This is a genomic window from Pseudescherichia sp. (genome assembly GCF_031998825.1).
Taxonomy (GTDB): domain Bacteria; phylum Pseudomonadota; class Gammaproteobacteria; order Enterobacterales; family Enterobacteriaceae; genus Pseudescherichia.
Genome location: NZ_DAMACX010000022.1, coordinates 1 through 56721 on the forward strand (window position 1 = coordinate 1; position 56721 = coordinate 56721).

The 56721-nt window shown below is 56.3% G+C and carries 57 protein-coding genes; 18 read left to right on the forward strand and 39 right to left on the reverse strand.

All coding sequences use genetic code 11. The features are described from left to right. Positions 1-2367: exonuclease subunit SbcC (gene sbcC / locus RTP97_RS11715; protein ID WP_312413737.1), on the forward strand; the 2367-nt coding region annotated here is incomplete at its 5' end. A 56-nt stretch (positions 2368-2423) separates the two neighbouring features. On the opposite strand, the gene mak is transcribed toward sbcC, so the two are convergent. Beyond that, positions 2424-3335, reverse strand: coding sequence for a fructokinase (mak, locus tag RTP97_RS11720; RefSeq protein ID WP_312413739.1), 912 nt, complete (start codon positions 3333-3335; stop codon positions 2424-2426). 124 nt (positions 3336-3459) lie between these two features. Here mak and rdgC point away from each other — a divergent pair, with 124 nt between their 5' ends. Further along, the gene (gene rdgC, locus RTP97_RS11725; protein WP_312413741.1) at positions 3460-4371 is read left to right on the forward strand and encodes a recombination-associated protein RdgC; all 912 of its coding nucleotides are present in this window, start codon (positions 3460-3462) and stop codon (positions 4369-4371) included. A 58-nt stretch (positions 4372-4429) separates the two neighbouring features. On the opposite strand, the gene ppnP is transcribed toward rdgC, so the two are convergent. The 5 genes from ppnP to RTP97_RS11750 all read right to left on the reverse strand — a co-directional run bounded on the left by ppnP (position 4430) and on the right by RTP97_RS11750 (position 7040). After that, entirely contained in the window at positions 4430-4714 is a 285-nt protein-coding gene (ppnP, locus tag RTP97_RS11730) for a pyrimidine/purine nucleoside phosphorylase (protein ID WP_312413743.1), read from the reverse strand. Positions 4715-4802: 88 nt separating this feature from the next. Then, positions 4803-5480 carry an AroM family protein gene (locus RTP97_RS11735; protein ID WP_312413746.1) on the reverse strand — a complete coding sequence of 226 codons (678 nt, stop codon included), beginning with the start codon at positions 5478-5480 and terminating at the stop codon, positions 4803-4805. A gap of 135 nt (positions 5481-5615) precedes the next feature. Next, positions 5616-5807, reverse strand: coding sequence for a protein YaiA (gene yaiA, locus RTP97_RS11740; RefSeq protein WP_312211123.1), 192 nt, complete (start codon positions 5805-5807; stop codon positions 5616-5618). Between the two features lie 57 nt (positions 5808-5864). Next, positions 5865-6389, reverse strand: a complete 525-nt coding sequence (aroL, locus tag RTP97_RS11745; RefSeq protein WP_312413749.1) for a shikimate kinase AroL — start codon at positions 6387-6389, stop codon at positions 5865-5867. Positions 6390-6560: 171 nt separating this feature from the next. After that, a complete protein-coding gene (locus RTP97_RS11750) occupies positions 6561-7040 on the reverse strand; it encodes a YaiI/YqxD family protein (RefSeq protein ID WP_312413750.1) in 480 nt (159 codons plus the stop codon). Positions 7041-7116: 76 nt separating this feature from the next. On the opposite strand from RTP97_RS11750, the gene proC reads away from it, so the two are divergent. Both proC and RTP97_RS11760 read left to right on the forward strand, forming a co-directional pair. Next, positions 7117-7926 carry a pyrroline-5-carboxylate reductase gene (proC, locus tag RTP97_RS11755; protein ID WP_312413751.1) on the forward strand — a complete coding sequence of 270 codons (810 nt, stop codon included), beginning with the start codon at positions 7117-7119 and terminating at the stop codon, positions 7924-7926. A gap of 129 nt (positions 7927-8055) precedes the next feature. Next, positions 8056-8613, forward strand: coding sequence for a hypothetical protein (locus tag RTP97_RS11760; RefSeq protein ID WP_312413753.1), 558 nt, complete (start codon positions 8056-8058; stop codon positions 8611-8613). Between the two features lie 191 nt (positions 8614-8804). On the opposite strand, the gene adrA is transcribed toward RTP97_RS11760, so the two are convergent. The 4 genes from adrA to RTP97_RS11780 form a co-directional block, all read right to left on the reverse strand. Next, a complete protein-coding gene (gene adrA / locus RTP97_RS11765) occupies positions 8805-9920 on the reverse strand; it encodes a diguanylate cyclase AdrA (RefSeq protein WP_312413868.1) in 1116 nt (371 codons plus the stop codon). A gap of 96 nt (positions 9921-10016) precedes the next feature. Beyond that, positions 10017-10280, reverse strand: coding sequence for an anti-adapter protein IraP (gene iraP, locus RTP97_RS11770; protein ID WP_312413755.1), 264 nt, complete (start codon positions 10278-10280; stop codon positions 10017-10019). A gap of 84 nt (positions 10281-10364) precedes the next feature. Further along, positions 10365-11579, reverse strand: a complete 1215-nt coding sequence (locus RTP97_RS11775) for a multidrug efflux MFS transporter (RefSeq protein WP_312413757.1) — start codon at positions 11577-11579, stop codon at positions 10365-10367. 63 nt (positions 11580-11642) lie between these two features. Continuing rightward, positions 11643-12326: an extensin family protein gene (locus tag RTP97_RS11780; RefSeq protein WP_312413759.1), complete on the reverse strand. Its 684-nt coding sequence runs from the start codon at positions 12324-12326 to the stop codon at positions 11643-11645. 105 nt (positions 12327-12431) lie between these two features. On the opposite strand from RTP97_RS11780, the gene ddlA reads away from it, so the two are divergent. After that, the gene (gene ddlA, locus RTP97_RS11785) at positions 12432-13529 is read left to right on the forward strand and encodes a D-alanine--D-alanine ligase (protein ID WP_312413761.1); all 1098 of its coding nucleotides are present in this window, start codon (positions 12432-12434) and stop codon (positions 13527-13529) included. On the opposite strand, the gene RTP97_RS11790 is transcribed toward ddlA, so the two are convergent. Next, the gene (locus RTP97_RS11790; protein WP_312413764.1) at positions 13526-13747 is read right to left on the reverse strand and encodes a DUF2754 domain-containing protein; all 222 of its coding nucleotides are present in this window, start codon (positions 13745-13747) and stop codon (positions 13526-13528) included. The two genes, ddlA and RTP97_RS11790, sit on opposite strands and share 4 nt — an antisense overlap. Positions 13748-14002: 255 nt before the next feature. Here RTP97_RS11790 and RTP97_RS11795 point away from each other — a divergent pair, with 255 nt between their 5' ends. Then, complete coding sequence (locus tag RTP97_RS11795) at positions 14003-14302, forward strand: DUF2755 family protein (protein ID WP_312413767.1); 300 nt, start codon at positions 14003-14005, stop codon at positions 14300-14302. A 34-nt stretch (positions 14303-14336) separates the two neighbouring features. Here RTP97_RS11795 and RTP97_RS11800 read toward each other — a convergent pair whose 3' ends face one another. Together RTP97_RS11800 and sbmA are read right to left on the reverse strand one after the other, a co-directional pair. Further along, a complete protein-coding gene (locus RTP97_RS11800) occupies positions 14337-15425 on the reverse strand; it encodes a DUF1615 domain-containing protein (protein WP_312413770.1) in 1089 nt (362 codons plus the stop codon). 14 nt (positions 15426-15439) lie between these two features. Further along, complete coding sequence (gene sbmA, locus RTP97_RS11805) at positions 15440-16660, reverse strand: peptide antibiotic transporter SbmA (RefSeq protein ID WP_312413772.1); 1221 nt, start codon at positions 16658-16660, stop codon at positions 15440-15442. A 247-nt stretch (positions 16661-16907) separates the two neighbouring features. On the opposite strand from sbmA, the gene ampH reads away from it, so the two are divergent. Then, the gene (gene ampH / locus RTP97_RS11810) at positions 16908-18065 is read left to right on the forward strand and encodes a D-alanyl-D-alanine-carboxypeptidase/endopeptidase AmpH (protein WP_312413774.1); all 1158 of its coding nucleotides are present in this window, start codon (positions 16908-16910) and stop codon (positions 18063-18065) included. Positions 18066-18165: 100 nt separating this feature from the next. Beyond that, complete coding sequence (gene hemB / locus RTP97_RS11815) at positions 18166-19140, forward strand: porphobilinogen synthase (RefSeq protein ID WP_312413776.1); 975 nt, start codon at positions 18166-18168, stop codon at positions 19138-19140. A gap of 76 nt (positions 19141-19216) precedes the next feature. Here hemB and RTP97_RS11820 read toward each other — a convergent pair whose 3' ends face one another. The 3 genes from RTP97_RS11820 to RTP97_RS11830 are packed head-to-tail and all read right to left on the reverse strand — an operon-like array spanning position 19217 to position 20492. Then, the gene (locus RTP97_RS11820) at positions 19217-19708 is read right to left on the reverse strand and encodes a type VI secretion system tube protein TssD (protein ID WP_312413779.1); all 492 of its coding nucleotides are present in this window, start codon (positions 19706-19708) and stop codon (positions 19217-19219) included. Continuing rightward, on the reverse strand, positions 19709-19996 hold the full coding sequence (locus tag RTP97_RS11825) for a hypothetical protein (RefSeq protein ID WP_312413782.1): 288 nt from the start codon (positions 19994-19996) through the stop codon (positions 19709-19711). It abuts the gene before it with no gap. Continuing rightward, positions 19965-20492 (reverse strand): DUF2778 domain-containing protein, encoded by a 528-nt coding sequence (locus RTP97_RS11830; protein WP_312413870.1) that lies wholly within the window; start codon positions 20490-20492, stop codon positions 19965-19967. Before RTP97_RS11830 ends, RTP97_RS11825 begins: the two co-directional genes overlap by 32 nt. Before the next feature lie 195 nt (positions 20493-20687). Between RTP97_RS11830 and RTP97_RS11835 the strand changes: the two genes are divergently transcribed. The 4 genes from RTP97_RS11835 (at position 20688) to eutC (ending at position 26178) form a co-directional block, all read left to right on the forward strand. After that, on the forward strand, positions 20688-22397 hold the full coding sequence (locus RTP97_RS11835) for a GNAT family N-acyltransferase (protein WP_312413785.1): 1710 nt from the start codon (positions 20688-20690) through the stop codon (positions 22395-22397). 212 nt (positions 22398-22609) lie between these two features. Then, the gene (eat, locus tag RTP97_RS11840) at positions 22610-23989 is read left to right on the forward strand and encodes an ethanolamine permease (RefSeq protein ID WP_312413788.1); all 1380 of its coding nucleotides are present in this window, start codon (positions 22610-22612) and stop codon (positions 23987-23989) included. A 9-nt stretch (positions 23990-23998) separates the two neighbouring features. After that, positions 23999-25390, forward strand: a complete 1392-nt coding sequence (locus tag RTP97_RS11845; RefSeq protein WP_312413791.1) for an ethanolamine ammonia-lyase subunit EutB — start codon at positions 23999-24001, stop codon at positions 25388-25390. Continuing rightward, positions 25387-26178, forward strand: coding sequence for an ethanolamine ammonia-lyase subunit EutC (gene eutC / locus RTP97_RS11850; protein ID WP_312413794.1), 792 nt, complete (start codon positions 25387-25389; stop codon positions 26176-26178). The genes RTP97_RS11845 and eutC overlap by 4 nt, the downstream gene beginning before the upstream one ends. Here the strand turns inward: eutC and RTP97_RS11855 are convergent. Further along, positions 26175-27395: a diguanylate phosphodiesterase gene (locus RTP97_RS11855; protein ID WP_312413796.1), complete on the reverse strand. Its 1221-nt coding sequence runs from the start codon at positions 27393-27395 to the stop codon at positions 26175-26177. The two genes, eutC and RTP97_RS11855, sit on opposite strands and share 4 nt — an antisense overlap. A 232-nt stretch (positions 27396-27627) precedes the next feature. On the opposite strand from RTP97_RS11855, the gene RTP97_RS11860 reads away from it, so the two are divergent. Then, positions 27628-28140 carry a 2-oxo-tetronate isomerase gene (locus tag RTP97_RS11860; protein WP_312413797.1) on the forward strand — a complete coding sequence of 171 codons (513 nt, stop codon included), beginning with the start codon at positions 27628-27630 and terminating at the stop codon, positions 28138-28140. 17 nt (positions 28141-28157) lie between these two features. On the opposite strand, the gene RTP97_RS11865 is transcribed toward RTP97_RS11860, so the two are convergent. Together RTP97_RS11865 and RTP97_RS11870 are read right to left on the reverse strand one after the other, a co-directional pair. Further along, complete coding sequence (locus RTP97_RS11865; RefSeq protein ID WP_312413798.1) at positions 28158-29480, reverse strand: diguanylate cyclase; 1323 nt, start codon at positions 29478-29480, stop codon at positions 28158-28160. Between the two features lie 387 nt (positions 29481-29867). Next, positions 29868-30578 carry a phage antirepressor KilAC domain-containing protein gene (locus RTP97_RS11870; protein ID WP_312413799.1) on the reverse strand — a complete coding sequence of 237 codons (711 nt, stop codon included), beginning with the start codon at positions 30576-30578 and terminating at the stop codon, positions 29868-29870. A gap of 276 nt (positions 30579-30854) precedes the next feature. Here RTP97_RS11870 and RTP97_RS11875 point away from each other — a divergent pair, with 276 nt between their 5' ends. Then, positions 30855-31415: an Ail/Lom family outer membrane beta-barrel protein gene (locus RTP97_RS11875; protein ID WP_312211089.1), complete on the forward strand. Its 561-nt coding sequence runs from the start codon at positions 30855-30857 to the stop codon at positions 31413-31415. Between the two features lie 73 nt (positions 31416-31488). Here the strand turns inward: RTP97_RS11875 and RTP97_RS11880 are convergent, their stop codons facing one another. The 3 genes from RTP97_RS11880 to RTP97_RS11890 are packed head-to-tail and all read right to left on the reverse strand — an operon-like array spanning position 31489 to position 32996. Continuing rightward, positions 31489-31974, reverse strand: a complete 486-nt coding sequence (locus tag RTP97_RS11880) for an Hcp family type VI secretion system effector (protein WP_312413800.1) — start codon at positions 31972-31974, stop codon at positions 31489-31491. Between the two features lies 1 nt (position 31975). Beyond that, a complete protein-coding gene (locus RTP97_RS11885) occupies positions 31976-32500 on the reverse strand; it encodes a hypothetical protein (RefSeq protein ID WP_312413801.1) in 525 nt (174 codons plus the stop codon). Next, the gene (locus RTP97_RS11890; protein WP_312413873.1) at positions 32481-32996 is read right to left on the reverse strand and encodes a DUF2778 domain-containing protein; all 516 of its coding nucleotides are present in this window, start codon (positions 32994-32996) and stop codon (positions 32481-32483) included. The genes RTP97_RS11885 and RTP97_RS11890 overlap by 20 nt, the downstream gene beginning before the upstream one ends. Before the next feature lie 214 nt (positions 32997-33210). Here RTP97_RS11890 and RTP97_RS11895 point away from each other — a divergent pair, with 214 nt between their 5' ends. Then, complete coding sequence (locus tag RTP97_RS11895) at positions 33211-34821, forward strand: FAD-NAD(P)-binding protein (RefSeq protein ID WP_312413802.1); 1611 nt, start codon at positions 33211-33213, stop codon at positions 34819-34821. Positions 34822-34824: 3 nt separating this feature from the next. Here RTP97_RS11895 and RTP97_RS11900 read toward each other — a convergent pair whose 3' ends face one another. The 14 genes from RTP97_RS11900 to RTP97_RS11965 form a co-directional block, all read right to left on the reverse strand. Then, entirely contained in the window at positions 34825-36075 is a 1251-nt protein-coding gene (locus RTP97_RS11900; protein WP_312413803.1) for an MFS transporter, read from the reverse strand. Positions 36076-36090: 15 nt separating this feature from the next. Continuing rightward, a complete protein-coding gene (locus tag RTP97_RS11905; protein WP_312413804.1) occupies positions 36091-37386 on the reverse strand; it encodes an ATP-grasp domain-containing protein in 1296 nt (431 codons plus the stop codon). Positions 37387-37409: 23 nt separating this feature from the next. Beyond that, positions 37410-38036 carry a CDP-alcohol phosphatidyltransferase family protein gene (locus tag RTP97_RS11910; RefSeq protein ID WP_312413807.1) on the reverse strand — a complete coding sequence of 209 codons (627 nt, stop codon included), beginning with the start codon at positions 38034-38036 and terminating at the stop codon, positions 37410-37412. After that, the gene (locus RTP97_RS11915; RefSeq protein WP_312413810.1) at positions 38033-39262 is read right to left on the reverse strand and encodes a pyridoxal phosphate-dependent aminotransferase; all 1230 of its coding nucleotides are present in this window, start codon (positions 39260-39262) and stop codon (positions 38033-38035) included. The genes RTP97_RS11910 and RTP97_RS11915 overlap by 4 nt, the downstream gene beginning before the upstream one ends. Further along, positions 39259-39999: a sugar phosphate nucleotidyltransferase gene (locus RTP97_RS11920; protein WP_312413812.1), complete on the reverse strand. Its 741-nt coding sequence runs from the start codon at positions 39997-39999 to the stop codon at positions 39259-39261. The genes RTP97_RS11915 and RTP97_RS11920 overlap by 4 nt, the downstream gene beginning before the upstream one ends. A 31-nt stretch (positions 40000-40030) precedes the next feature. Beyond that, positions 40031-41371 carry a hypothetical protein gene (locus RTP97_RS11925; protein ID WP_312413814.1) on the reverse strand — a complete coding sequence of 447 codons (1341 nt, stop codon included), beginning with the start codon at positions 41369-41371 and terminating at the stop codon, positions 40031-40033. Further along, positions 41372-42592, reverse strand: coding sequence for a pyridoxal phosphate-dependent aminotransferase (locus tag RTP97_RS11930; RefSeq protein ID WP_312413815.1), 1221 nt, complete (start codon positions 42590-42592; stop codon positions 41372-41374). 5 nt (positions 42593-42597) lie between these two features. Then, complete coding sequence (locus tag RTP97_RS11935; RefSeq protein WP_312413817.1) at positions 42598-43512, reverse strand: hypothetical protein; 915 nt, start codon at positions 43510-43512, stop codon at positions 42598-42600. Then, on the reverse strand, positions 43509-44531 hold the full coding sequence (locus tag RTP97_RS11940; protein WP_312413820.1) for a GNAT family N-acetyltransferase: 1023 nt from the start codon (positions 44529-44531) through the stop codon (positions 43509-43511). Before RTP97_RS11940 ends, RTP97_RS11935 begins: the two co-directional genes overlap by 4 nt. Beyond that, the gene (locus RTP97_RS11945) at positions 44528-45613 is read right to left on the reverse strand and encodes a 2-aminoethylphosphonate--pyruvate transaminase (protein WP_312413823.1); all 1086 of its coding nucleotides are present in this window, start codon (positions 45611-45613) and stop codon (positions 44528-44530) included. The genes RTP97_RS11940 and RTP97_RS11945 overlap by 4 nt, the downstream gene beginning before the upstream one ends. A gap of 17 nt (positions 45614-45630) precedes the next feature. Then, positions 45631-46449, reverse strand: a complete 819-nt coding sequence (locus RTP97_RS11950; protein ID WP_312413826.1) for a phytanoyl-CoA dioxygenase family protein — start codon at positions 46447-46449, stop codon at positions 45631-45633. A gap of 55 nt (positions 46450-46504) precedes the next feature. After that, the gene (gene aepY, locus RTP97_RS11955) at positions 46505-48847 is read right to left on the reverse strand and encodes a phosphonopyruvate decarboxylase (protein WP_312413828.1); all 2343 of its coding nucleotides are present in this window, start codon (positions 48845-48847) and stop codon (positions 46505-46507) included. Between the two features lie 30 nt (positions 48848-48877). Then, positions 48878-49747, reverse strand: coding sequence for a phosphoenolpyruvate mutase (gene aepX / locus RTP97_RS11960; RefSeq protein WP_312413831.1), 870 nt, complete (start codon positions 49745-49747; stop codon positions 48878-48880). Between the two features lie 256 nt (positions 49748-50003). Further along, positions 50004-50579 carry a TetR/AcrR family transcriptional regulator gene (locus RTP97_RS11965; protein WP_312413832.1) on the reverse strand — a complete coding sequence of 192 codons (576 nt, stop codon included), beginning with the start codon at positions 50577-50579 and terminating at the stop codon, positions 50004-50006. Between the two features lie 181 nt (positions 50580-50760). On the opposite strand from RTP97_RS11965, the gene RTP97_RS11970 reads away from it, so the two are divergent. Together RTP97_RS11970 and RTP97_RS11975 are read left to right on the forward strand one after the other, a co-directional pair. Continuing rightward, positions 50761-51561: a capsular polysaccharide synthesis protein gene (locus RTP97_RS11970; protein WP_409455940.1), complete on the forward strand. Its 801-nt coding sequence runs from the start codon at positions 50761-50763 to the stop codon at positions 51559-51561. Positions 51562-51750: 189 nt separating this feature from the next. Continuing rightward, positions 51751-53133: a hypothetical protein gene (locus tag RTP97_RS11975; protein WP_312413836.1), complete on the forward strand. Its 1383-nt coding sequence runs from the start codon at positions 51751-51753 to the stop codon at positions 53131-53133. A 108-nt stretch (positions 53134-53241) separates the two neighbouring features. On the opposite strand, the gene RTP97_RS11980 is transcribed toward RTP97_RS11975, so the two are convergent. Genes RTP97_RS11980 through RTP97_RS11990 form a run of 3 tightly spaced genes read right to left on the reverse strand, consistent with a single transcriptional unit; the run spans position 53242 to position 55427 of the window. Then, positions 53242-54618 carry a PTS ascorbate transporter subunit IIC gene (locus RTP97_RS11980; RefSeq protein ID WP_312413839.1) on the reverse strand — a complete coding sequence of 459 codons (1377 nt, stop codon included), beginning with the start codon at positions 54616-54618 and terminating at the stop codon, positions 53242-53244. Between the two features lie 32 nt (positions 54619-54650). Further along, on the reverse strand, positions 54651-54929 hold the full coding sequence (locus tag RTP97_RS11985; protein WP_312413841.1) for a PTS sugar transporter subunit IIB: 279 nt from the start codon (positions 54927-54929) through the stop codon (positions 54651-54653). Positions 54930-54962: 33 nt separating this feature from the next. Then, positions 54963-55427, reverse strand: coding sequence for a PTS sugar transporter subunit IIA (locus RTP97_RS11990; protein ID WP_312413843.1), 465 nt, complete (start codon positions 55425-55427; stop codon positions 54963-54965). A 281-nt stretch (positions 55428-55708) separates the two neighbouring features. Here RTP97_RS11990 and RTP97_RS11995 point away from each other — a divergent pair, with 281 nt between their 5' ends. After that, positions 55709-56443, forward strand: a complete 735-nt coding sequence (locus RTP97_RS11995) for a GntR family transcriptional regulator (protein ID WP_312413844.1) — start codon at positions 55709-55711, stop codon at positions 56441-56443. The last annotated feature ends 278 nt before the right edge of the window (positions 56444-56721 follow it).

Sequence of the window (56721 nt, forward strand, 5' to 3'; positions counted from 1 at the left end):
GACGCTGGCCGGGCACAGACCGCGCAGAATACCGCCCAGCAGGCGCTGGCGAACGCCCGCCCGCAGCTTGCCGCGCTGGAGCAGGCCCGACCCGCTCTGCTGCTGCGGCCGATATGGCAGAGTTTGCAGGAGCAGATCCGCACCCACGGCCAGACCCAGCGTCAGGCAGAAGAAGTGAATACTCGCTTACAGCAGCTGCTGAGCAAGCGCAGCCGCATCCGCACCGCCGCCGACGCGCAGATGCGTACGCTCCAGCAGGAGCAGAAAACGCTGGCCGACTGGCTAACCGCTCACGATCGCTGGCGGCTGTGGCAGAGCGAGCTGACCGGCTGGCGGGCCAACTTTGCTCAGCAGGCTGAGGAGAGAAAGCACGCCATAACGCTCAGCGCACGCCGGGAAAAGCTTCAGCAGCAGCTGACGGCGTTGAACGCGCCTGCGCTGGACCTGAGCGCCGAAGCGTTGCAGCAGGCGATAGCCGATCTGGCCCAACAGCGCCCGCTGCGCCAGCGCCTGCACGTGCTGCATGCCAGCTTTGCTCCTCTCCAGCAGCGTATTAAACAGCTGCAAAAGACGCTGGCCGAGAGCGAGGCTGAGCAGACGCATCTCAATCAGGCCCTGACCCAGCGCCGTCAGGCGTATAAAGAGAAGAATGCGCTCCTGGCCGAGGTAAAGACGATTTGCGCGCTGGAAGAGCGGATCAAAGGCCTGGAGGCCGAGCGCGAGCGCCTGCGGGCCGGTGAGCCCTGCCCGCTGTGCGGATCGACAGCCCACCCGGCGGTCGCGGAGTATCAGGCAATGACCGTGGATGCCAACCAGGCCCGGCGCGATGCCCTTGAGCGTGAGGTCAAACAGCTGGCGGAGAGCGGCGCAGCCCTGCGCGGCCAGCTTGATGCGCTGGTGAAGCAGAGCGAGAGGGATCGCCTTGCTGCCGAGGCCGAAGCGCAAAACGATCTGAACCTGCGTCAGCAGTGGCGCGAGCTGTGCGCCGCGCTCGCTATGACGCTCTCCCCTGAGGATGACGTCAGCGGTTGGTTGCAGGCTGAGGAGGCCCGCGAGCACCAGCTCTACCGGTTCAGCCAGCGGTTGGCGCTGGAGGAGCAGCTTAACGAGCTACAGCAGCAGGCGGTACACGCCCAGCAGGCCATTGATACCCGCCGCCAGACGCTGGCGGCGAGTCTGGCCCAGCTCGGACTGACCCTGCCCGCAGGCGAGGAAGAGTCTGCCTGGTTTGCCGCCCGCGAGGAGGAGTCCCGTCAATGGCAGCAGAACCAGGTCCATGCCACGACGTTACAGGAGCGCATAGCCCAGCTCCAGCCCCTGCTGGAGACGCTTCCTGTCGACGGCGCGGCCGAAGGAGACCTCGTCAGCCTTGAGGGCTGGCAGCAGGTGCACCACGACTGCGTCTCTCTCCACGGCCAGGTGCAAACCCTACAGCAACAGCTGGCGCTGGAGGCCGGGCGCGTGGCGCAGCAGCAGGCGCAGTTTGACGCCGAGCTGGCGCAGAGTCCCTTTGCCGATCGGCAGGCGTTTCTGGCCGCGCTGCTTGACGAGGGTGAACGTCAGCGTCTTGAGCAGCTTCAGCAGTCGCTGGAGAGCAGGCTACAGCAGAGCCAGGCCCTGCTGACTCAGGCCCAAGCCGCGTTGGCTACGCACCAGAGCCAGCCACCTGCCGGACTGAGCGAGGAGGCGAATATTGAAGGGACGCGGGCGGCGCTAAACGCTCTGGCGCAGCAGCTGCGCGAGAACACCACCCGTCAGGGTGAGATCCGCCAGCAGCTTAAACAGGACGCCGAAAGCCGCCAGCGCCAGCAGGTGCTTTTGCAGGAGATTGAGGAGGCCACCCGCCAGTTGGCGGACTGGGGCTACCTGAACGGGCTGATTGGCTCCAAAGAGGGGGATAAGTTCCGTAAGTTCGCTCAGGGACTGACGCTGGATAACCTGGTCTGGCTGGCAAACAATCAGCTCACTCGCCTGCACGGTCGCTATCTGCTGAAGCGGAAAGCGAGCGAGGCGCTGGAGCTGGAGGTGGTGGATACCTGGCAGGCGGACGCGGTACGCGATACGCGCACCCTCTCCGGTGGGGAGAGCTTCCTCGTTAGCCTTGCGCTGGCGCTGGCGCTCTCGGATCTGGTGAGCCACAAAACCCGTATCGACTCGCTGTTCCTTGACGAAGGGTTCGGCACGCTGGACAGCGAAACGCTGGATACCGCCCTCGATGCTCTCGACGCGCTCAACGCCAGCGGCAAGACCATCGGCGTGATCAGCCACGTCGAGGCGATGAAGGAGCGGATCCCGGTGCAGATCAAGGTCAGGAAGATCAACGGTCTGGGCTACAGCAAGCTCGACGGCAAATTTGCTGTGTCGTGAATATGCCGGGTGGCGCTACGCTTACCCGGCCTACGAAACATGCCCTCGTCTGGGAGCTACTTCTCCAGCGGCCAGAGCCACGCCGCACCGCGGACGCCGCTGGAGTCGCCGTGTACCGCCCTGCGGATCGGCGTTTCGCACTCGCCGCCAAACACCCAGTTTTTGATCAGCTGCGGCACGGTTTTATAGAGCCGGTCGACGTTACTCATGCCTCCGCCGAGGACAATCACGTCCGGATCGAGAATATTCACCACGTGCGCCAGCGACTTCGCCAGCCGCAGCTCGTAGCGACTCAGCGCCAGCTCGGCCACGGCATCCTGCTCGCCCACCAGACGAATAATCTCGTTACCCTTCAGCGGCTGGCCGCTCAGGCGATGAAAATCACGGGCAAAACCGGTCCCGGAGATAAAGGTCTCAATGCACCCCTGCTTGCCGCAGTAGCACGGCACCTCCTCCCGGTAGCGCAGCTCGTCCTCGTCCATCCACGGCAGCGGATTATGTCCCCACTCCCCCGCCGTGCCGTTGCCACCTGAATGGGCATGACCGTTAAACGCGATGCCCGCGCCGCAGCCGGTGCCGATAATCACTGCGAAAACGGTCTGCGCCCCGGCCGCGGCGCCGTCGATAGCCTCTGAGACCGCCAGGCAGTTAGCATCGTTCGCCAGACGCACTTCCCGGCCCAGGCGTTTGCTCAGATCTTTATCAAACGGCTGGCCGTTCAGCCAGGTGGAGTTGGCGTTTTTGACCACCCCGGTATAGGGCGAGATCGAGCCAGGAATACCCATCCCCACCGTGCCCTGCTGGCCGGTCTCTTTCTCTGCCATGTCGACCAGCGTGGCGATGGTTTCAATGGTCTGCTGATAGTCGTCACGCGGCGTGGGCAGGCGGTGACGGAACAGCTGTTCCCCGCTGTCGCCGAGCGCAATCACCTCTGTTTTGGTACCGCCCAAATCAATACCTATACGCACAGCGATCTCCTTATTTTTAGCAATATCAAGAGAGTAGAACCCCACCGGGGGATTAGCAATGCAAGCGGCAAGACAATTCGCTATCATGCCCGCTGCATTTAACGACAAGGCTGTGGAAAATATCATGCTGTGGTTCAAAAATTTAATGGTTTACCGTCTCAGCCGCGATATTGCGCTGCGTGCAGAGGAGATGGAAAAACAGTTATCCGCGCTCTCATTTACCCCTTGTGGTAGCCAGGATATGGCAAAAACCGGTTGGGTTCCGCCGATGGGTTCACATAGTGATGCGTTGACCCACACCAACAATGGCCAAATCATCATCTGCGCCCGCAAAGAAGAGAAAATCCTGCCGTCGACGGTAGTGAAGCAGGCGCTGGAATCAAAGATTGCCAAGCTGGAGGCCGATCAGGGCCGCAAGCTGAAGAAGACCGAAAAAGACTCGCTGAAGGATGAGGTGCTCCACTCTCTGCTGCCGCGCGCCTTTAGCCGCTTCAGCCAGACCATGATGTGGATCGATACCGTTAACGGCCTGATTATGGTCGACTGCGCCAGCGCCAAGAAAGCGGAAGATACGCTGGCCCTGCTGCGTAAAAGCCTCGGTTCGCTGCCGGTGGTACCACTGACCCTTGAGAACCCTATCGAACTGACCCTGACCGAGTGGGTCCGCAGCGGCAGCGCGGCGCAGGGCTTCCAGATCCAGGACGAGGCCGAGCTGAAGGCGATCCTCGAAGATGGCGGCGTGATCCGCTGTAAAAAGCAGGATCTGGTGAGCGATGAGATCGCGGTGCACATTGAAGCGGGCAAGCTGGTGACTAAACTGGCCCTCGACTGGCAGCAGCGTATCCAGTTTGTGATGTGCGATGACGGCTCAATCAAGCGGCTGAAGTTTGCTGATGAACTGCGCGATCAGAATGAGGATATTGACCGGGATGATTTTGCCCAGCGTTTTGACGCGGACTTTATCCTGATGACCGGCGAGCTGGCAGCGCTGGTGCAGAATCTGGTGGAAGGCCTCGGCGGCGAAGCGCAGCGCTAAGGCAGCAGGCACTGTCCCCTCAATATAGGGGACAGATGCAGGGGACAGGCAGAATGCGTTACAGGTAGCGGCAGAGGTAGGCGCTATCTTCAGCTACCTGCAGATGAAATTCGCTGTGGCCCGGCACGTTGAACACCTCACCAGCAGAGTAGCTTTTCCATTCGGTCTCGCCGGGCAGCAGTACGTTCAGCGCACCGCTCACCACGGTCATCTCTTCCGGCTGGGCCGTACCAAACGTGTACTCACCCTCGGCCATCACGCCTACGCTGGCGCGGCCGGTGCTGCTGCTGGTAAAACCAATGGATTTCACTTTACCGGAAAAGTATTCGTTACTCTGAAGCATGGGTGGCCCTTATAAATAAGTGTATGGAAAATCACTATAGGGGCCAGCCTTCGTCTCTGTCACGCAAAATTTCTTTCACGAAAAATGGCTATAGCAGCAGCTCTGATGCCAGACGGGCGACCAGCACGTTAGAGAGCAGTACCGGTACATCCAGCGCTTTTTGTAGCAGGTCACGGTGTTTTTGATGATAGCCGAGGCAATCCAGGATCAATACGTCAGCGCCTTTGGCCACCAAAGCTTGTCCGGCGGCAATCAGGTCGGTATCGCTGCCGTGCAGAGAACTGGCGACTTCATAATAGGGCGCGTTCTCTAACAGCTGCCACTTATCCATCTGGCCCGGGATCAGCCCAGCGAGAGGAACAATGACGCCAACCTGATGGCCATCAACAATTGAAGAGACCAGCGGCGGGATGATCCTTTCAGGCTCCAGTAAAATAGCGTGATGGGCCGTAAGCCCGCTAAAGCGCTCGGTGCTCATCAGTAAAATGACGTCGTAGTTCTGCTTGTCGATAACGCCGATAACGGCCTGCAAATCGCGCTCTATTTTCTTGCGTGAAACCTGGGCTACTTCACCGTTATTAAGCAGTGCATGAACTGGTAACTCCCCCGGCTCGATGGCGTAATCCTCATAGACATCCTGAGGATCCATCTTCCCCAGCAAACTAATTTGGGTAATCTGCTGGGCATCGATGTGCTCGGTCAGGAGCGGCATCACAGCATCGACAGGCACCACACCTACGGTGAGGATAGCCAGGGTTGCACTCATTTTGTTTCCGCCTTTCTTAACGTCAGTCGCCTGTTCTTATCATTATGCTACGGACCTATGCTCTCATAACAATTCTGTAACCTTCAACCTCCCGCTTCCTAAAGGCTGTCTGATTTTATGAAGCGGGAGAGTAAATTACGTTTTATCAGGATCCTCATAGCGCCGTTTAGCATCCAGCGCTTCCTGCTCGGTCTGGTGCTCGCTAATCAGCGAGTCGGGTTCAGGATGGTCTGCACGCAGCTGATACCAGGTCACAGTCTCCTGCTGGCCTCCCTTCTCGACGGTAACAATGCGGGCTTCACGCGGGTAAGGCGGTCTTGTAGGCATAGCGCTTCCTTTTTTATTGGTAGAGCTATGAGTATAGTCAAAGGTCACGATCTGCGATCAGCTCGCCCGGGCGAGCAGCAGCGCCGCCTGAATATCGGCAACGACCTTCTCAGGTGCCTGCGCTGCATCGACTATGTGGTGCGCCGTCTCGCGGTAGAGCGTATCGCGCTGGGCCAGCACCTCGCTCACCTCTTCGCTTATCGGCCTGCCAGTGAGGGTCGGACGCTGCGCCTCTTCAGGAAACGCCGCCAGCCGCTCGGCCAGCACCGCAACGGGGGCGCAAAGATAGATGACGACGCCCGTCTCACGCATAAAGCGGCGGTTAACCTCGCTGAGAATAATCCCGCCGCCGGTGGCAATGACCGTCGAGGGCGCGGAGACGGCCTGCAGCGTCGCCGTTTCACGGGCGCGAAAACCGGGCCAGCCCTCTTTTTCAACGATCGCCGCAATGGTCATCTGCGCCTGCTCCTGCAGCGCATGGTCGGTATCAATAAACCGGCAGTCTCGCACCTGAGCCAGCTCAACACCGATGGTGGATTTTCCACAACCGCGAGCGCCAATTAAAAAGATGGGTAACGTCATGACCTGGTGTTCTCCCTTGTACCGCGATCTGCGGAACACGAATAGTTGAAGCGCCAATACTATTACACTAGTACGAAAAAGTCGTAAATAAAACGTTACGAATTTATAATGACACTGCGATGAATGGCCTGTTTCAGCGTGTAAAGATAAAATGGCATCTGTCGCGCCACCTTACTTTAAAGGGCGTCCCGTTGACAAGTCCTGCCGCGATCGCGCCAGCAGCCATTTGTCCAGCTCGGCGGCAAAGAGCTGACGATCGCGTTGGGAGAGGCTATCCGGCCCGCCGGTTTGCACCCCGCTGGCGCGCAGGGTATCCATGAAATCGCGCATCGTCAGTTTTTCGCGGATGGTGGCCTCGCTATAGCGCTCTCCCCGTGGGTTAAGCGCCGCCGCGCCCTTCTCTAACACCTCTGCCGCCAGCGGAATATCGGCGGTGATCACCAGATCGCCCGGTTCGCACAGGCGCACAATTTCGTTATCGGCCACGTCAAAACCCGCCGGCACCCGCAGGGAGCGGATGAACTTTGAAGGCGGTACGCGCAGGGTCTGGTTCGCCACCAGCGTTAGCGGCGTCTGCGTCCGTTCGGCTGCGCGAAACAGGATCTCTTTAATTACATTCGGACACGCATCCGCATCCACCCAAATTGCCATAGCTGCTCCTGAATAGTTTATGGTCACTATGATAAGCTATAACTCCCCCATTAATCACACATTCAGGGAAAAGGCGATGGAGAAAAAGATTGGATTTATCGGCTGCGGCAATATGGGTAAGGCCATTCTGGGCGGGATGATTGCCAGCGGCCAGGTGCAGCCAGAGCAGGTTTGGGTTTATACCCCGACGCCGGAGAAGGTCGCGGCCCTCAGCAGCCAGTACGGCATTAACCCGGCGCAGAGCGCGCAGGAAGTCGCGCAGATCGCCGATATTGTCTTTGGCGCGGTGAAGCCCAACGTGATGATCAAAACGCTGAGCGAAATTACCTCCAGCCTGAACAAAGATACGCTGGTGGTGTCGATTGCCGCAGGCGTCACCCTGGATCAGCTGGCGCGCGCCCTCGGCCACGATCGCAAAATCGTGCGCACCATGCCCAACACTCCGGCGCTGGTGAATGCGGGCATGACCTCCATTACCCCGAACGCGCTAGTGGCCCCGGAAGATGTTGCCGAGGTGCTGGCTATTTTCCGCAGCTTTGGCGAAGCGGAAGTGGTGGCTGAATCGATGATCCACCCGGTGGTAGGCGTCAGCGGCTCCGCCCCGGCCTATGTCTTTATGTTTATCGAAGCGATGGCTGACGCTGCCGTACTGGGCGGTATGCCGCGCGCGCAGGCCTACAAGTTTGCTGCTCAGGCGGTAATGGGGTCGGCGAAGATGGTGCTGGAGACCGGCAAGCACCCCGGCGAGCTGAAAGATATGGTCTGCTCACCGGGCGGCACCACTATTGAGGCGGTGCGAATGCTGGAGGAGCGCGGGTTCCGCGCCGCGGTGATTGAAGCCATGACCAAGTGCATGGAGAAATCTGACGCGCTGAGCAAGCTTTGATCGCATCAGGTAATTAAATCCGGCAGGCTGTAAATTATTTGCGAGCCTGCCTGCAACATCTTTCAATTATGATCTTTTTAACAGTGTGACACGCTATGCTGGCCTCCAGAAATAGTTTGGAGGATAACGGTGGCTAAATACCATATTAATTCCATTCAAAAGTGGGATGCTTTTAGCTGGCGTAATACAAGCTATCCGCTAACACATTTAAACGCCCATGAAATTATATATAGAGGGAATAATAACGAATTTAAATTCGTTGTAACTTACGGCCTTCACTGCTTTGCAAAAAATGATACCCCCTTTAATATTCCTGTGAAATATTCGGATGCGCGAGAGTCTCTGACTGTCTGCATGGAGCGCTATGAAGCCTCTAAGCAGTTGCAGCATATCCTTCCTAATCTACCTTCGCTTGCATTATATCAAACAACAACAGAGAAGTATTTTACGATTCAGATGATGAATAGCGCTACCCAGCGAATTGAACCTTATAAAATCTGCGTGGCCTTTTTTAAAGAGAACCGACTGTTGCGGATGCATATACTTTCTGCATTCTTTGCCCGCATAGGGCCTGGCTCAATTAATCAGCCTGTAATGACTAAACCACTAAGCTTATATAAGATTGCAATAGATACGGTAAGAAAGCCCAAAAATAGAAAAGGCCCAAAAGAAATTAATAACAGATAAGTAACGACCCCCTTTCGGGGGCCTCAGCCGTCTAATCAAAAAGAATGCAGATTAAACGGGGCAGGTCGCAATTACGTCGAACTGGTCGAACCGTTTTCGGCTGCGGGATGCGATTCATTAGCTGAATCCCTGTAACCATCCTTGTGTAATTTTAAGGCCAGGAACATTGAAGTCAAGTGTATTAATAGACCTCAGGCAGCCACCTCTGTGCGGTTGCGGCCGCCTTTCTTCGCCTTATAGAGCGCCATATCAGCGGCTTTTAGCCAGTCGCGATAGTGCTCCGTGCCTGGGGTAAGCGGCGCGAGGCCCACGCTGATTTGCAGCGTCAGATGCGGCGCGCAGGGGAGCCGGATCTCCGCCAGGGTATCGTGGACCCGGCTCATCGCGGCAAGCGCGCTGTCGACCGGTGTGCCGCTCATGATCACCGCAAACTCGTCGCCGCCAAAGCGCCCGATGATATCGCTCCCGCGCAGGGTCAGCTGCAGATGGCGGCTAATGGCGATAATCGCCTCATCCCCCACGTCATGGCCGTAGGTATCGTTAATGGTCTTGAAGTAATCCACATCGATAAGCAGCAGCGTTGCCATCCGCTGGTTGCGTCGGCAGCTTTCAAATTCGTTGCGCAGCAAAATTTCCCAGTGCCGCCGGTTATAGACGCCGGTCATGCCGTCGCGGGTGCTCATGATCCGCAGGCGCTGCTTCTGCCTGGCGAGCCGGGTAAACGTACGAAAGCTAACCCAGGCAAACAGCGGCGGGTAAAGCAAGATAAACGGCAGGCAGAGCCACCACTCCAGCGGTGCGCTGGTGAAGGTTATCGCCGTGCCGGTAAGCTGAAGCATCACCAGGCTGGCGCCCAGCAGCAGGACGATGCCAATGCCGAACAGTCGCGGCCCGCCCATGCCCATCAGCATCAGGCTGACCATCATCACCAACACCGCTGACGGCATGATATTCATCCCCATCACGCCAATCCAGATCCCCGCCAGGATTGCATCAATTTTGAGGTTATTGATTTCGGCAGCGTGAGGATCGCTTGAGCGGCTCGCCAGCTGCCAGGCAAGATGCGGCCAGACAAATGACCAGCTTAAGAGAAATAGCCACCAGCCTCCGGCAACGGGCTGAGAGGTCATCGCGCCGCCTAAGGGGAAAAAGAGGCATCCAAGGCCAAAAATACGCGGCAATCTGAGTCGCCGTGCAAAAAGCTGGCCAGACAGGAAGTGCTCGTCCTGGCTGGGGGTATCAACCCACTCCTTGTTTACTGCCGTTTTAGAATAAAGATTGTTATCATTCATCATTATTGGGAATATTCTGAAACATTTCCCAAAATTATAGAGAGGCGCGGCGGGGAGAAAGTATGATATTTCGGGTGAGAGGAAGATCACACTCACCCGATAGGGCTACGCTTACCGGGAGCGTGGGTGGTGCAGAAGCTTGTTGAGGTACTGCTGCAGCAGCTCGGTATCCTGGCGAGGAACCTGTGAGTCAGGGCTGACCGCTTCCAGCGCCCCTTCAATACTTTGAATTAATGCCAGTTGCTCCGGCTGTGCCATATGACGCAGCAGAGCGGTAACCACAATCTCCAGCGCCTCCACCTGCGCAACCAGCTCCTTTGACTCTTCTTCCTTTTCCGCCAGCTTAACCAGCAGCTCTGCAATCAGGTTTTTCATCGCGTACTATCCCCATACACAATTTTTTAAAGTTTTCACCCAAATTTATCATGGCACGTAATGTAAAAATAACATTATTAACCGCTATTTTTGCGTCACACCGGCGGCAGCCCGACGGGTCTGCCTGAGAACGAAGGCCAGCTGCCAGATGTTTATCAGCACCACTACGGCGGTGGCGATAAATACCCAGCGGAAACCCGCCATCGCGGAGATGCTGGCCCCCATCAACGGTCCGGCGACGTTACCCAAATACATAAACGACTGGTTGTAGCCAAAGATACGGCCGGTCACCTGGTCACTGGAGTATTTCAACAGCAGCGTCTGCACCGCGGGCAGCATTGCGCCATCGGCAAACCCCAGCATGAAGCGTAAGATACCGAGCTGCAGCGGCGTGGTCACGAACGACATGGCAAAAAAGAGCGCCACCGCGCAGATTAACGTAGCCATCAGGATCCGCGCTGTGCCTATCCGGTCGCCGAGCTTGCCGAGACGGGGGGCCGACATCAGCGCCGAGACGCCCGGCACGGCGGCGATCATGCCGCTGAGAAAGGCGATATTGCTGCTATCCGGGGCCAGCGACTGGACGAACAGCGCCAGAATCGGCCCTACCGAGCCGTTACAGAGCTGGATCACCATGGTGGTTAAAAACAGGCTCAATATGAGCTTTGGATAGGGCAGACTGGCAAATACCGCCTTGCCGGTCAGGCGCTGCGCCTTGCTGACTTTGGGCCGACCGCCCTCTTTAATCAGGAAAAGGGTCACCAGAAAGCTGACCATCAGTAGCGTGGCGGTGATGAAAAACACCGCCCGCAGGCCAACGTGATCGGCAAGAAAGCCCCCCAGCAGCGGGCCGCCGATGACGCCGCTGATCTGCGCCGTGGAGAGCGTGCTGAGCGCCCAGCCGCTGCGCTCGCGTGGCACCTGCGAGGCCACCAGCGCCATCGCGTTAGGAATATAGCCGGAGGTCAGCCCCATGATTGCCCGCAGAAACAGCAGCTGCCAGACGTTAGTGGCAAAGGCCTGCAGCAGAATGGCGATAGCCATCCCCAGCGAGGCGCGGAGCAGCATCAGCTTACGCCCCTTGCGATCGGCAAGGCTTCCCCACATCGGCGAGACGATGGCCGATACTAAAAAAGTCACGCTAAAGGTCAGCCCGGACCAGATCGACAGCGCCTCGTGCGAGGTCACGCCCATCTCGGCAATATAGAGCGGCAAGAACGGTAAAATCTGGCTGATCGCAAGGCCGGTAAAGAAGCAGCCAAACCATACCGAAATAAGATTAACCTTCCAGGATTCCATAAGCATCTGCAATTATTCAGGTTTTAACAGCAGGCTCCAGCATAGCATAACTGTGAATTATGCTTAGCGGCATAATCCATACCCGCGCATCCCAAGGTGAAAATGGTTGGCATGGGCGGCATTATACTCCGGGCCTAAGCCGTTGCCGTAGTAGCCGCAGCTGGCGCTGAGCATCGCCCGCAGCCAGGGCTGAGTTTTATCCTGCTTCCAGCCGCGCAGCACCGTTACCTGCTGCCCGTTCGCCAGGCGAAAACCGCTGATGTCCAGCGCCTCGGCGGTGGCGTGCTCGCTCAGCCGGGCGTTAGCACGATGGTAAATGTTGCGACAGGCGTAGCTGCCAAGATGATCGATGCGCACCAGCTCGCTGGACATGTAGCGCTCGGTCAGCGGCCGGGCCTGCTGTTGCACAAAGAGCGCCGAGCTAAGCGCCAGCGGGCAGGAGGCGAGAAAGCTACTGCTGAGTTTTACCGGACCAAAATCCCGGACCCGTACGGTGTTGGTCAGCGGACAGGTGCCAGTGCTGTCGGCGACCGGCCGGGAAGCAATCAGCCTCTTTTGGTTGGCCTCCACCAGCAGAGCGTCACACTGCTCGGGCGTCAGCCGCTTAAGCTTAAACTGGGTGATGCGGCCCGGCGGATCGTCGAGACGCAGCGGTACAAACGGATTGTAGTACGAAGGCAGGTGGCGATAGCCTACCACCCCTGCCCCCACGATAAGCAAAAAAACGATCGCTCCTGTCCCTCTCACGCGCTCCCCCTTTAATTACCTAAAAACATTATGGCAGAAGGCCGCGAAACACGCGTTTTGCCGTGGTAAGGTATCTTTTTTCGAGCAATAAGAGTGGATGTGGTGATGGCAAAAATGCGGGTAGGGATCGTCTTTGGTGGTAAATCGGCGGAGCATGAGGTGTCGCTCCAGTCGGCAAAAAATATTGTTGATGCTATTGATAAACGCCGTTTCGAGGTGGTGCTGCTGGGAATCGATAAGCAGGGTCAATGGCACATCAACGACGCGGCTAACTATTTACAGAACGCCAGCGATCCGGCCCGTATCGCATTAAATCCCTCTGCGATTAGCGTCGCACATATTCCAGGGAGGGAGACGGCGCAGCTTATCAACGCCGAGAGCGGCGCGGCGCTACCCGCAGTAGATGTGATCTTCCCTATCGTCCACGGCACGCTGGGCGAAGATGGCTCCCTGCAGGGGATGCTGCGAATGGCAAATCTGCCGTTCGTGGGTTCCGGCGTGCTTGGCTCGGCGGCCTGTATGGATAAGGACGTCACCAAGCGCCTGCTGCGCGACGCCGGGCTGAAGATTGCCCCCTTTATCACCCTTACCCGCGCTAACCGTCAGCGACTCTCTTTTGCTGACGTACGGGCGCAGCTGGGCCTGCCGCTGTTTGTTAAACCGGCCAACCAGGGATCGTCGGTAGGCGTTAGCAAGGTGAGCAGTGAGGCGCAGTACCATGCCGCCGTCGATCTCGCCTTTGCGTTCGACCATAAGGTGGTAGTGGAGACCGGCATTAAGGGGCGGGAAATTGAGTGTGCCGTACTGGGGAACGATAACCCGCAGGCTAGCACCTGCGGCGAGATCGTGCTCAACAGCGAGTTCTACGCCTACGACACTAAATACATCGATGACAACGGTGCACAGGTAGTGATCCCGGCGGCGATCGACCCTGCGGTGAACGAGGCTATTCGCCAGACCGCCATCGCCGCCTACGAGACGCTGGGATGTGCAGGCATGGCGCGGGTAGACGTCTTCCTGACCGAAGAGAACGATATCATTATCAATGAGATCAACACCCTGCCCGGATTTACCAATATCAGCATGTATCCCAAGCTGTGGCAGGCCAGCGGCCTCGGCTATACCGATCTGATTAGCCGCCTGATCGATCTGGCGTTAGCGCGCCATCAGGCCGATAGCGCCCTGAAAAGTACGATGGCTTAATCCTGCGGATCTGCCGCTGTCTCCTCCTCGGGACGGCGGCGAATAATCAGCCCCGCCAGCCAGAAGCTAATAACCCAGGTCACCAGGCCGACCGCGTAAGTTTGCCAGCCCTTCGCCTCAAACCCCAGCAGTCCAACCACGCCGTTAAGAATAAAGATCAGCCCGATAGCAAAAGCATAGTAGTGCCAGTCACGGCGGATTTTGGCAGGCAGTTTCATAGCAACTCCGGTAGAGAAAAACAGCATCCGAGCATATTACCCACCGCAAGCCCCTGACGCATGCGGAAAATCCGAAATCGTTAATAAAACGCAACAAAAGTCATGATTTTGTGACTGGAGATGTAAAACCTTAAATGGGGCTAATAATAATGCGTAAATTGTCACCAATCTGATATTGACAATCGTTGTGACCTGTCAAAATCAACGTGAATTACTGGTGCATTGCCAGCTCAATAACGCGTATCGGAGGTCACTATGGCAGAATTTATGATGTCGAAGCCCTTTGCCAACGAGAAGAGACGAGACGCCTCCATGCCGGGCAATATCGCTTATGCGGTCTTCGTGCTGCTCTGCTTCTGGGCAGGTGCGCAACTGCTAAACGCGCTGATCCACGCCCCGGGTGTGTTTGAGAATTTTATGCAGATGCAGGAGAGCAATCGGCCACACATCGATATGGGAATCGGCGTGGGCACGATTTTTGGTCTGGTTCCGTTTCTCATTGGCAGCGCCCTGCTCGGCGTAATCGCCCTGCTGCTGCGCTGGCGTCACTATTAACGTGACGCCGTAAGTAAATTAATTCGCTTGCATACTAATTTGCTTGCATACAGCGCGCCCGACGATCGTCCACGCGCTTCGCAAACCAGGCTGTTGTCAGGTTGCGGGTGATCTTCGGGCTCTCAAGCTGAATGCCCGGCAGCAGCGCTTTCGGTAGCGTTTTCCCGCTTTTCTTCTCCGCCAGTCGATAGACCCCTTTGTAGAGTTCGGTCTCCTCAAAATCCTGACGATCGCCCCGCTCCAGCTGGTCACGGATCTCGGCGTCGCTGAGTCCCAGCGCCGGTCCCAGCTTGCGAACTGCCCGCTCTGTGCTGCCCGCTTCACGGCTACCGTAGAGGATCACATCCCCGTCCAGCGCCAGCTTCACGCCGCTGGCCTTGCTGACCGCGCTCTGGAAGGCAGCGTTGCGGCTGGCGTACCAGCCAGCGTTGAAGTCGGCAAAGCGGTAAAGCGGCTCGCTGTAGTTGGCCGGGTAGTTAAGCAGGTGATAAGTTCCGAACCAGAGACCACCGCGCCGGGAGAAGACCTCCTGACGCACGGTGCCCTCCATCTTCCACGGGTAGCCCCGGGTGTGCTGCTCGGCAAAGGCGATGCTGACCTGCATCGGCCCGCCAGTGTGCACCGGATTGAGAGAGCCAAACAGCGTCTGCCCCAGCGGAACGATATTGATCAGGTCGTCAAAAATCGCGCTAAGCTGCTTCTCGGTTTTGACGTTATCGAGCCGCTCAGCGTAGCTTTTGCCATTGGGCGAAGGGACCTTCAGCGCAGTACGCACCACAAAAGCAGGAATGTGCAGCCGCCCGGCGCGCTTCTCAATCTCCTGCCAGGCGATCTTGTTTAGCCCCGGCACGGCAGGATCGGCCTGATAGTTTGACTCCTGCTGCGCCACCGCCAGCACAGAGCAGACGTTCTCCCGCGTCGGCGCAAGGGATTGGCTCTTAAAGGTGGTGGCAAGATCCTCTGCCCAGGCGTCACGATCCTTTACGCTGGCGGGGATCTTCTGCCGCACCAGCTTCGCCACGTCGATCGCCTTCTCGCCCTCTTTGAGCGGCGGCGGGCGCGAGGTGCTACAGCCGACGAGGATCAGTCCCGCCAGCAGGGTTAAACTGCGTGATGCTTGCATAGCCGCTCCGGTCATTAGCTGAGTGAGGTTGTCGCGTGTACGACATCCTCGCCGTCAAGTTCACGCTCAAAGGTACGTAAACGCTTATAGATAGACATCAGTTCCACCAGCGTGGTCCAGGAGTTGATCAGATACTGGAACGAGCTGCGTACCTGGTCGAAAACGTTGGTGATCTGGGTCATCAGGCCGAGCGTAATCGTACCGGCAACCATCGACGGAAACAGCAGGAACAGGCCGAAAACGTTGTCGATTTGCAGATAGAAAATGCGCGCAATGTTGAAGTACATGTAGTGGAAGTAGAGGCGGAAATAGTTCCGCCGCACCGCGCCAAACAGCTCGCGCACGGTGGGCGGCGAGGCGCGCTCAGGATCGTCCTCACCGTAGACCAGCTCTTTACGGTAGGCTGCTTCGACGCGCTGGTTCTTAAACTCCAGCCCCGGCAGCTTGATGCCCACCACTGCCAGCAGGCCGGTACCGACCAGCGACCAGAGGATGGCGGCGATCACCAGCCCGTAGGGAACGTGACCGACGATCGGCAGCTCCGGTACGTGCGGCGACAGGGCCACAAGAATTGGCAGAAACGCAATCAGCTTCATTATCGCATTGAGCAGGCTGACCCCCATATCCTCCAGCGTCGAGGAGAAACGCATGGTGTCCTCCTGCACACGCTGGGCCGCGCCCTCGATATGGCGCAGGCGGTGCCAGTTGGCCATATAGTATTCGTTCATCGCCGTACGCCAGCGGAAGACGTAGTGGCTGACGAAAAAGTTATTCAACACCGCGACTAAGACCGCAATCATCGCGATGCCAAGAAACACGCCTGTTTCACGATAGAACTGGCCGATGGCTACCTTGTGCGGCGCGCTGAGGGCACGCTGGATCAGATCGTAAAACGGCGCGTACCAGGCGTTGATTGCCACGCTGACCTCGACCATAAACCAAGTGACAAAGATAATCAGCGCGGTGCCGAGAATTGACCAGCGCTGCCAGCGGTGTGGGGCGTAGGTAAACCAGAACAGGGCAAACGCGGCTACGCAGAGGGCGTAATAGGCGTAGAAGATCAGGTAGCTGCCAGACCAGAAGCGCGACGCGCCTATCGGGGTCTCTTTAGCGGCTCCGAAAATACGGGTTAACCACTCTCCGCCGCCCGCCTGCCAGAAGATGACGGCGATCAGCGACCACAGGATCGCCGAGAGCAAAAACGGCCCCGGCTTGGGGAAAAAAGATTTAAACATGAAATACTCCTGCGACGGCTCACTCTTATTGTGTCGTTAATTCGCTGTGGGTATGAAAATACCGAAGCCAGTGAGATTACCACAAGCGCTTCATGTCAAAAGAAGACATTGTGTTGCAGGAAAAAAGCGTCTGTTTACCCGGCGTTACGCTTGACCGCAAAATAAAGCGCTTTTCCGGGCTTTGCATCGCGCCGGTAAGTAGTATAAATACGCTCTATCTCTTTAACTTTTTTGATGGATGCTGTCGTTGAAACGTTGCCTGCTCTTATCCACCCTGTTGTGCGCCCTGACCTTTTCATCAGTAAATGCGGCACAGACCTCCCCCGACCCGGAGTTTGCATCCGACGTTGTCGATCGCTATGCCAACCATATCTTCTACGGCAGCGGCGCAACCGGTATGGCGATGGTGGCGATCGACGGCAACCAGCGCGTGTTCCGCAGCTTCGGTGAAACGCGTCCAGGCAATAACGTGCGTCCCCAGCTCGACTCGCTGGTCCGCATTGCCTCTATCTCCAAGCTGATGACCAGCGAGATGCTGGTGAAGCTGCTCGATCAGGGCGTCGTAAAGCTCAACGATCCGCTCAGTAAGTATGCCCCTCCCGGCGCACGGGTGCCGAGCTGGCAGGGATCGCCTATCACGCTGGTGAACCTGGCGACCCACACCAGCGCCCTGCCCCGCGAACAGCCCGGCGGCGCGGCCCACCGCTCGGTCTTTACATGGCCAACCCGTCAGCAGCGCTGGAACTGGCTCTCGACCGCGACGCTGAAAACCGCCCCCGGCTCGCAGGCGGCTTATTCAAATCTCGCCTTTGACCTGCTGGCGGATGCGCTGGCCAACGCCGCCGGTAAGCCTTACGCCCAGCTGTTTGACGAGCAGATCGCCCGCCCGCTGGGGATGAAGGACACCACCTTTACCCCCTCGCCGGATCAGTGCCGTCGCCTGATGGTGGCAGAGAAAGGGGCTAGCCCCTGCGACAACACCCTGGCGGCCATCGGCAGCGGCGGGGTCTACTCCACGCCGGGAGATATGATGCGCTGGATGCAGCAGTTCCTCTCATCAGATTTTTACGCTCGCAGCAACCAGGCCGATCGGATGCAGACCCTTATTTACCAGCGTAATCAGCTGACCCGCGTGGTGGGCATGGACGTGCCGGGTAAAGCCGACGCGCTGGGACTAGGCTGGGTCTACATGTCACCAAAAGAGGGCCGACCGGGGATCATTCAAAAAACCGGCGGCGGCGGCGGATTTATTACCTATATGGCGATGATCCCGAAGAGCAACGTCGGCGTGTTCGTGGTGGTGACCCGTTCGCCCCTGACCCGCTTTAAAAACATGAGCGATGGGGTTAACGACCTGGTCACCGAGCTGAGCGGCAACCGGCCGCAGATCGTTCCCGCCTCCTGATCCTCTCTCCGCTCCGGGGTGGTTAACGCCTGTTTTGGCGAAACACCCCGGGGTTGATTGGGTTATAATAGTCCTCTGATTCACCAACCTCAGGCATACCATGACCGATTTAATTTCCCGTCCGCGCCGCCTGCGCAAGTCTGCCCCGCTGCGCGCCATGTTTGAAGAGACAACGCTGAGCCTCAATGACTTTGTGTTGCCCATCTTTGTTGAAGAAGAGCTGGACGACTATAAAGCTATCGAGGCCATGCCGGGCGTGGTGCGCATTCCGGAGAAGTATCTGGCGCGTGAGATTGAGCGCTTCGCCAACGCGGGCATTCGCTCGGTCATGACGTTTGGTATTTCCCACCACACCGACGCCACCGGCAGCGATGCCTGGCGTGAAGATGGCCTCGTGGCGCGTATGTCGCGGATCTGTAAAGACGCGGTGCCGGAGATGGTCGTCATGTCCGATACCTGCTTCTGTGAGTACACCTCTCACGGCCACTGCGGCGTGCTGTGCGATCACGGCGTGGATAACGACGCAACTCTGATTAACCTGGGCAAGCAGGCAGTGGTGGCCGCTGCCGCCGGAGCCGATTTTATCGCCCCGTCCGCCGCAATGGACGGCCAGGTGCAGGCGATCCGCCAGGCGCTGGATGCCGCAGGCTTTACCGATACGGCGATCATGTCCTACTCCACCAAGTTCGCCTCCTCCTTCTACGGCCCGTTCCGTGAAGCAGCCGGTACGGCGCTGAAGGGCGATCGTAAAACCTACCAGATGAACCCGATGAACCGCCGGGAAGCGATCCGCGAGTCGCTGCTCGACGAAGCGCAGGGCGCTGACTGCCTGATGGTTAAGCCAGCAGGCGCGTATCTCGACATCCTGCGCGACATCCGCGAGCGCACCGAGCTGCCTCTCGGCGCGTATCAGGTCAGCGGTGAGTATGCGATGATCAAGTTTGCGGCCCTGGCCGGGGCTATCGACGAGGACAAAGTGATCCTTGAGAGCCTGGGTGCGATCAAACGCGCCGGTGCGGATCTGATCTTCAGCTACTTCGCGCTGGATCTGGCCGAACGGAAAATCCTGCGTTAAACCTTTATGCCCGGTGGCGCTCTGCCTGCCGGGCATGAAAACATTTATATTGGCGATAATATCCTGAAAAGTATTATTAAGCTGTTATCCTCTCTGCCCATGCATCGGTATACTGAACATTCCCGTCTACGTACTTCCAGGTGATTTTGTCATACATTATAGAGACTGACTCCATATGGTTTAATTGCGAATTTCCAGCTAATTTAATATTAGGCACACCTGGATTAACACCCATTATTTTGACCCCTTCCATTGAGATGATAAAATAACACACTTCCTGACCAGCATCATTAATGTTATAGAAGCGTATTTCAGCGCTTTTTAACGTCTGGCCAGTAGCAACAGCTCTATATAAGTATGGACTGGAACTATCAAACTCTTTCTCAAACATAATTGGCGAATGTAAGCGTGTTCCAGTAATCTTGCCATTAGCACTATCCACAGGAAGATTAATACCGTGACTAAATCCGATAAGCTCTATACTGCCCTCACGGTCTTTCAGGTCTACAGATCCTTTTATGTCTGCACCACCATCGTCCTTAAGCCATAGATACGGGGGGGTCGGCATTTAATGACTCCTTAAAAATTTAATCAATTTAATTGCACAAATATAAATTGTGACAGTGATAAAAATAACGGTTAAGAAAGATATGTAAAAATAAGTATCATAAATTGTTTCTGCATTCACGTCTGCATAAATACAACCTGCTACTTTCTCGGCAAAATCATAGCTAATCCAAATTTCTGGATTACCTAGCAAACGGGCAACAGCTATTGAGAGTAATATAAACAAGGCTGTTTTTAGTAATCTGCGCGTCCAATTTTTAAGGATGCGGGCAACTATTACTGAATCCATTCGCTAGTACCTCTATAACACCACGCGCTTTCAGCATTTTCATGCAGGGAACGTGAATAGGCTGAGTTCTCATTAATGCATTTCTAATTAAAGCGTAATCAGAGTTATGAGGAATAGTTATACATCCTTCTGAAATATGACCGGGATGAAGTCTAAAAAGGCCACGATGAACGTTATTTATCCATGTACCATCATCTATACCCCACTCATCTCTATAGAGTGCAAACCACTCATCACGCCCGAACGTCGCACCGTTCCAAACCCGGTTCCATGTATCTTGCGCATTAGCTTTCAATCCTGAAAAAAAACCGCCTGAACCACGTTCCACAATCCAATATCTACCAGTGGGTAATGGACCATTTTTGAGAACGCTACTACAAGCACCTCTATTACGGTAAATTCCATTCCCTGAAAAAGCAAAAAATGTACCAACACCATAGAGGGTGAAGGGTGAGTAGTCTGCATCGTTCAATACAAACTTTCCGTGAAGCGCCATGATAACCACACTCCTTTTATTGTTATGTTTAACTATTTTTAAACCAAATTCAGAAAGAAAAAGAGGCAATAAGTGCTGATAGATAAGAAAAATTAACTGCATTTACAGCAGCTGCTTCTCGAAAATTCACCTCCCTGTCACAGAAACGCCATCTCGCCCTTCTACTGTCTGCCTAAGACGGATGGAGGAGCCACCATGTTTAGTCTCGACAGCGTCCTTGATGACCTCTGGCCTCAGGCCAGGCCCACCCCCTGGCAACGCAACCTGCTTAAACGTCTGCTTTATGAAGAGGAATTTCAACAGTTCGCCGCCCGCCATCGCCATCTTAAAGGACTGGATATGGTCGAGCAGATCCTTGAGCATCTCCGCATTCGCAGCACCCTCTCCGCCCATGACCTTGAGCAGATCCCCGAGCATGGCCCACTGATCATTATCGCTAACCACCCTACCGGCACGCTTGATGGCCTCGCCCTGCTTCATGCCGTCTCCCGCGTGCGGCGGGATGTTAAAGTCGTCACCAACCGGATGCTGAGCCACCTGGAGCCGCTCAGCTCACTGTTTATTCCCGTCGACAACCTGGGCGGGCGCACGCGCAGATCCTCGCTGCTGCAGATGGAAATGCAGCTCCAGCAGGGTGGCGTGCTGATCTTCTTTCCCGCTGGCGAGGTATCGCGCCTGACCCGTCACGGGATCCGCGACAGCGCATGGCACAGCGGCTTCATAAAGCTGGCAGCGAAGTTTCGTACCCCGCTGCTGCCGGTGTTTATTCGCGCCCATAACAGCCCGCTCTTCTACGCCAGCACGCTCATCTCCTCTACCCTGCCGATGCTACTCCTGATGCAGCAGATGTTTCGCCGCCAGGGCAGCAGCCTGCCGATCACCCTCGGCCAGCGCATCCCGTGGGAGAGCCTGCGTAACCCGCACGCCAGCGCCCGCGAGATGGCGGAGCGGTGTCGCCAGCACGTTATCCGCCTGGGCAAAGGTCTGCCGGGGGTGTTTAAAACCGAGTGTGCCATCGCCCGGCCGGAGCCGCGGCTACTCCTGAAACGCGCCCTGGCACAGGCGGAGTGCCTCGGCCAGACCACGGACGGCAAGACTATTTACCTCTGGCAGCGCAACGGCGAGGAGGATGTTCCGGTGCTGCGCGAGCTAGGCCGTCTGCGGGAGATCGCCTTTCGCGCCGTGGGGGAAGGCAGCGGGCAGCGGCGTGACATCGACCGCTATGACGATGACTATTTGCATTTGATCTTATGGGATGAGGCGGATCTGGAGATTGTCGGCGCGTACCGCTTTATGCCCACGGCACAGCAGGTGGCGCAGCAGGGATTGGGCGGGCTGTACAGCTACAGCCTGTTCCACTATGACGATAAAATGGATGATATTTTGCAGCATGGCATTGAGCTGGGACGCAGCTTTATTCAGCCACGCTACTGGGGCCGTCGCGGGCTGGACTACCTCTGGTCGGGAATTGGTGCCTACCTGGCACGCTACCCCCAGTACCGCTATCTCTTCGGCCCGGTGTCGATCTCCGGCGGCCTGCCTCCGGCGGCGCGGGATCTGTTGGTGGCCTTCTACCGCCTCTGGTTCCCGCCGCTGCATCCGCTGGTCGTCTCCCGTCGCCCCTGGCCAGCCTCGCTCCCGGAGGTGCTGGCCCAGTTTACCGGCGACGATTACACCGAGGATCTTACCCGCCTGAAGTCGCTGCTCGGCAACCTGGGCTGCGGCATTCCCCCGCTCTATAAGCAGTACTCAGAGCTGTGCACGCCGGGCGGCGTCCAGTTTATCGACTTTGGTAGCGATCCGGACTTCAACCACTGCGTGGATGGCCTGGTGCTGGTGGATCTCACCCATCTAAAAAGCCAGCGCTATGCGCGCTACATCGGTGCGCATCTCACACCTGTTTAATGCCCGGCGGCGCTACGCTTGCACGGGCCTACAAACTGAAGCGGACTCGCTACGTTTTTCACCGCGCCGGGGCAGTCTGCACCATCGCCCCGTGCGTTTCGGTGCACTGCTTTTAACGCGCTTTTCTTATTCTATTGAAATAGCTGTGGTTAATTTTCTGGCACCGCCTTTGCAGGCTCCCGGTTAACTGTGTAACGGCGAGGCAGCAAATGATGACGACACCTACAACCACACTGAAAAGAACGCTCGGCAGCTTCCGTCTCTGGGGAATTGCCGTAGGGCTGGTGATCTCCGGTGAGTATTTTGGCTGGAGCTACGGCTGGTCGCAGGCGGGCACGATGGGCTTTCTCGTCGTGGCGCTGGCTATAGCGGCGATGTACTGCGCCTTTATCTTTAGCTTTACCGAACTAACGACCGCCATTCCCCACGCGGGCGGCCCCTTTGCCTATGCCTATCGCGCCTTCGGGCCGACCGGCGGGTTTATTGTCGGGTTTGCCACCCTTATCGAGTTTGTCTTTGCCCCACCGGCGATTGCGATGGCCATCGGGGCCTACCTGAACGTGCAGTTTCCGGCCCTGGATGCAAAATGGATCGCCTGCGCCGCGTACGTCATCTTTATGACGCTGAATATTCTCGGCGTCGGCATTGCGGCCACCTTCGAGCTGATCGTCACCCTGCTGGCGATCTTCGAGCTGCTGGTGTTTATGGGCGTCGTTGCGCCGGGCTTCTCGTGGGATAACTTCACCGCTAACGGCTGGGCAGGCGCAGAGAGCTTTAGCGGCCTCGCCCTCTCCGGCATGTTTGCCGCCATTCCCTTCGCTATCTGGTTTTTCCTTGCCATTGAAGGGGCCTCTATGGCGGCAGAGGAGGCAAAGGATCCCCAGCGCACCATTCCACGCGCGCTGGGCGGCGGTATTCTGACCCTTACCGTGCTGGCGGTTGGGGTGATGATCTTTGCCGGCGGCGTCGGCGACTGGCGTAACCTCGCCAACATCAACGATCCGCTGCCGCAGGCGATGAAGGTCATCGTTGGTAACAACAGCGGCTGGCTGCATATGCTGGTCTGGCTGGGGCTGTTTGGCCTCGTGGCGTCGTTCCACGGCATCATTATGGGCTACTCACGGCAGATCTACTCCCTGGCACGAGCGGGCTATCTGCCAGCCAGCCTGGCGACGTTGAACCGTAAGACCCGTACGCCGCACCTGGCGATTCTGGCCGGGGGCGTGGTGGGCATCGCGGCTATCTTCTCGGACTCGGTAGTTACCATCAGCGGTATGCCGCTCACCGCCTGCATCGTGACGATGTCGGTGTTCGGCGCTATTGTTATGTATATCACTTCGATGGCCGCACTGTTCAAACTGCGGCGCAGCGAACCTAATTTGATCCGCCCCTTTAAAGCGCCGCTGTTTCCCTATGCCCCGGCGTTCGCGCTCGGAATGGCGGTGCTCTGCCTGGTGGCAATGGTCTGGTACAACCCGCTGCTGGCGCTGATTTTTGCGGGGATGATGCTGGCTGGCTACCTGTGGTTCCGCAGCACGGCCACGGCCCGCGAGCGCGCCGGGCTGGATCCACAGCTGCGCGCCCTCTCCTGAGGAGGCGACATGTATAAAACCGTTCTGGCGCACCGCACCTACCGGTTCGCCAGTTTGAAAACGCTGCTGGCGAAAGCCTCCCCGGCCCGCTCCGGGGATGTGCTGGCGGGCATCAGTGCCGACTCTGCCGAAGAGCGCATGGCGGCAAAGATGGCGCTGGCCGAGGTGCCGCTGCGCGAGATCCTGGCTAACCCGCCGATCCCTTATGAAGCGGATGAGGTTACCCGGCTGATCATCGATACACACGATCGCGACGCGTTTTCGACCATCAGCCACCTGACGGTAGGTGACTTTCGCGACTGGCTGCTGGACGACGCCACCGATCCCCTTACTCTAAGCCGCGTGGCCCGTGCCATTACGCCGGAGATGGCCGCCGCCGTCAGCAAGCTGATGCGCAACCAGGATCTGATCCTCGCAGCGAGCAGGTGCCGGGTTGTGACCCGCTTTCGCAACACTATCGGCCTGCCAGGTCACCTGAGCGTGCGTCTGCAACCCAACCATCCTACCGACGATCTGAAAGGCATCGCTGCCAGCATGCTCGACGGCCTGCTCTATGGCGCAGGGGATGCGGTGGTCGGCATTAACCCTGCCAGCGACAGCCTGCCGGTGCTCGAGCGGCTGAACCATATGATGGATGACATCATCAACCGCTTTGCTATCCCCACCCAGTCCTGCGTGCTGACGCACGTCACTAACACCCTGGCACTGATAGAGCGCGGTGCGCCCGTCGACCTGGTATTCCAGTCGGTGGCGGGCACCGAGGCGGCAAACAGCGGCTTCGGCATCAACCTGGCGTTGTTGGCGGAGGCCCGTGAGGCCGCCCTGAGCCTTGGGCGCGGCACGCTGGGTCAGAACGTGATGTACTTTGAGACCGGCCAGGGCAGCTGCCTCTCTGCCAACGCCCATCACGGCGTCGACCAGCAGACCTGTGAGGCGCGAGCCTACGCCGTGGCACGCCACTTCGATCCGCTGCTGGTCAATACGGTGGTGGGATTTATTGGCCCGGAGTATCTCTACGACGGCAAGCAGATTATCCGCGCCGGGCTGGAGGATCACTTCTGCGGCAAGCTGATGGGCCTGCCGATTGGCTGCGACGTCTGCTATACCAACCATGCGGAGGCGGATCAGGATGATATGGATACCCTGCTGACGCTGCTGTGCAACGCCGGGCTGACCTTTTTGATTGGCGTCCCGGGAGCAGATGACATCATGCTCAACTATCAAAGCACCTCATTTCACGACGCGCTCTACGCCCGACGTCTGCTGGGGTTGAAGCATGCCCCGGAGTTTAGCGAGTGGCTGACGAAAATGCAGATTATCGATAGCGCAGGCCAGCTGCGGCTCACCGGAGCCAATCATCCGCTGCTGAGCGTGCTGCCGTCTAAGAGGGTAAACGTATGAATCATCCTGACGCCTGGTCGCTGCTGCGCGAGTTTACCGATGCCCGTATCGCCCTGGGGCGCAGCGGTGCAAGCCTGCCGACCCGGGAGGTGCTCAGCTTCGGCCTGGCTCATGCCCAGGCTCGCGACGCAGTCCACCAGCCCTTTGACAGCGAGCCGCTGGCGCAGCAGCTTACGGCGCTGGGCCTGCAAACCCTGACCGCTTACAGTGCCGCAGCGGATCGGCATATTTACCTGAATCGTCCGGATCTGGGGCGCAGGCTGAGCGACGAGAGCCGCGAGGCACTTCAGGCCAGCCGGGTGCCCGCCCACGATCTGCTGCTGGTGATTGGTGACGGGCTCTCCTCTCATGCAGTGCACCGCCAGGCGGTGGCGCTGATTACTGCCCTGCTGCCCTACCTGCAGACGCTGGGGCTGACCATCGGGCCGGTGGTGCTGGCGCATCAGTCGCGGGTGGCGCTGGGAGATGAGATTGGCGAGACGCTGAAGAGTAGAGCGGTAGCGATGCTGATTGGCGAGCGTCCCGGGCTGTCGTCCCCGGACAGCCTGGGCGTCTACCTGACCTGGCAGCCGGAACGGGCGCGCCTGGACTCGGAGCGCAACTGCATCTCCAACATTCGCCCGGAGGGGCTGGGCTACGAAGCCGCAGCGTTTAAGCTCGCCTGGCTGCTGGAGCAGGCCTTTTTACGCCGTCTGACCGGCGTTAAGCTGAAGGATGAGAGCGATAACCCGGCGCTGCATGAGCGGGTTAAGCCCCGCCTTGCGGACTCAACGCCCTGGCACGGCTAAACCTTCGCCTGCTTTACCGGCCAGCAGACCGGCGCGACGCCGTTGAGGGCCGGTTTGGCAAACAGATAGCCCTGGAAGTGCTTGATACCAGCGGCCTCCAGCCAGCACCACTCCTCTACTTTCTCGACCCCTTCCGCCACCACGCTGATCTCCAGCTCGGCGCAGCACTTCACAATGGCGTTAACAATCGCCTGCTTCGGACCATGCAGATGGATATCGGTTACGATGCTGCGGTCAATCTTTAACTCGCCCGGCTGGAACTTGGTAAGCAGTGACAGTCCGGCAAAGCCCGCGCCGAAGTCATCGATCGCCAATCCAATACCCGCCGAACGCAGCTGCATAATCGCGATGGTAAACTCGTCGTAGCCGGAGATCACCTCGTCTTCGGTCACCTCGACAATCACCTGCTCAGGAACCAACCCGTGCCGGGTGATCTGCGCCAGCAGGATATCCACCGCGCCAGGAATGTTGACCAGCGACATCGGCAGCAGGTTAATGGAGAGCTTATGGCTGCCGATGCCAATTTGTTTCGCCAGCGCAAATGCCCACTCCTTTGACAGGAGGTCGGCCTCATGAATTTTGTCCGGTGGAATAGAAGCAAAGTAGTCCTGCGGCGAGCCGCCGTTTGGGCTACGGATCAGCGCTTCAAAAGAGCTGATCTGCCCACGCAGCGGCTCCACGATGGGCTGAATGGCGAACTGGCACGGCTGATCCGGGAACAGGAACGGCAGGCTTTGCACCAGCGGCGGCTCGACGGGCACAAACGCCCAGCGCTCAGGATCGTTCCGGGTGGGATACTGTTCGCGCCAGCTGCCGCGCAGGAATGATTTGATAAACTTATAGACCCGCCCGTCGCAGGCGAGATTAAACTTAAGCGCTCCGGCGATAATCACCGAGCGCAGCACCGATCGTGGGCTGTCATAGCGGAGATCAAACAGCGACATGCCTGGGTCTTCAAAGTGGCGCTTGGGAGCATAGTCGCGCATCAGCTCGACCACGCTATCGTGTCGCGGATCGCGATTAATTTTGGCATACAGACCATTCACATCTGCCAGCGGCCCTTCAAGCACCTGAAGAAAATGGGTCCCGTCGAAAAGTAAAATACCGGAGATCTGCAACTCTGCGTTGCGGCTCTGCGCCAGGCACACCAGATCGCCTAACTTTGACGCATCAAAGTCGGGGCTCAGGCGGCTCCGGTAAATCAGTGTAGAAATCATAATGTTCAGATCCTTTACGACAGGTGACGCAATCAGTATACCTTGCGGTGAAGGCTTTACGCCTCTCTCTGTGCCCTCTTTACAGCACGCTTCTTACAGAAAAATCGGTATTCTTTCGCTCTAAAACCTGGCGCGACATTTTGCTGCAATACTTAAGAAGATTTGTTCCATTCATGATGCACAGAAGGAATAGCCAACAATGACAACAGAGCAACAATTTTGCCAGCAATTCATGGAAAAACCGTTGGATTTTCTGGCAAATGAACTGGGTGATCTTTTAAAAAGCAAAAAACTGCGCCTGACCACGGCGGAGTCCTGCACCGGGGGGCTGCTCGGCTCCACGCTCTGTGCGGCAAAAGACACTCCTTCTTTTTTCGGCAGCGGATTTATAACCTTTACGGATGAAGCGAAGATGACGCTGTTAAATGTGAACCCGGAGACACTTGCTAAACATACCGCCGTCAGTAAAGCCACGGTGGAGGAGATGGCTACGGGTGCGGTCAGGGTGTCAGGAGAGGATGTCGGTATTGCCGTTAGCGGCTACGGCGGCCCGGACGGCGGCGAAGACGGCACGCCTGCCGGCTCCGTCTGGTTTGGCTGGGCGCTACCGGGTAATAAAGTTGATTCAGCGCTTCAGCACTTTGACGGCGACTGCACCGAAGTGCTGGCGCAGGCGGTAAAATATGCCATCGTCGCGCTGCTCTTCAAGCTGGGCTATTCGTCCGATGGCCGTTCTGAAAATTGATTGAATCAGGGCCTGGTTTACGCCCGCTGCATCGCTGCTGCCGCCACGACACCGTTGCGCCCCCGCCGTTTTGCGGAATAGAGTGCGGTATCGGCCTGATGAATCACCCCACTGGCAATAAGATGCAGCGGGCGCTCTTCGGTCACCATGCTGCACTCGCTAAGGGTTGCTATACCGATGCTGATAGTCAGATAGCCGGTTGGGCTGGCAGAAAGAGGAATACGCAGCGCGTTAATGCTTTCACGCATTCTCTCCGCCATCGCCAGCGCCCCTACGCTGTCGGTACGCGGCAGGATCACTAAAAACTCCTCTCCCCCGTAGCGGCTGACGTTATCTTCAGGTTGACGGCGGGCCGCCACCAGCGCGTCGGCAACCGTGCGCAGGCACGCATCCCCTGCCTGATGGCCGTAGGTGTCGTTGTAATGTTTGAAATAGTCGATATCGGCCAGGCAGACCGAAAGCGGAAACTGCTCATCCACGGCGTTAGTGATGGCGTTAGAGAGACATTCGTCCATATAGCGGCGGTTGAACAGGCCGGTAAGATGGTCATGCTGGGCATGCCGTTGCAGGATGGCATTGGCGCTGGCGAGCTTCTGTTCCGCACGGCGGCGCTCGGTGATATCTACCCAGGTGACCGATAGCCCGATGACATTACCGGCCGCGTCATGCACCGGCACGGAGTGGGTATCGTAGCAGCGTTTGCGCCAGACGATCTCACTGCTGGGGATCTCTACCCCGGTGTCGGCAAGAGCAAAAGCGGACTGAAACTGTTGCCAGCAGCCCGGCATCAGGTCGGCAATGTGGCTTTCAGCGGCCGCGGCAGCAGCGTTATCCATCAGCTGCGCCATCGCTTTGTTAGACATCACCACATGTCCCAGCCGGTCAAGCATACAGAGCGCGACGGGAGTCATGTCATAGATGGTCTCCAGCTGTAAAACGCGCTCGCCGAGGGTGGAGATATTACGGTCAATGCCCCGGTAGCCGCGTAGCTCGCCCTGCTCATCAAACAGCGGAACGCCGCTGGTTTCGAGCACGACAATTCGGCCATCAGTACGTCGGTTACGGTTAACCAGCCCGGAGAACGGGATACGTTTAGCGACAATTTCACCGAAGGCGCGACCAACGCGCTCGGCTTCGCCGGGGGGCATAAAGTCAAAAGGGGTGCAGCCAATCACCTCTTCCGGCGAGACGCCCAGCAGGCTGGTCACCACTTTAGAGGACCAGGTGTAGCGCCCCTGGGCATCAACTTCCCACACCCAGTCCGAGTTATTATCAAGTAGATCAATGAGATGTTGTGTATCGACACTGCTGGAATCAGATGGCTTTTTATCATCATTCATGATTAATACTAACGTTGCCCCCGCTAAAAGGGATCTGGTTACGTAACATTGGGCCTGCCTTTAGCCGAAGACAATATTTTCGGTCATGACAATAATGCGAAAGCATGAAATTCTCAATTTCCGCCCGGTATTATAAGCCACCTTAACCATTCTCTTCATCTGCCACAGACAGGTTATCGTATTGTTATGGCCCTGCCTTTAGGAATCGTTATAAGTTTTTACGGTTTTTGCCGCAGATCCGCCTGTATGGGGAGAGACAAGGGCGCCGGTAAGTGAAGATTGATAATGAGGGCTAAGGTAGAAAGGGGAGTATACAGAGGGTACAGGAGGATAATAAAAAGCCCTTCGCCAGCGAACTGACGAAGGGCCGGAGGGGCTAGCGCAGGCTTATGCCGCTGCTGCGCCTTTTGGCTGCGTAGCGATATGACCGGCCCAGAGACCCGCCACCCACTTCACCCCTTTGGCGGTAAAACGCGCCTGGGAGAAAGTGTGCTGGTTTTCACCCACGCCGGAGCGCAGGGTGAAGTAGCCCGCCTGCTGATGATGCAGCTGCGGCGTCAGCGTGCCGTTAACGCGGTACATGATGTTGCGCTCCAGCAGGAACTGACGGAACTCCGGCTCTTTCACCTTCAGCATCTTGCAGAGCTGGCGAAAACCCAGCGAATCCTGCACCTCAACGAAACGGTCAAAAAACTCTGCCTTTGGGACGGAGAGTGCCAGCTGCTGCTCGGCTCTCTGGCGCTGCTCATACTGCTCAGCCCATGCGCGGGCCGCCGCCGCCGGGTTGGTAAAATCGGGCAACGCGGTTTTGTTTTCGCGCTCCTGCCAGCGATCGAGTACGGCAGCGGTAAAGCCTGGCGACAGACGCGCCACGGCCAGCAAGGAGTCACGCTTGTTCAGCAGAAACTCCTGATAGCTTTCGCCATCTCGCTCAAAGAGCGCCACCCGTACCGGCTCAGATAAACGCTGCGCCGTTTCGAGGCTTTTTACAATACGTTTCACTTCACCGTGGGTTATGCCTGTCAACGCAGCGATTTCACGGCTACTCATCGTTGCCGATTGATCCAGAGAATTAAGGCTTTCAAATGGAATCATCATAGGCTTCACCACTCACTTACTGTAGCACCCGACTGGGTTGTGTAATTATTATACTAATCCCTGTTCAAATATCCAGTAGTTTTTTTGAGCAATTTTAGTTAAGTGCACTTTTCCCCGTTTTGGGTTTGCTTCACGAAGATAGCCAGTCTGCAACTACCAGATTAGGGGGTGTTTTTCACCTACATTATCAATGCTTTAGGATTATTCCCCCTTTCATCCCCTGCTAAAAAAACCAACAATTTTGCCACCTTAATGGATGGCAAATGGAACAGAAAAATGAAAAAAATTACTCTGGGGATGTTGGTAGCAGCCAGCCTGATGAGCGGCGCAGCAATGGCAGAGAGCAATACGCTCTCTATTGGCTATGCGCAGAGCGACGTGGAAGGCTTTAAGGATATTCGCGGCGTTAACCTGCAATACCGCTATGAGCTGGACTCTCCTCTCAGCGTGCTCGGCTCTTTTACCTATATGAGCGGTGATGACGATCAGGATTACTATGTGGCCTCCGATGCGGTGCATAACAGCATCGACGTGAAATATTACTCCCTGATGGTTGGTCCGGCATACCGTATTAACGAGTATGTTTCCCTCTACGCGCTGGGCGGCATTGCCCATACTAAAGCCGACGGCGATACCACCTGGGTAAACGCGGGCGACTACTACGTCGGGCGTGAAAGCATCTCTGAGAAATCGACCGATTTCGCCTGGGGCGCGGGCGTGCAGTTTAACCCGACCGAGCAGCTGGCGATTAACGTTGGCTATGAAGGCACTAACGTAGATATCGACGGCAGCCGCTCTATCAACGGCTTTAACGTCGGCGTTGGCTACCGCTTCTAATTCCGCTTTGATGCGGTGTAGTGATTAGTGTATTTTGGCGCAATCTAAGGGGGCAAATGCCCCTTTCTATTATTTACGCTCTTACGTTCCAGTCATCGCTGTACTGCACGTTACCATCAACATAGTGCCATGTAATTTTATCATACATTAAGGCAATAGATTCCATATGATTGATTTGAGAATTATTACCCATTTTAGCATTCGGCATACTTGGGTTTACTCCAGTGATTTTCACACCTTCAATAAACATAATAAAATAGCATTCTTCGTATCCTGAAAAATTAATGCGATACCAACGAATTTCAGCTGACTTTAGCGTCTGCCCAGTAGAAACAGCTTTATAAAGATATGGGCTAGAACTATCAAACTCTTTTTCAATCATCATTGGAGCGTGTGAACGCTTACCAGCAATCTTGCCATTGAGGCTGTCTACCGGAATGTTCAGACCATGGCTAAAGCCAATAATTTCAATACTGCCTTCACGATCTTTGACATCGGCAGAGCCTTTTATAATTGCTCCGCTATCGTCTTTAAGCCACATATAAGCGGGAATGGGCATATTACAGACTCCTTTTGGTTGTGACCTGTTTTTGGATAAAAAAGTAGCAAATAATCGTCATAATCAGATTAAATGCTATAACTGCAGCGTAAGTAAAAGCTGAATACGTTTCACCATCGGGAAAGAGTGATTGATATGGTAGAAAACGAAAGAGCGCCCAAAATACAAAGGTGAACGCGAAAATTTTTATAATCCGTCGTAACGTTGAGGTAGAAAATTTTTTCAGCAGTACCAAAGGACTCGCTGTGCCGGTAAAAGCAGTGTAAGCGGTAGTAGCTACGCTAAGAATTGCCACGCTAATCAAGATATTACTTAGAAAAACGATAAAGAAGCTTACTGAGTCATAGGGTTCAGGATCAGGCTCACCTAACACCCACTTCCCGATATTATTAACATCATCGTAACTAAAATGATTAGCTATGAAGCTATTTACCTGAGCATCATAATGTATCGTTTTTGCAACGGTCATCATAATCACAGCAAACAGTACTATCTTGATGAGGAAGCTAAGGACATGTTTTGCCATTAACGATTACCTCAATCGAGCCATAAGTCTTAAGTTTACTCATGCATGGTACGTTTACCTGTTGCGTTCTTAACAGCGCATTGCGTAGCAGGGCAAAATCTGAATCATGTGGGAGAGTGATACAACCTTCTGATAGGGTACCGGGATGCAAACGGAAATTGCCGCGCTTAACACCTTCTATCCAAGTGTAATCGTCGATTCCCCAGTCATTACGCCAAAGGGCAAACCATTCGTTATGCCTGAAAGTTGCGCCTTTTACTATATGGTTATAGGCATCTCGGACACCTGCGTTAACTTGCGATCTGAGTCCACCTTCAGGACGATCTACAATCCAGTATTTGCCAGCTGGGATTGGACCTACCGTTGCCTTCATTCCACAAGCCCCACGGTTACGGTAAGCACCATCACCAGAAAACGCTAAAAACGTGCCTATACCTGGAAACGATAGCGGAGAATAGTACGCATCGTTAATTACAAACTTTCCATGTAGCGCCATCACTCACCTATAACCTTATAGTAAACATGGTTTAAGGTACGGGTGTTTTATTAGGCGATCCAGATTAACAGCCAGATTTTATGTAATAAAATCTTTCTGATTATTAGTGGCATGACTCCGGCCTCACGTTCACACCCCGTGGTCTACACTAGTTTTATACAGCCCGACTGGCATACGGACAGGCGGTAAAACAAGAATAGCGGGTGAACAAAAAATGAAAAAAATCGCAATCATCGGCGCAGGGCCGACGGGTATCTATACCTTTTTTTCCCTGCTGAAAAACAGCACACCACTCTCCATTTCCATCTATGAGCAGTCCAGTGAGGCAGGCGTCGGCATGCCCTACAGCAGCGAAGAGAACTCCAGAATGATGCTGGCCAATATCGCCAGTATTGAGATCCCGCCCATCTTCTCAACTTATATCGACTGGCTGCGCAGCCTGAGCGAAGAGCACCTCGCACGCTATGGCGTGCAGGCGTCATCCCTGCATGTCCGCCAGTTCCTGCCACGTATTCTGCTCGGCGAGTACTTTCGCGCCCAGTTTCTGGCATTGGTGGTACAGGCGAGACAGCTCGGCTTTGAGATAGAGGTGCACGAGTCCTGCCAGGTGACCGATATTGAGGCCACGCCGGAGGGCGTTCGCCTGTGGACGGAGAATACGCTGGCTGCGGAGCTGTTCGATCTTGCGGTCGTTGCCACCGGCCACGTCTGGCCGGAAGAGAGCAGCTCAACGCGCACCTATTTCCCCAGCCCCTGGTCGGGGCTGATGGAGGCCAAAATCCCCGCGTGCCGAGTGGGTGTGATGGGAACCTCTTTGAGCGGCATCGACGCCGCAATGGCCGTCGCTATTCAGCACGGCACCTTTTTTGAGACCGAGGATAAGCGCCTGCACTTCAATCTCGACGCCGATAGCAAGGCGTTAGAGATCGTACTCATGTCCCGGTCGGGCATTCTGCCGGAAGCGGATTTTTACTGCCCTATCCCCTACGAGCCGTTATCTGTAGTGACGGAGCGCGCGATTGAGAATGAGATCGCCGCCGGGCCGGAGGGCCTGCTCAACCGCGTCTTTGCGCTGATGGTCAAAGAGCTGACGTTGGCGGATCCGCTCTGGAGCAAGCAAATTGCCCTCAGCACGCTGGATGCCGACAGCTTTTTCGCGGCCTGGTTTGCCGATCGGAAAAAGCAGGATCCCTTCCGCTGGGCAGAAGCCAACCTGGATGAGGTTGAGCGCAACAAGCGTGACAGGCGCACGGTGCCCTGGCGCTACACTATCCTGCGGCTGCATGAGGCTATCCAACCTATTGTTCCGTGGCTTAACGAACAGGACAGCGAGCGGTTCAATGCCGGGCTCGCCCGCATCTTTATCGATAACTATGCCGCCGTGCCCTCCCAGTCCATTCGTCGGCTGCTGGCCCTGCGTGAAGCCGGGATCCTTAACGTTCTCGCGCTCGGTCCGAACTACGAGATGGAGATCGGCGAGAAGCAGACGACAATTTTCGCCGAGGGCGAGCGGTATCGGTACGATCTGTTTATTGATGCGCGCGGACAAAAGCCGCTGAAGACGGAAGATCTGCCCTTCCCGACGCTGCGCAAGCAGCTCGCCGCCAGCGGGGAGGAGATCCCTACGGTGGGCGATGACTACACGCTCCAGGAGCCAGCCAGCATTCGCGGGCGCATCGCCTTTGGCGCCATTCCCTACCTGATGCACGACCAGCCGTTTGTCCAGGGCATCACCGCCTGCGCGGAGATCGGTGCGGCCATCGCCAGGGCGGTCGCGCAGCCAGCCACCCGCGCAAGGAGCTGGCTCCAGATGCTGGAGCTGTAGCGCTCACTCCAGAACGGTGGCATCGTGCGGTTCCGCCAGCATCCTGATGCTGCTTCTGAAGCTCAGCACAATCGCCACCAAACCGCCTGCGCAGGCCCCCATAATCACCGCGTGGCTGCCGAAACGCTGGGAGAGCAGGCCACCCAGCAGCGCGCAGGCAGGCATGATCCCCCAGGTAATAAAACGGAAGCTGGCGTTTACCCGCCCCAGCAGCGGGCCGGGGCAGGCGCGCTGGCGCAGGCTCAACATGTTTACTACGCCAACGGAGGAGCCCCAGCCGGCAAGAAACAGAAAAGCGGCTGCGCAGTCGTCAACCGGCAGCGGCAGCAGACTGGGAAAGCAGACGGCCAGCGAGAACAGCCCGTAAACGGCGCCCCCCAACAAAATCGCGCGGCCCGGCCCCCATTTCTCTCCCACTTTACTGGCCCAGAGCGCGCCGATGAGTCCACCGAACCCCTGCGCAGCCAGCACCAGGCCCACGGCGGAGGCGTCCAGGCCAACATCGCCGCTGAGATAGACCACCAGCTGCGGCGTGGCGGTACAGGCAAACAGGTTCCACGCCGTGCCGATAATCACCAGGCGCCGCAGGACAGGGGCGCTAAACAACGTTGTTATCCCCTCTTTAATCTGGGCCAGGCTTGATTGCGTTGCTTCCCTGCTCTGAACCGGGCGGTTTGCCGGCAGTCCCAGCAGCAGACAGCTTCCAGCGAGGAAGAGCAGCGCATTTAACAGCAAGGTGCCGCACGCTCCGGTGGTATTGATCATCGTGCCGCCTAACGCAGGCCCGATAAGCTCTCCGGCCCCGGCAATGGCGGCCAGCGCCCCGCTGGCTCGAGAGATCAGCGACAGCGGCACCAGTCCGGGCAGATAAGACCAGTAGGCCACCTCAAAGTAGACGTTGGCGCAGCCGACAACGAACACCCCCAGCAGTAAAAATGAGACGTTCAGCTCGCCGCGCCAGGCAATAACGGCGAGGGTCAGCAGCACGCCAAAGCGCGCCATATTGGCGATCAGCAGAATGGATCGGCGCTCTCGCCGATCCACGGTCACGCCTGCCAGCAGGGTAAACAGCATAAAAGGCGCTCGGGCACAGGCGGCGATTAGCCCTACCTCAAAGGGCGTCGCCCCTAGCAGCGCCACGGCAATCAGCGGTACGACAATAAAGGTGATGGCCGATGCCAGCTGGGTGGCAACGTCGCCGCAGTAGAAGCGGACAAACGCTGGATGGTGAAATAGCCGCTCCCGTAGAGACATTGCCGTGTTCCTTGTTTAATCGACAAAATACTTTGCCGTCTCCAGCCCAATCAGTTTGTCCATGTCACAGAGGAAGCGGTGCCCTTTCTCCGCCACCGCCTGAGGATTCTCTGCGAGGATAATCACGTGTCCCATGATGCTGAAGTTGCCTCCATAGCGACCGACGAATTTATTCGCCTCGATGCTGAGGGTGTTGTGCGGAATGTCGTAGTCTGCCAGCAGCGCGGCCAGCCTCTCCGGCTGAAAGTCCGGGCTGATGTGCCCCCCGTGCCGGGACCCCACGGCGAGGGTGATCCCAGCGTGAGTAAAGCCCTCGTCGTTAACCGTCACCGCGTCACCCAGATGCAGGCGGATCAGGTGCTCAAAGGCATCCTGCCCGGTCTGGATCTGGTACATAATCGGCGAGACGCTGCCCATCATGCGGGCGTTGATCTCCACCAGCACCGGCCCCTCACTGGTCATCAGCAGCTCAACGTGATAGAGACCAATATCGATCGCCAGCGCGCTAAATACCGCCTGCAAATAGTCCTGGATCGCCGCTCTGTCAGCCGCAGGTAGCCCCGACGGCATGACTGCCGCCAGCTCCAGCAGATCGTAGTAGTGCGCGCGGTAGCGGGTGGTGGTGGCATAGAGCATCACCTTCCCGTCGCGAACGATCGTCTCCGCCGAGTGCAGCGTGCCGGTAACATACTCCTCAATAATATACTCATGGGCGACCACGCTATCGATCAGGCTGTTCGCGGCGCGGTCCGCCTTCAGCTGATTAAGATAGGCGGCAAAGTCATCGGCGGAGTAGCAGATAGCGGAGTACTGTTTGGCGAAGCCACGTACCGGCTTAACAACAAAGGGAAAATCGATGGTTTTTGGCCCGCCGAATAGCGCCTCCTCGCTGAGTACCTCAAAGCGGGGAGAGCGGATCCCATGCCGGGCCAGCGTCTCACGCAGCCGGTGTTTAAAGACCGCGTTGCCCAGCTGCTGGGGCGAGGGGTAGCGGGTCTGCCACCGCTCAGCGGCACGGGCCGCTGGCATAATACCGGTTTCCGCCGAGCTGATAATGGTATCGATCGGCAGCTCGCGCGCCAGCTGTTCGAGGACTGGAAAGAGGTCCTTCTCCTCCAGCGTATCCACTTCAATATAGCGATCGACGTCGCGCAGCTGGCTCTCCAGCTTGTCCGGATCTTTGGACATAATGCTGACGAAGCTCGATGCCCGGGTCGGACGAATAAAGGTGACCTGATGACCCAGCCGGCGTGCAGTACGAAAAGCGTTCAGCCCGGTGGGCGTGCTATCTATAAAAACAACGTGAGCCATAGCGTTCTCCATGTTAACGGTACTTAAAACGTCACCCACAGGGTGAGGACAAACAGAAAGGTCATACCCGATACCAGCAGGCGGGCCGAGGGCATACGGATCGGCACGCGGGCGATCTGTAACAGGGTGCAGAGCGCGGTGAGGGCCAGCACCGTTCCCTGCCCGCCGGGCAGCCGTCCGCTTAGCTGTAACAGCAGAAGCAGCAGCACGATAAAGGCGGCGTAGGGGGTTTGCAGGCCGAAGGCCGCTTCCGGGCCATCGCCGCTGTGCAGCGTGAAATGGGAGAGGCGAACTGCGCCGCACATCACCAGCAGGGCGGCCACTATCCCGGCAAAAACCGGGTAGCCTGCACACTGGGTAAAGACCAGCATCGCGGTCACCACGTTGAAGTTCACCAGATCCGCCAGGGTATCCAGCTGCTTACCAAAGCCGCGCTTTAGCCTGTCATGGGCATAAAAGCGCCGCGCCAGATAGCCGTCGAGGTGATCGAGCAGAATGGCGATAAACACCAGCAAAACCGGCAGCAGCGTCGCGCTATGAAACGTCAGCATCAGCGCCAGCGCGGCGATCGCCAGGTTAAGCAGGGTGACCATATTGGCGCCGTCCAGATAGGCGAACGGCATCAGGTAACGACGGAGAGCGTTGATCATCGCCCTACTCCCGGCATAGCGCGCTCAAGGCGGGCCAGCACCTCGGCAAACGTCGCATCGTCGCATCCCATCACGATGCGGATATGCTCCGCGCAGCGCTCGCCGTAGATGATGCCGGGTACCGTGGCAATCTGCATCTTATGCAGCAGGTAGTCCGCTACGCACTCGCCGACGGTAGGGCATCGCCGCTGTTGTTCAGGCGTCAGAGCGTCGAACAGCTGCCGCACGTTAGGGAACAAAAACATGCCTCCCATTGGCCGGTGTGGCCAGCGAAAGCCTGTTGCTTCGGTGAGGCGCTGCATCGCCTGCTCCGCCCGCTGGCTCAGGGCCTGGCTGCGCTCGGTCAGCCAGGCATCGCACAGCGGATCGCTCAGCATCCGTAAGGCAATGCGCTCATACTGCTGATTAACGCTGAGGATCAGATAGTCGCTGGCCTTGCTGGCGGCGGCAATAAACTCAGGGTTGCCCACCAGCCAGCCGATACGTAACCCCGGCGTACCGAACTTTTTCGACAGGCTGTTTACCAGCACCGTTCTTTCACCAGGGAGATCGAACAGTCGGACAGGCCGATGGGGACGGCCAAAGGACATAGTATCGTAGACCTCGTCGTGGATGATCCAGCTCCCCTGCCGTTGGGCCTGGGCCAGCAGCGCCTGCCATTCGGCATCGTCAAACATATAGCCCGACGGATTCTCCGGCGAGTTAACGACAATCGCTGGCGTTTCCGCCGTGCATTGTTCCCCCATCCGTTCCCGATAGAGGCGATTAACTCCCCGCCCAAGCGCCGTGAGCGCGCGTTCATAGAGCATGTATGAGGGTTCGGTAACGGTCACCTGCTCACCGGGCCGGGTACAGCAGAGAATAGCCAGCGCCACGGCCTCCACCCCGCCGTGAGTGATCAGGATCTCGCGCTCGGGATCGATATGCAGTCCGTACCGGCGCTGGTACCAGTCGGCAATGGCCTGCCGTAGCTCGGTGCTGCCCGCTGACGGCCCGTAGTGTTTAGCGCTGACAAGGAAAGTTTCAGCGCTGAGATCCTCGCGGGCAATCGCCGCCATCAAATGCGCTGGCGGGCCAAAGGCCGGCTCCCCAATACTCATATTAAGGATTGCAGGGTTATCCTTTGCGGCCTGGGAGATCGCCTTTGAGGCATAAACGCCAAGATTCGCCAGGGACGGGTTCAGGGGTGGCGACAGCGTTGGGTTAAACACGTTGGGAGGCGTCATGCGCGAGCAATCTCCCTGGCAAGGCGAGCGGCGCGATCCAGATCCGCCGCGTTATCGACCTCTACCCACGGGCGGCCTGCCGCATCGACCCATGAGGTAGTAAAGCGTTCGAACGCCCGCTCAAAGAGGGTGTAGAGCTGCATTGCCCCCTGGAATGGCTGCTTCGCCAGTTCGGCAACGATGTACTGTCGTGCGGCCTCGCCAAGCTTCACCAGGCAGATAAACTCCCCGAGCGCACCGTCGCCCTTCTGGCGCTTCGCCGTGCCGTGCTCAATAAAGAGCAGACGCGAAATTTTGCCGCCGGGTGCCAGCACCAGCGTATCCATCGCCGGGTTCTGGCTGACAGAGTCGAGAGCAATACAGATCTCGGCCGGATTGCTTGCCATATCCTTCAGCAGCGAAGGGGGAACCAGCAGATCCCCTTCATAGTAAAGGACTGGCCCCGGACTCTGACTCAGCGCACAGAACGCGCTCCAGTCGAGGTTGCGGCTGGCATACTCTGGGTTGTAACAGACCCCAAAACGCCTGTTGGGCTGCGAGGCCATCAGGATCTGTACCAGCTCCTCTGCACCATGGCCGAGCACGAAGGTACGATCGTGAATACCCGCCTTCGCAAAGGCATCCAGCTGGTAGTCAATCATTCTGCGATCCCCGACCGGCAGACAGGCCTTGTGCCGCTTCTCGGTAAGGGGAAATAAACGGCTGCTTACGCCAGCCATCAAACATACAAGACGCATTGCTCTCTCCTTTTACCTGTTATTCATCATCTCAAATGCTGCCTGCTGCGCGTTCAAAGCCAGTGGTCCATGAGGCGCCCTGCGCCCTGTTCACCGCCACTGCTTTGCCGTTATAGGCCTCTTCCCGGGAGAAAATACCGGCGTACTGCCCATCAAATATCAAGGGGCCAAGACAGACCATCCGCGGCTCGTCAGGCGATCCTGGCGGGGTGAAGCTCCAGAGATCGCTGACTAGCCTTTGCAGGATCCAGCTGCCGCCTGCCGCGAGCTGGGCTTCCAGGTGGGCCTGCCACTCCCGCTCGGTGCAGGCGTAGCCAAAGACGATGCGATGGCCGCACAACCCCAGACCCGGCTTCAGCACCAGCTGCGCACGTTCGCGTCGCGCCCGCGCCAGCGTCTCCTCGCTGAGCAGGAACGTAGGAGGGATATGGCGCTCAATAAGCGCCCGCTCCGTGGGGCTGAACCGTGCGGCGTAAGCGGGATCGCTCAGCAGCGCCAGGTTGGCTTTATTGTCGTAGAGCGCGCAGCTGGCCGGGATGCTAAAGACGTCCAGCTGACCGCAGGCTTCGGCATCGACCAGACGGGTGAAAAAGTCACTGCTGATGCCGTGCTCCAGCTGTTCGGCGAGGACAAAATCGGTAAACACCACGTCTATTTTTTGCTGACCAACGTAGACGCCCTCTGGAGTAAAACAGACGTCGGGCGCTCTGGCGGTAATGACCTCAAAGCCCGCCTGCTGGGCAATCCACAGAAAATCGGGACGAGCGAAGTTGTCCTCCGGGTTCTCCATCGGGTCGTCAATCAGCTCCAGCATCACCGGCGGCGTTGCGCCTTGCGCAGCCCGGTAGCGATGTACTACCTCTCCCCAGATGCGCCCCATCGGCGGGGCGTCCAGCACAATCCCCTCTTCCGCCATCGCCCGGCACAGGGCGCTCTGCCGCCACGTCTGCACGTAGCGATCGCAGATGCCCAGCCCGCCCAGGGAGGGGGTAACGTTCATCTCCACCACCTTCGGACCGCTATGGGTCAGGAGAATATCCGGACGGGCAAACAGGCGCGCTTTAGCCAGCAGCTCAGGGGTGCAGAACGGCAGCACCGCCGCCTGCTGGGCCGCCGTCAGCCGCTGGGCCACCAGCTGTTGTTGGACGTCGCCAGCAAACAGGCGTTCGGGCAGGCTAAATACCAGCGCCAGCAGCGCGGCAGCGGTCTCGCCGAGCCGGGTGAGGAAACCAGGCGGATAGATAGCGGGCGGAAAGGTAGCGCGCCACTCTCCGGGATAAACGGCATGCAGCTGTGCGGCAAAGCGCTCTTCATCAAGTCGGTCGCAGCGCTGCCAGACGTCAAGGCTGGCACTATCGAGTAATGGGTTCACTTATGCGTTCTCCTTGCATGACAACGTAGCCAGACGCGCAATAGCCTGGCGGAAAGTGGACTCGCTGGCGCAGTTAGTCAGCCGCAGATGGTGCTGGCTGGCCGGGCCGTAGGCGATGCCGGGCACCGTCGCAATCGCCAGCGTCTCCAGCAGGTAGTTAGCGACCGCGCTACCCGCGTCAGGCGCGGCGTCGTGCCAGCGGGCGGGCAGCGAGCGGGCTAAACGGCTGACCTCGGGAAAGAGGAACATGCCGCCCATTGGCTGGCGGGGCCACTGCATCCCCTGAGCCTCTCCCAGCAGAGCGAGCGCATCGCGATTGCGCGCCGCCAGCATCTGGCTCTGCTGCGCCATCCATGCCGGGGTTTGCGGATCGTTCAGCAGCCGACAGGCGATGTTTTCCGCCAGAATATTGACCCCCAGGCAGAGGCTCTCATGCACTCGGGCGGCAGCGGCGATCGCCTGCGCCGGGCCAATCATCCAGCCGATACGCAATCCCGGAACGCCAAATTTTTTCGAGCAGCTGTTAACCAGCACGCTGTTATCACGCAGCTCGGGGAACGACCAGGCGTTAAGGTGGCGGCGGGAGAAGGCCAGGCTGTCATAGACTTCGTCATGGATCACCCACATCTCTTTCTCAACGGCGGTACGCGTAACCGCCGCCCAGTCAGCCTCGCTCATGACGTAGCCCGTCGGGTTCTCCGGGCTGTTGATTACCATCGCCTGCACCGGTAGCGCTGGCATACGCAGCAGCGCCTGAGCGTACTCATCGCCACCCGGCGTGCGGGCGAGAATATAGCCGCGTCGGCTGACCAGCTGCATCGCGCGCTGGTAGAGCGTGTAGGCGGGATCGGCGATCGCTACGTTATCGCCTGGGTTAGTCAACGCCAGCAGCGCCAGGTTGAACGCCTCAATGCCGCCGTGGGTCACCAGAATTTCCCGCTCTGGATCGATACAGATGCCGTAGCGCCGCTGATACCAGGTCGCGATAGCCTCCCGCAGCGCCAGCCCGCCCTGCGGATGCTCGTAGCGCTTAATGGCGTCCAGCACGCGGGCAGCGTTGAGATCGTCCAGGCAAAACGCGTCGAGCAGGTGCGGCGGCGGGCCAAAGTCTGGCTCCCCCATGCTGAGATTAAGGATCGTCGGATTAGCCTTCGCCTTCAGCGAGATTGCCCGCGAGGAGAGCGGATTAAGCCGCTGTAGCCACTGATTGATATTCGGCATGACGTTTACCTCTCCCGCCGGGTAAATGAAACCATCCGGCCGGCCAGCGCCAGCAGGCGATCGTGATTGAGCATGCAGGTAGCGAGCGTAACCGCCAGCAGCATGCGGCCCTGCCACTCCCCGCTCAACGCCGCCTGCATTAAAAACGCCAGCAGCGGAATTAAAGAGTTCATAAAGGTAAAGACCGTCACCCCCACCCAATGCAGGCAGGTCTGGGAGAGCAGCGAGGGAAGAACCATGTTGGCAATAATCAGCACCAGCAGGCTGCGTACGTTTTCCGGCGACAGGGCCAGGGAGCTGAAGGCATGATGCAAGCCCAGATAGAGCGCGCAACAGGCAAACAGCAGGTAGCAGCGCAGCGAAACCACGGAGACAGGGCCTAGCCCGCTCTGCTGGCTAAAGCGTACCGAGCTGAGGTAATAGAAAAACATGCAGGTGCCCGCCAGCAGGGAGGTAAGCAGGTACAACACGTCAACCTTTGCCAGGTAGCCGATTGCCGCCAGGGTCAGAACAATCGCGATCCCTTTGATCGGGGAGCGATCGCGTATGCAGCTACAGAGCGCGGATGAGAGGAAAAATATGGCGATAAAAAAATCCGCAGGCGCATGCGTTACGCTGTAGTAGGAGAAGATCCAGTTCAGCACAAAGGCGGCTGACATGACGGTCCAGGTGGGCCAGTAGCGCCGCAGCGCCACATGGTTACGCCCTATCCGACGCAGCTCCAGCAGGTTGAACACCACGCAGGCGGCGCCTGCCATGTAAAACAGCCCCACCGCGGCGGGAATATCCCCGCCTACATGATTAAGGAAAACCTGCGAGGCCGCGGTCAACGCAACGTAGATAAGCGTCAGCACCTGCCCGCGGACCATTACTCCTTCCGCGTTGCCCGCCGCAATATCGACACGAGACGCCTTCATCATGATGCCTCCTTCTGCTGCCAGAGGGCGGCATAGAGCGGCAGCGGTTTACAGCCAAGCCGGGCCTTAATGCGCGGGTTGGTTCGCCCCACTTCGAGGCGCGTCAGCCCTGAACGCAGCGCGTGCTGCACGCCTGCGGCAACCATGATGGAGTAAGGACTCCAGTCCGAGTGTGAGTAATCAGCCCCACCGGCCCACAGGTGCAGGCAGCCAGGCTCATTGAGGCAGATCATGCCGGCAACCAGCGTATCGTTGTACTCCACCTGGACGACGGTGATCAGATCGCCACACAGCGTCAGGTAATTTTCAAAAATGCCTCGCGGATAGTAGTCAGGCGTACCATTTTTAGCGCTGGTTCGCTGCGCGAGCGCCACAACGCCCGCCAGGTTGGCATCTTCCCCACGGAGCGTACGGACGGTGCCTCTGGAGGCGTTAAACTTACGCAGCTGGCGACGCATCTCATGCCGCCCGTTGCTCGGCAGGCCAGCGATATAGTCCTCAAAGGCGCGGATCCCCTGCAGATCGATAGTGTATCGATCGTGCATATATGCGGTGTGGTAGCCTGCCTGCCGCGCCGCCTGAAGCATCGACTCCTCCGCCAGGTTTAGCATCCCACAGCCAGGGATGACTTTCTCTTTAGCGATCTCTGCCAGCGCCGTCAGCAGAAGCGCCGCCGCATCCTCCGCGCCAGCGCGCAGAAGAATACGCGAGTCATAGCAGTGCGCCACGTGGCCCAGCAACCCTCCCTCTGGCGGAGAGAAGACGATACCGGTACTTTTTGCCAGCGTGCCGAACGGATCCGGCTGCGACTGCTGATAAGCCACCAAAAACGCAGCCAGCCGCGTGCCCTTCCAGGCGGTAAGATAGTGTGTGCCGATAACCGGCAGCATTGGGAAACGCTCGGCGGCAGCTAAAAAGCCGGGGTGATAAAACGCCGGCGAGCCGCTCTCCTGCCAAAGCTGGCGATACTCCGCTGGCGGAATATCGCTGAAGCATTCACCCTGCACAATGCGGTATGTCATACCGTTACCCGCCCGGAGATGAACTCCGCAAAGGCTGCCAGCAGCGCGTCAACGTCTGCCAGGCTTAGCTCCCCCATCACGCCGACGCGAAAGGAGTTGGGATCGCTGTGCTTTGTCGGGTAGATAACCAGCTGCCGCGCAAACAGATAGTCATTGAGCTGAGCGGTATCACAGCCCGCGCCGGTTAAGGTCACAATGAGTGGCGCCCGGTGGGCGGCCTGAATAACCGGGGTAAATCCCAGCGCGGCCATGCCCGTCAGCAGGCGATCCATTCGCTGCCGGTAGGCCTCATAGCGGGCAGCGCGCCCGCCTGCCACATGAAACTCCGCAATCGCCTGCTGCAAGGCAAGCATGATCTGTAGCGGTGGGGTAAAGCGCCACTGTCCGTCCCGATCCAGCGCCTCGACCTGGGCATGAAGATCGAGGCTGAGGGTGCGCCCGGAAGAGACCCGCGTCAGCTCTGTCTTGCGGACCAGCACGAAGGCGATACCGGGCAGGCCGTGCAATCCCTTGTTTGACGACAGCGCCAGCGCAACCAGTGCAGGTGCCGTAACGTCGAGCGGCAGCACGCCAAAGGTGCTGATCGCGTCTACCAGCACCCGACGCTGATAACGGCTCGCCAGCTTAACCAGGCCATCGATATCGTTGAGCACCCCGAGGGCGGTTTCAAAGTGCACCGCCGCAATATGGGTGACGTCAGGGTGCACCTCCAGCGCGGCCTCGACTCTCACGAGATCAACGCCCTGACAGGGATCGAATGCGAGTACCGTATGGCGAATGCCGTGTAGCTGGCATATCGCCACCATCCGACTGCTGTATACCCCATTCTCCAGCACCAGGAGGTGATCCTGCTCGCCGATCAATGAGCTAAGCATCGCTTCAACAGCAAACGTGCCGCTGCCCTGCAGCGGAACCGTGCTCCACTGCGTATCGCAGCCGGCGATCTCGGCGATAGCGCGCCTGAGCTGAACGGTTAACGCCGTAGCGGCCGGGCTACGGGAGCCGAGATCGTTCCCGGCGGCCTGGCGCACGCGCGATGAGGTATTGAGTGGCCCTGGCGTAAAAAGTCGCAGCGTTTGCATAGCGTAAAACCTCCCTGTTAGCGTTGGTTGTTGCCCGATAGCGCGCTGTGCCGCGTGGGGGTAGAGACATGAAACAGTGGATCGTCGGGCGTAGCCCACTTGCGCTGGTAGTACTGATGGTAAAAGTCCCCCTCGCTGGCGAGGTTGAAGGTGAAAAACAGGATCCGGCGCGTGGAGCGCGAGCTATTTGGCGACGAACGGTGCGGAATATAGGAGTCAAAAAGAATGACGTCGCCAGGCTGCGCGTCAACGCGCTGCCATTGCATAGTGCTGCTGAAGCGATCGCCGATATCCCCGTTGCGCGCCCCGCCTTGATAGCTGGGCAACAGAACCTGCCTGCCGCGTGGGGTATCGACCCACACCCCTTCATCTTCCCCGCAGCCCCAGATCCGGGCCATCTCCAGGGCACCGTTTGCCGCATTCGCCGCGTCCAGCATTACTGCGGCGGTCACCTGGTAGTCGGAGCCAAACGGACGGTAGGCCACCACATCCTGATGGGGCGTAAAGCCGCCCCCGCCCGGATGCTTGAAGTTGCACTTGTCTTTGAATAGGTTCACGGCCTGACCAACCTGCTGTTCAACCAGACGCTGTAGCTGCGGCACCAGCGTGTCAGCGAACCAGGCATCGCTTCCGGCCAGGTATTCGATACGGCAGAGCAGATCCGGATTACTCGCCTCAAAGACGCTCACGATGCCCGATGCGCCGCTTTTATCCCCATGCGCCAGCGTGCAGAGCCGGCTCAGCGCCTGCTCGACGTCAGCCATCGCCAGCTTGCACGCCTCACGGGAGAGATGAATAAAGCCTTGCTCTCGGAAAAGACTATTTTGTGATTGCATTACCTATCTCCAGGGAAACCGGAGCGGCAGAGCCTGCCGCTCCGGAGGAAACGCGTTACACCATGCGCGCCAGCGCGGTTTCGAAGACGTCGTCCGGGGTACAGAGCACCAGCCGAATATGGTTATTCCCCTCTGGCCCGTATACGGAGCCAGGCACGACGGCGACACCCCGTTTCTCCAGCAGGTAGCGGGCAACGGCATCACCGGCCGGTACGCCAGGCTGGCGGTACTCAGCGGGCAATCGGGCGTGAAGGAGAGAGACGTCAGGAAAGAGGAACATGGCCCCCAGCGGGCTACGCGGCCACAGGTAACCCCTCTCCTGGGTCAGCGTGCTTACCGCTTTCGCGCAGCGTTGCTCAACGCCGCTGGCCATATTTTCCAGCCAGGCAAACTTCGCCGGATCGCTCAGCAACCGCTGGGCGATGCGCTCATACTGAATGTTGACGCCAAGATAGAGATAGTCGTGAGCCTTAGCCGCTTCGTCGATAACCGCCTCCGGCGCTACCATCCAGCCAATACGCAGGCCAGGTAAGCCGAACTTCTTGGAGAAGCTGTTGATGATGATGGAATTTTTCGCCAGCGAAGAGACCATCCGCGCAGGCTGGTGCGGGCGGGCAAAGTGCATTGCATCGTAGACCTCGTCGTGAACGATCCACGTCCCGCTGCGGGCGGCGGCTTCGCCAATGGCCTCCCAGTCCTGCTGGCTGGCGACATAGCCGGTAGGGTTCTCCGGCGAGTTGACGATCAGCGCCGATACCCCCTCCAGCGAGCCATGCTCTGCCAGCATGCGGACATACTCATGGTTACCCGCAGGACGAGGGATGCGCAGCGGCTGGCGCTCAAGGGTTTTGATCGTCCGGGCATAGAGCATGTAGGAGGGATCGCTGATGGCTACCCTGCCCTGCGCCGGGGTGGTCACCAGCAGCGAGAGCGTGATGGCCTCGACACCGCCATGCGTGACCATGATCTCCTTCTCAGGATCGAGCCTGAGGCCGTAACGATCCTGATACCAGCTGGCGATCGCCTGCCGCAGGGCCAGACTTCCCCGAGGATCTTCATAGCGCTTTGAGGCATCCATAAAAGCAGTCAGGGAGAGATCCTGCTGGGCAATCTCCTGAAGCAGGTGTTCCGGCGGCCCAAAGACCGGCTCGCCAAAGCTAAGGTTAGCAATGCTGGGATCTGCTTTAGCTTTCAGCGAGATAGCCTTTGAGGCGTAGATATCCATCTCCGTCAGCACGGAGTTAAGCGCGCTCGGTGCATTTTCATTATGGTTATTCATGTTTTTGTTCTCATGGGTAGGGGGAAGAGAGGCCAACACATCGCGCAGACGACGCGCCACCTGCTGCGGGCTGAGCGAGGGCCTGCCCAGCTGTGCCATCGAGCCGGAACGAATCGGCACGTGCAGCAGCCGTGGCCCTGCCTGCGCCGGTGCCGCTAGCGCCTGGGCGAACGCGGCTATATCGACACAGTGGCGAGCCTGCGCATAGCCGCTGGCCTGGGCGAGACCAACAAAATCGACGCTGGGGGAGACCGTCGGCTGCGCGCCGGTGGAGTCATAGCTGCCGTTATCAAGAACGATGTGAATGAGGTTGGCAGGATGGCTGGCCCCGATGCCGGGCAGATTACCCAGATGCATCAGCGCGGCACCGTCTCCATCTATCACATAGACGGGACGTTCAGGCGTGCCAAGAGCGATGCCTGCCGCTAGCGCGCTGGCATAGCCCATCGACCCGACGCAGTAGAGGTGCTGCGGACGATCGGCAAGGGTAAACAGTTCGCGCCCGGTTTTACCCGTGGTGGCGACCACGACGCCGTCGGGATCGATATTCTCCAGCAGGACGCTCAGCGCCTCCGCTCGCGTCGCGCCGCTCTCCGGTGGCATAGTCAGCGCGGGGCCAGCGGTGAACTGGTCTCCGGTCATGATCAGCGCAAAGGGCCGCTGCTCACGCTGCATATACTCATCGGCCTCTTTTAGGGCCTGCATCGCTTCAGCTTCGTTATCCGGCAGCAGAGCCCACTTCACCCCTGCCAGCGTCAACAGGTCTGGGGTAATCTCACCCATTAATTTATGCTGCGGCTCATCCTTTGTTCCCGGCTGCCCGCGCCAGGTGACCAACAGCAGAACCGGAATAGAGAAAGGCGCATTCAGTGAGGTCAGCGGATTAATTAAATTACCCAGCCCGGAGTTCTGACATAAAACAACCGTCGTCTGATGCGAGAGCCACAGCCCTGACGCCAGAGAGAGTCCTTCACCTTCATTTGACGCCAGAATATAGCGAGTCTCATCCCGGAGAATAACCTCGTTTATTAATGGCGTTAAATAGGAGCAGGGAACGCCGGTAAAATAGCGAGTTCCTTGCTGAATAATGGCATCAACAAAACGTTTTACATTTATCATTATTTGTCGCCCGAACGGGTGAATGAGTAATTACATCGACAGATATTTTTTCTCTGCCTGCTGAACTTCAAACTCATTGGTCAGATTAAAAACGTCTTCCAGCGAGGCGATCTCTTTTTCGATATTAGCGACGCTGTTATTCAGGCGGATCTTTTTCGTCACGTCACGCATGGCAGCAATTGAGGCGCGCAGGCTGTGATTCGCCCAGATAACGGTAGAGACACCAACGTCACGGAAGGCATCCGTTTTGGTGGTGTAATATTTGGTAGGAACGATCACTATCGGGCAGGCGTTATTCCACTGGCGGCAAAAAGAGAGGATCTCCTCTCCGTCCGATTTTTTTGAGTGAATGAGAATGGCATCCGCGCCTGCGCGATAGTAGGCATCGGCCCGCTTCAGGGCTTCTTCCATCGGGCAACCGCTGATCAGCGCCTCAACCCGGGCGACGACGCAGAAGTCTTCATCAAGCTGGCTATCTTTCGCCGCCTGAATCTTGCCGCAGAACTCGTTAATATCTGCCAGATCCTGTCCGGCACCGATAAACGAGTTCACCTTCGGGAACAGCTTATCCTCCAGACAGACGCCTGCGACGCCACGCTGGGAAAGCTTTTTCACCAGCCTTCTGACGTTATTGAAATTACCAAAGCCGGTATCACCGTCAAGTAGAATAGGGATGTCGGTGTTATCCACCATAAAGTCCACGACGTCCATCACCTGGGTCCATGAAGCTTCATTGCGATCGCTTAATCCCATTGAGGCTGAGATAGAGAGTCCGGACGCCCATAGCCCTTCGAACCCGCTCTCCTGAGCAATTTTGGCGCTCATGGCATTATGCGCCTCCATTAAAAATGCCATCTCTTTTTTATTCAGTAACGTTTTTAGAGCAGATGATTTCTTCATTTCTTACCTCTGTTATGGTTTTTACTGTCGGAGCAAGCAGAGAAAAAAATCTGAAATAAACGCTAAACAATACCAATCGGTATTGCAATACGAATATTGCAATTTTGTTGCAAAATAATTGCATCTTTTTGATATTTAAAGAATAATAATTTAGCGGAAATGTTAACTCCCCATCGCAAGCAGTGAATAGAAAATTAAACAATACCGATTGTTATACCTAGAGACATCGCCGAAAGCAGGCGAAGAAAAGCGCGGGTTAAAGCTCGATGCCTTCGGCATCCAGTAAGGTTTTCGCCATTGACCAGGCGGTATGGGCGGGAGAGTAGTCGCTGCTCTGCCCCCAGCTAATACGAGCGATGATAGCGCCATCGATCAGCATAATCAGGGACCAGGCCAGGTGCTGGGCGCGCGCTCGTTTTACCCAGCTCTGCAGGATTTGGCTGAGCGTCGCGATCAGCGCTTCATGCAGGCTGCGGTTGATTGCTACCAGCGCTGGTGACCTGTCGCCAAACTCCAGCACGGCGTTAACCGACATGTAGCCGCGAAAGGTGTCGCTGTTGAACCAGCTTTCATAAAAGGTGAAAAAAGCCCGCAGCTGCAAGCGTGGCACGTCATGTTTTTGAATGGCGTCAGTGAGTTCAGCCAGGAAATGGCTATTCTGGCGATTGAGTATAATCTCAATCAACTCATCTTTTGAGGCGAAATGGCGATAGAGCGTTAGCTTGGACACACCGGCGGCAGTGATGAGCTTATCTATGCCAACTGCCTGAAAACCCTCACGATTAAAGAGTTCTGTGGCGGTATCTAAAATCACATCTTTTCGGCTGCTCATCATCTATCCCGGTGTTTTAAAAAGCGATTAACTTTACCACAATGGTGATGATTAAGGCTAATTCAGGATTTGAGTAAATCCTTATGTATGTATTGTTAATAATTTACGGTGGCCCAGACTGTCGGGCCAGCATCAGCTTTCGCACTTTTTATCGCAAAAAAACAGCATCACTCTGTTATATATTGCGCGTCTTTTACGCAAAGGAAGCGCAGCTATGAAAATGTATACCTACTGGGTTAACCCTGAAAATAGACAAGCACCTGTTTATATTCGGATGTGTGTTAGAACCTGGGAAAAATTAATACCCTCAGTTGATATTATTGTAATTAATGATAAAAACGTCGATGAATATATTGGCGATGAAATAGATATGGCCTCGTTCCGGATGCTATCGCTGCCGCAGCAGTCAGACGTGGTTTCAGTGGCTGTCCTGTCAAAGCTGGGTGGACTCTTTATTGATGCTGATACTATCGTGACGGGTGATATCACACCGATAATCGAAGCAAGCCGCCCGGGCGTACTGCATGCCTTTGGCTTCCCGGAACGCAGAGCGATCCATCTCGCCGTGATGTGGTGCCAGGGCAGCAATAACCCGGTATTAACCGCGTGGTATAAAATTATCTGCGAAAAGATGAAGACACTGCCTCCGGTTAGAGGCTGGGACTACGTCGGTAATTCGATTATCGGTGAGCTCTTAAAAAGCCGCGACTATACAAATGATTATGTAATCATAGACCGGACTGCCAGCGGTAATATTATGGAGTCAGCTTATAATAACAGCGGCGATACCTGTGGGGCCTATAAGAGCTTCTGGTTTGGTGATGGTGGCGTAGCGCCGGAAGAGATTATGGCAAAAGCGAAATATAAGCTGATTTCACTGCACAACTCATGGACGCCCTGGGCGTTTAAGAATATGTCGGTAGAGGAGATTGTCGAGTCCGATACTGCCTTGGGAAAACTGCTCTGTTATGTACTGCAATAAAACCAGTCAATCAGCGTATCCTAAAGGAGCGACCACTGAAAAAAAAGTGAACACTCTCCTTTTTTAAGGCAAAGTACAATGAACATAAAGAATAACATTGGTTTTATGCCAGATACCGTTCTGGCATGTCCTGACCATTTCAAACATAAATATTAAATATTATTACATGCTTAAAAAAGGATATAAATCATGGCTAAATCACTACTTATTATGGGAAACAGAACCCAAGGCGCAGGGTGCTTTAACCTATCATATGCACGCATTGTTTCATTAGATGCCGACACACTGACACCCGTTTTTGCTAACTGGCAATATGAAGGTGAATCTCTGGTTACTCAAGGAACAGCCTTTTATGATCATAATTCGGTCAATCGCTTAATTGTTAGCGCAGACGGATATGCGTCGGTAATATTAAATGCAGGTAATGTTGATATTTTTAGAGATGATATAGTTAATGTGGTCAATAATGATAAGCAAATAAAGCAGTGGGGCAACGTAGGTTACGTAACAAAGTATCCGATTGCTGATGCCGATAATCATGATTTTCAAAAGGTGACAGTGGGTAATGAGTGTTCGTTTGCCATTCGCACCGACAAATCGCTTTATGCCTGGGGGAATCCTCAGTATGGTGGTCAGCTTAAACCCACTACACAGTCTCGCAATGATATCCAGCAAGTCATGCCATCGGGAATGGCGGGTATATTGCGCGGGAGTTCCTCGCCTTATATTGAAGAGTGGGGTTATAAAATCGGAGGCGATTTTGCTTTACCTGATGAAATCGCCAGCATGGATAATATTATCGATCTTGTCTGTAACGACAATGTGCGTACCGTACTGACAAGTGACGGGAAAATATATGCATGGGGGAATTATAAAGAGGGAGCAATTGTTCCGGATGAAATTGCTGAATTAACTGACATTACGGCAGTTTATGTTAATTCAATGTCTGTCTGCGTTTTACGCCGTAACGGGCAGGTTGCAGCGTGGGGGGTATATGATGCGGGTGGAACTGTACCCGATGATATCGCTGCCTTAACGGATATTGTGCGCGTCTATCCTGGATATTTAAGCTATGTCGCGTTGCGCGAAAATGGCAGTATCGTTGTCTGGGGTCGAAAAGATGAGTATGTTGACTTCCCTGATGACATTGCTGCATTGACCAATATTGTTGATGTTCGGTTTTGTAGCTATGCGGGTGGGCAAGGCACTTATATTCTGCTATGCGATGATGGTAGCGTTCGCGGATTTGGCACAGAGGTCACAGATCTTTTACCCATCCCTGATGGGCTGACGGATGTTGTTGCTTTAACAGGAGTAAGCGCATACTGCTCAGCTCTGAAAAAAGATGGCTCCGTCGTAAACTGGGGTAATAACGCATATCTTGATGATTCTCAGGTACGTGAGAGCCTGGTTAATGTGAGAGCCATTTACGGTTCAGCTTACTGTATGGTCGCTCTTACCCGTGATGACTCTCTGGTTGTATGGGGTGAATCAGAGAGCGGCGATCCGATGGATCTTATTCCAGATGGCGTCCAAGGTAATATTTCTTATATGCAACCTTACGAAATATAATTAATACACGCGAATAAGCTACTTTTCTGTAAAGTTATGAATGACCCACGCTTTTAAGACACTCAGCGTATGCAGAGGGGCCAATCCCCCTCTGCTACTTAGCATGCTTTACTGCCCTGTCCCCTCTTCCACCGGCACCTTCTTTTTAGCCGTGAAGTTATAGATAACCAGCAGCGCAAAGATGCCGGTGATGGTCAGGGTAATCATCCCCTTATCCATAAACTGAGCCATATTACCAAGAACGATCCCCACCACGCCGAAATCGGTATCGGAGAAGGTGGTGTTGGTCAGCCCAATCGCTCCCAGGACCGGCAGCAGCGCAACGGGCAGGAAGGTGATCAAGATCCCGTGGGCAAACGCCCCGCAGATAGCCCCTCGTTTACCGCCGGTAGCATTACCGAAAACGCCCGCGGTAGCGCCGCAGAAGAAGTGCGGCACGACGCCGGGCAGGATCAGCACCCAGTGCAGCTGGCCGAGGATGAACAACCCTACCAATCCGCCCACGAAGCTGGAGATAAACCCGACCAGCACCGCATTTGGCGCGTAGGGGAAGACAATGGGGCAGTCCAGAGCAGGTACGGCATTCGGTACCAGCTTCTCAGAGAAACCGGTAAAAGCCGGCACAATCTCCGCGAGGATTAAGCGCACGCCCTGCAGGATAATAAATACGCCCGCAGCAAAGGTAATCGCCTGGATAAAGGAGTAGACCAGATAATTTTGACCGTCGCTGAAGTTAGCCTCAACGTACTCTTTACCCGCCGATACTGACAGGATCAGGTAGATAACCATCATGGTCAGGGAGATAGAGATGGTGCTGTCGCGCAAAAAACTGAGGTTTTTCGGCATGTTCATCTCTTCGGTGGATTTGGATCCTTTACCCACCAGGGTACCAATCCAGCCTGAGAGAACATAGCCAATCGTGCCCGTATGCGCTAAAGCAACCTGATCGCCGCCGACGATTTTACGCATATAGGGCTGAGCCAGCGCCGGGAATGCCGCCATCAAAATACCCAGCGCTAACGACCCGGTATAGATAAGCTGAACACCTTCAAAACCGGCTACCGAGAGGATGATCGCGACCATACAGGCCATGTAGAAGGTTACGTGCCCTGAAAGGTAGATATATTTCAGGCGAGTAAACCTGGCGACAACAATGTTAGCCACCATGCCGAATGCCATAATTAGCGTGGTCGGCGCACCGTACTTAGCGAGGGCAATCGAAACCATTGCTTCGTTATTCGGGATGATCCCCTGAACGTCGAACGCTTCTTTGAAAATATCGCCCAGCGGGGTTAATGAGCTGACCAGAACAGAGGCACCGCCAGCCAGGACTAAGAAGCCAAGAATGGTTTTTACGGTTCCCTTAATCACATCCGGGAAAGGCTTTTTTTGTGCCACAAGCCCGAACAGCGCCACCAGCCCAACAAGGATGGAGGGCACCTTCAGCACATCGACGACAAACTGCAAAAGGTTTTGAATAAACATATTAACCTCTACGGGAAGATGTTCATCTCGAATTACGCGTTATTTTTCTCAAAATACTCGCGTATTTTTTGTTCGATCTCTTTCAGATCGATAATGTTGTTAATGATGATAATCTTGTCCTCCGGCAGGTTGGCGCTATAGGCAATATCCTTCGCCATCACAAAAACGTCAGCTACGTCGGGCGTTACCGACCCCAGGTCGGAGTGCTCGACTTCGGCTACAATATTGAGGTTTTTCAGCACCTTTTTAATATTCATTTCCATCATGAAGCTGCTGCCCAGACCTGAACCACACACCGCCATCATTTTCATAACTCACCTCATTAATCGTTGATCACTGTTCGTCTACTGGGCGATACCGTTATCGGCCAGTAAAATTGCATTCAGTTCTTCTTTGCTGCGGACGTTGAAGACCTTTTCCATTTCGTCTTCATCAGAGAGCAACTCAGCCAGCTGAGAGATCATCTCTATATGACTGTTGCTGTCCGGCGCGGCAAACATGAAAACCGTGTCTACCGGATCGTTCTCGTCAGCGTTAAACACCACGGGTTCAGCCAGCTTTACCACCGATAAACCCAGCGCCTGAGCGCCCTCTTCCGGACGAGCGTGGGGCATGGCAATCCGCGGGGCGATAACGAAGTAAGGCCCGATCTCCTCTTTCTGCCGGATAATGGCCTCGATATAGCGTTGTGATATGGCCCCCTCATTGAGGAGAGGAGTCCCGGCAATCTGAATGGCCTCTTTCCAGTCCGCGACGCGCTCAACGTACTGAACTTTTTCGTTATTTAACCACTTTGCCAGATGCGACATGTTTTTCTCCCTGATCTAAAAAAACGCGTTTCTCTGTTTCAGGCTGCTTGATACGTATAGACATCTTTAAGATGTATAGTCATCTAGATAGTGGACCGGGATCTGGGCAGATACAATATGTAACGGTAACATTGCAGCGAACTCGCGGTATTTGGATGCAAATTCGTTAAGCCGATCACATCTCTACACCACTCAAGTGGTGCTAAGCGAAGAATATCAGGCATACATGTATAGACAGGCTCAGGGGAGTCGCTCTTTCACACTTATCGGGAAGAATATCGATGGTTGATGGCATAACAGAGAAGCAGAGAGAGGTAGTCGATTACATCCTGAAGAAAATTAAGGATGACGGCCTGTTGCCTGGCGATAAGCTCGATACTGAAATTGCCATTGCCAAAAATATTGGTATTACCCGCGCTACCGTTCGTGAAGCCACGCGCATTTTAATAGAGCAGCAGAGGATTTACCGAGTTAAAGGCTCGGGCCTATATGTGGGTTCGATTGGCGTAAGCAACCACTCTGGACGATTTCATGCGCTCTCACCTTTCGATTATCAGGCCCAGAAGCACGGTTATAAGGGCGTACGAAAGGTTATCTCAGCCAGCATCATCCGCGTTCCCTCCCCTGATATGGCTCAGGCGCTACGTATTAAGAACAGCGACAAGGTCTATAAAATTTTACGTCTGATGTGCTTCGATGATATTCCCGTTGCGCTGGAGCATAGCCACCTGCCGGTGAGCATGTTTAGCACCATGGAGTTCAGCAGGCTGGAGATCTCGAAATTCTCCTATATCGAACAGATTACCGGTAAAAAGATCCAGCGCCGGGACCAGAACCTGGAGGCGGTCAACTTGACCGATGCGGATGTGCTCTCCTTATTAAAACTAAAGGAAAATGATGCGGTTATCGAGCTTACGGAGACGGTGTTTCTCGATGATGGAACGCCCTGCGAGGTGAATATCGCGATAATTAATACAAGGATTTTCCCGCTGCGGCAGGATTCACGGCGGCCTTGAATAATATAGAGAGCCTTGTTGGATAACGTACGCTTATCAAACTTCTTTGCGAATGATTTGAGTGGATCCGTCTTATCTGTAATTAAATTTGATGTGCCGATAATAGGAACATGACGAGAAGGATAATTTGATTGATTTAAAAGGGTTTTTGTCATTGTTATTTTTTAAGTTACCCCCAAAAGTACCCCCATACTGCATACTATGAACATGGTCAAACAATCATCACTTTTATTTATTCTTTATGTGCTGAACAAATAATAAATAAAGTGTTTAATTTT

Bases quoted from the DNA above. Each gene is read 5' to 3' on its own strand.
- rdgC (WP_312413741.1), top strand. From the start codon at position 3,460: ATGCTGTGGTTCAAAAATTTAATGGTTTACCGTCTCAGCCGCGATATT.
- ppnP (WP_312413743.1), bottom strand. From the start codon at position 4,714: ATGCTTCAGAGTAACGAATACTTTTCCGGTAAAGTGAAATCCATTGGT.
- RTP97_RS11735 (WP_312413746.1), bottom strand. From the start codon at position 5,480: ATGAGTGCAACCCTGGCTATCCTCACCGTAGGTGTGGTGCCTGTCGAT.
- yaiA (WP_312211123.1), bottom strand. From the start codon at position 5,807: ATGCCTACAAGACCGCCTTACCCGCGTGAAGCCCGCATTGTTACCGTC.
- aroL (WP_312413749.1), bottom strand. From the start codon at position 6,389: ATGACGTTACCCATCTTTTTAATTGGCGCTCGCGGTTGTGGAAAATCC.
- RTP97_RS11750 (WP_312413750.1), bottom strand. From the start codon at position 7,040: ATGGCAATTTGGGTGGATGCGGATGCGTGTCCGAATGTAATTAAAGAG.
- proC (WP_312413751.1), top strand. From the start codon at position 7,117: ATGGAGAAAAAGATTGGATTTATCGGCTGCGGCAATATGGGTAAGGCC.
- iraP (WP_312413755.1), bottom strand. From the start codon at position 10,280: ATGAAAAACCTGATTGCAGAGCTGCTGGTTAAGCTGGCGGAAAAGGAA.
- RTP97_RS11775 (WP_312413757.1), bottom strand. From the start codon at position 11,579: ATGGAATCCTGGAAGGTTAATCTTATTTCGGTATGGTTTGGCTGCTTC.
- ddlA (WP_312413761.1), top strand. From the start codon at position 12,432: ATGGCAAAAATGCGGGTAGGGATCGTCTTTGGTGGTAAATCGGCGGAG.
- RTP97_RS11790 (WP_312413764.1), bottom strand. From the start codon at position 13,747: ATGAAACTGCCTGCCAAAATCCGCCGTGACTGGCACTACTATGCTTTT.
- RTP97_RS11795 (WP_312413767.1), top strand. From the start codon at position 14,003: ATGGCAGAATTTATGATGTCGAAGCCCTTTGCCAACGAGAAGAGACGA.
- RTP97_RS11800 (WP_312413770.1), bottom strand. From the start codon at position 15,425: ATGCAAGCATCACGCAGTTTAACCCTGCTGGCGGGACTGATCCTCGTC.
- sbmA (WP_312413772.1), bottom strand. From the start codon at position 16,660: ATGTTTAAATCTTTTTTCCCCAAGCCGGGGCCGTTTTTGCTCTCGGCG.
- hemB (WP_312413776.1), top strand. From the start codon at position 18,166: ATGACCGATTTAATTTCCCGTCCGCGCCGCCTGCGCAAGTCTGCCCCG.
- RTP97_RS11820 (WP_312413779.1), bottom strand. From the start codon at position 19,708: ATGCCGACCCCCCCGTATCTATGGCTTAAGGACGATGGTGGTGCAGAC.
- RTP97_RS11825 (WP_312413782.1), bottom strand. From the start codon at position 19,996: ATGGATTCAGTAATAGTTGCCCGCATCCTTAAAAATTGGACGCGCAGA.
- RTP97_RS11830 (WP_312413870.1), bottom strand. From the start codon at position 20,492: ATGGCGCTTCACGGAAAGTTTGTATTGAACGATGCAGACTACTCACCC.
- RTP97_RS11835 (WP_312413785.1), top strand. From the start codon at position 20,688: ATGTTTAGTCTCGACAGCGTCCTTGATGACCTCTGGCCTCAGGCCAGG.
- eat (WP_312413788.1), top strand. From the start codon at position 22,610: ATGACGACACCTACAACCACACTGAAAAGAACGCTCGGCAGCTTCCGT.
- RTP97_RS11845 (WP_312413791.1), top strand. From the start codon at position 23,999: ATGTATAAAACCGTTCTGGCGCACCGCACCTACCGGTTCGCCAGTTTG.
- eutC (WP_312413794.1), top strand. From the start codon at position 25,387: ATGAATCATCCTGACGCCTGGTCGCTGCTGCGCGAGTTTACCGATGCC.
- RTP97_RS11855 (WP_312413796.1), bottom strand. From the start codon at position 27,395: ATGATTTCTACACTGATTTACCGGAGCCGCCTGAGCCCCGACTTTGAT.
- RTP97_RS11860 (WP_312413797.1), top strand. From the start codon at position 27,628: ATGGAAAAACCGTTGGATTTTCTGGCAAATGAACTGGGTGATCTTTTA.
- RTP97_RS11865 (WP_312413798.1), bottom strand. From the start codon at position 29,480: ATGAATGATGATAAAAAGCCATCTGATTCCAGCAGTGTCGATACACAA.
- RTP97_RS11870 (WP_312413799.1), bottom strand. From the start codon at position 30,578: ATGATGATTCCATTTGAAAGCCTTAATTCTCTGGATCAATCGGCAACG.
- RTP97_RS11875 (WP_312211089.1), top strand. From the start codon at position 30,855: ATGAAAAAAATTACTCTGGGGATGTTGGTAGCAGCCAGCCTGATGAGC.
- RTP97_RS11880 (WP_312413800.1), bottom strand. From the start codon at position 31,974: ATGCCCATTCCCGCTTATATGTGGCTTAAAGACGATAGCGGAGCAATT.
- RTP97_RS11885 (WP_312413801.1), bottom strand. From the start codon at position 32,500: ATGGCAAAACATGTCCTTAGCTTCCTCATCAAGATAGTACTGTTTGCT.
- RTP97_RS11890 (WP_312413873.1), bottom strand. From the start codon at position 32,996: ATGGCGCTACATGGAAAGTTTGTAATTAACGATGCGTACTATTCTCCG.
- RTP97_RS11895 (WP_312413802.1), top strand. From the start codon at position 33,211: ATGAAAAAAATCGCAATCATCGGCGCAGGGCCGACGGGTATCTATACC.
- RTP97_RS11900 (WP_312413803.1), bottom strand. From the start codon at position 36,075: ATGTCTCTACGGGAGCGGCTATTTCACCATCCAGCGTTTGTCCGCTTC.
- RTP97_RS11905 (WP_312413804.1), bottom strand. From the start codon at position 37,386: ATGGCTCACGTTGTTTTTATAGATAGCACGCCCACCGGGCTGAACGCT.
- RTP97_RS11910 (WP_312413807.1), bottom strand. From the start codon at position 38,036: ATGATCAACGCTCTCCGTCGTTACCTGATGCCGTTCGCCTATCTGGAC.
- RTP97_RS11915 (WP_312413810.1), bottom strand. From the start codon at position 39,262: ATGACGCCTCCCAACGTGTTTAACCCAACGCTGTCGCCACCCCTGAAC.
- RTP97_RS11920 (WP_312413812.1), bottom strand. From the start codon at position 39,999: ATGCGTCTTGTATGTTTGATGGCTGGCGTAAGCAGCCGTTTATTTCCC.
- RTP97_RS11930 (WP_312413815.1), bottom strand. From the start codon at position 42,592: ATGCCGAATATCAATCAGTGGCTACAGCGGCTTAATCCGCTCTCCTCG.
- RTP97_RS11935 (WP_312413817.1), bottom strand. From the start codon at position 43,512: ATGATGAAGGCGTCTCGTGTCGATATTGCGGCGGGCAACGCGGAAGGA.
- RTP97_RS11940 (WP_312413820.1), bottom strand. From the start codon at position 44,531: ATGACATACCGCATTGTGCAGGGTGAATGCTTCAGCGATATTCCGCCA.
- RTP97_RS11945 (WP_312413823.1), bottom strand. From the start codon at position 45,613: ATGCAAACGCTGCGACTTTTTACGCCAGGGCCACTCAATACCTCATCG.
- RTP97_RS11950 (WP_312413826.1), bottom strand. From the start codon at position 46,449: ATGCAATCACAAAATAGTCTTTTCCGAGAGCAAGGCTTTATTCATCTC.
- aepY (WP_312413828.1), bottom strand. From the start codon at position 48,847: ATGATAAATGTAAAACGTTTTGTTGATGCCATTATTCAGCAAGGAACT.
- aepX (WP_312413831.1), bottom strand. From the start codon at position 49,747: ATGAAGAAATCATCTGCTCTAAAAACGTTACTGAATAAAAAAGAGATG.
- RTP97_RS11965 (WP_312413832.1), bottom strand. From the start codon at position 50,579: ATGAGCAGCCGAAAAGATGTGATTTTAGATACCGCCACAGAACTCTTT.
- RTP97_RS11975 (WP_312413836.1), top strand. From the start codon at position 51,751: ATGGCTAAATCACTACTTATTATGGGAAACAGAACCCAAGGCGCAGGG.
- RTP97_RS11980 (WP_312413839.1), bottom strand. From the start codon at position 54,618: ATGTTTATTCAAAACCTTTTGCAGTTTGTCGTCGATGTGCTGAAGGTG.
- RTP97_RS11985 (WP_312413841.1), bottom strand. From the start codon at position 54,929: ATGAAAATGATGGCGGTGTGTGGTTCAGGTCTGGGCAGCAGCTTCATG.
- RTP97_RS11990 (WP_312413843.1), bottom strand. From the start codon at position 55,427: ATGTCGCATCTGGCAAAGTGGTTAAATAACGAAAAAGTTCAGTACGTT.
- RTP97_RS11995 (WP_312413844.1), top strand. From the start codon at position 55,709: ATGGTTGATGGCATAACAGAGAAGCAGAGAGAGGTAGTCGATTACATC.